Source organism: Nocardioides alkalitolerans DSM 16699, assembly GCF_000426525.1.
In the GTDB taxonomy this organism is placed as follows: Bacteria; Actinomycetota; Actinomycetes; order Propionibacteriales; family Nocardioidaceae; genus Nocardioides; species Nocardioides alkalitolerans.
Window position 1 is genome coordinate 1 of sequence record NZ_AUFN01000001.1, and the last position, 57671, is coordinate 57671.

At 72.5% G+C, this 57671-nt stretch carries 48 protein-coding genes, 3 tRNA genes and 1 pseudogene (1 of these 52 running past the window's edge); 6 read left to right on the plus strand and 46 right to left on the minus strand.

The window, feature by feature from the left end; genetic code table 11:
• The 4 genes from K329_RS23475 to K329_RS0100020 all read right to left on the minus strand — a co-directional run.
• Nucleotides 1-573: hypothetical protein (locus tag K329_RS23475; RefSeq protein ID WP_043641681.1), on the minus strand; the 573-nt coding region annotated here is incomplete at its 3' end.
• A 114-nt stretch (nucleotides 574-687) separates the two neighbouring features.
• Nucleotides 688-960, minus strand: a complete 273-nt coding sequence (locus K329_RS31165; protein ID WP_043641682.1) for a hypothetical protein — start codon at nucleotides 958-960, stop codon at nucleotides 688-690.
• Nucleotides 961-1015: 55 nt separating this feature from the next.
• On the minus strand, nucleotides 1016-1615 hold the full coding sequence (locus K329_RS0100015) for an ASCH domain-containing protein (protein WP_028471461.1): 600 nt from the start codon (nucleotides 1613-1615) through the stop codon (nucleotides 1016-1018).
• Between the two features lie 7 nt (nucleotides 1616-1622).
• Nucleotides 1623-2162, minus strand: a complete 540-nt coding sequence (locus K329_RS0100020) for a GNAT family N-acetyltransferase (protein WP_245596385.1) — start codon at nucleotides 2160-2162, stop codon at nucleotides 1623-1625.
• Nucleotides 2163-2212: 50 nt separating this feature from the next.
• Between K329_RS0100020 and serC the strand changes: the two genes are divergently transcribed.
• The gene (gene serC, locus K329_RS0100025) at nucleotides 2213-3346 is read left to right on the plus strand and encodes a phosphoserine transaminase (protein ID WP_028471463.1); all 1134 of its coding nucleotides are present in this window, start codon (nucleotides 2213-2215) and stop codon (nucleotides 3344-3346) included.
• A gap of 164 nt (nucleotides 3347-3510) precedes the next feature.
• Here the strand turns inward: serC and K329_RS0100030 are convergent, their stop codons facing one another.
• From K329_RS0100030 to K329_RS0100080, 10 genes are all read right to left on the minus strand, one after another.
• Complete coding sequence (locus K329_RS0100030; RefSeq protein WP_028471464.1) at nucleotides 3511-5535, minus strand: ABC transporter ATP-binding protein; 2025 nt, start codon at nucleotides 5533-5535, stop codon at nucleotides 3511-3513.
• Nucleotides 5532-7268 (minus strand): ABC transporter ATP-binding protein, encoded by a 1737-nt coding sequence (locus K329_RS0100035; protein WP_028471465.1) that lies wholly within the window; start codon nucleotides 7266-7268, stop codon nucleotides 5532-5534. The genes K329_RS0100030 and K329_RS0100035 overlap by 4 nt, the downstream gene beginning before the upstream one ends.
• Nucleotides 7268-7951: a TetR/AcrR family transcriptional regulator gene (locus K329_RS23485; RefSeq protein ID WP_169721552.1), complete on the minus strand. Its 684-nt coding sequence runs from the start codon at nucleotides 7949-7951 to the stop codon at nucleotides 7268-7270. Before K329_RS23485 ends, K329_RS0100035 begins: the two co-directional genes overlap by 1 nt.
• Nucleotides 7952-8118: 167 nt before the next feature.
• A complete protein-coding gene (locus K329_RS23490) occupies nucleotides 8119-8625 on the minus strand; it encodes an O-acetyl-ADP-ribose deacetylase (protein WP_043641686.1) in 507 nt (168 codons plus the stop codon).
• Nucleotides 8622-9626: a DNA topoisomerase IB gene (locus tag K329_RS0100050; protein WP_028471466.1), complete on the minus strand. Its 1005-nt coding sequence runs from the start codon at nucleotides 9624-9626 to the stop codon at nucleotides 8622-8624. Before K329_RS0100050 ends, K329_RS23490 begins: the two co-directional genes overlap by 4 nt.
• Nucleotides 9627-9662: 36 nt before the next feature.
• A complete protein-coding gene (locus tag K329_RS23495; protein ID WP_052336182.1) occupies nucleotides 9663-10709 on the minus strand; it encodes a hypothetical protein in 1047 nt (348 codons plus the stop codon).
• 5 nt (nucleotides 10710-10714) lie between these two features.
• The gene (locus tag K329_RS0100060; RefSeq protein ID WP_028471467.1) at nucleotides 10715-11950 is read right to left on the minus strand and encodes a class I SAM-dependent methyltransferase; all 1236 of its coding nucleotides are present in this window, start codon (nucleotides 11948-11950) and stop codon (nucleotides 10715-10717) included.
• 159 nt (nucleotides 11951-12109) lie between these two features.
• Complete coding sequence (locus K329_RS0100070) at nucleotides 12110-13276, minus strand: NADH:flavin oxidoreductase/NADH oxidase (RefSeq protein WP_281169780.1); 1167 nt, start codon at nucleotides 13274-13276, stop codon at nucleotides 12110-12112.
• A 389-nt stretch (nucleotides 13277-13665) separates the two neighbouring features.
• A complete protein-coding gene (locus K329_RS0100075; protein ID WP_028471469.1) occupies nucleotides 13666-14097 on the minus strand; it encodes a VOC family protein in 432 nt (143 codons plus the stop codon).
• Between the two features lie 167 nt (nucleotides 14098-14264).
• On the minus strand, nucleotides 14265-17162 hold the full coding sequence (locus tag K329_RS0100080) for an FAD-binding and (Fe-S)-binding domain-containing protein (protein WP_245596386.1): 2898 nt from the start codon (nucleotides 17160-17162) through the stop codon (nucleotides 14265-14267).
• Nucleotides 17163-17353: 191 nt separating this feature from the next.
• Between K329_RS0100080 and K329_RS23500 the strand changes: the two genes are divergently transcribed.
• Nucleotides 17354-18034: a hypothetical protein gene (locus K329_RS23500; RefSeq protein WP_052336184.1), complete on the plus strand. Its 681-nt coding sequence runs from the start codon at nucleotides 17354-17356 to the stop codon at nucleotides 18032-18034.
• 54 nt (nucleotides 18035-18088) lie between these two features.
• Here the strand turns inward: K329_RS23500 and K329_RS0100090 are convergent, their stop codons facing one another.
• Nucleotides 18089-19417 carry a hydroxyacid-oxoacid transhydrogenase gene (locus K329_RS0100090; RefSeq protein WP_028471471.1) on the minus strand — a complete coding sequence of 443 codons (1329 nt, stop codon included), beginning with the start codon at nucleotides 19415-19417 and terminating at the stop codon, nucleotides 18089-18091.
• A 22-nt stretch (nucleotides 19418-19439) separates the two neighbouring features.
• On the minus strand, nucleotides 19440-20342 hold the full coding sequence (locus K329_RS0100095) for an NUDIX domain-containing protein (protein ID WP_028471472.1): 903 nt from the start codon (nucleotides 20340-20342) through the stop codon (nucleotides 19440-19442).
• A gap of 76 nt (nucleotides 20343-20418) precedes the next feature.
• Here K329_RS0100095 and K329_RS0100100 point away from each other — a divergent pair, with 76 nt between their 5' ends.
• On the plus strand, nucleotides 20419-21507 hold the full coding sequence (locus tag K329_RS0100100; RefSeq protein ID WP_169721553.1) for an acyltransferase family protein: 1089 nt from the start codon (nucleotides 20419-20421) through the stop codon (nucleotides 21505-21507).
• Here K329_RS0100100 and K329_RS30070 read toward each other — a convergent pair.
• The 7 genes from K329_RS30070 to rplJ all read right to left on the minus strand — a co-directional run bounded on the left by K329_RS30070 (nucleotide 21395) and on the right by rplJ (nucleotide 33985).
• Nucleotides 21395-22249, minus strand: a complete 855-nt coding sequence (locus K329_RS30070) for a lysophospholipid acyltransferase family protein (protein WP_169721554.1) — start codon at nucleotides 22247-22249, stop codon at nucleotides 21395-21397. The two genes, K329_RS0100100 and K329_RS30070, sit on opposite strands and share 113 nt — an antisense overlap.
• A 136-nt stretch (nucleotides 22250-22385) precedes the next feature.
• Nucleotides 22386-23660: a geranylgeranyl reductase family protein gene (locus K329_RS0100110; RefSeq protein WP_028471475.1), complete on the minus strand. Its 1275-nt coding sequence runs from the start codon at nucleotides 23658-23660 to the stop codon at nucleotides 22386-22388.
• Nucleotides 23661-23864: 204 nt separating this feature from the next.
• Nucleotides 23865-27764, minus strand: coding sequence for a DNA-directed RNA polymerase subunit beta' (locus K329_RS0100115; protein WP_028471476.1), 3900 nt, complete (start codon nucleotides 27762-27764; stop codon nucleotides 23865-23867).
• A 91-nt stretch (nucleotides 27765-27855) separates the two neighbouring features.
• Nucleotides 27856-31368, minus strand: coding sequence for a DNA-directed RNA polymerase subunit beta (rpoB, locus tag K329_RS0100120; protein WP_028471477.1), 3513 nt, complete (start codon nucleotides 31366-31368; stop codon nucleotides 27856-27858).
• 297 nt (nucleotides 31369-31665) lie between these two features.
• Nucleotides 31666-32622, minus strand: coding sequence for an ABC transporter ATP-binding protein (locus K329_RS0100125; protein ID WP_028471478.1), 957 nt, complete (start codon nucleotides 32620-32622; stop codon nucleotides 31666-31668).
• A gap of 269 nt (nucleotides 32623-32891) precedes the next feature.
• The gene (rplL, locus tag K329_RS0100130) at nucleotides 32892-33278 is read right to left on the minus strand and encodes a 50S ribosomal protein L7/L12 (RefSeq protein WP_028471479.1); all 387 of its coding nucleotides are present in this window, start codon (nucleotides 33276-33278) and stop codon (nucleotides 32892-32894) included.
• An 80-nt stretch (nucleotides 33279-33358) separates the two neighbouring features.
• Nucleotides 33359-33985 carry a 50S ribosomal protein L10 gene (gene rplJ, locus K329_RS0100135; RefSeq protein WP_028471480.1) on the minus strand — a complete coding sequence of 209 codons (627 nt, stop codon included), beginning with the start codon at nucleotides 33983-33985 and terminating at the stop codon, nucleotides 33359-33361.
• A gap of 308 nt (nucleotides 33986-34293) precedes the next feature.
• On the opposite strand from rplJ, the gene K329_RS30560 reads away from it, so the two are divergent.
• Nucleotides 34294-35712 (plus strand): heparan-alpha-glucosaminide N-acetyltransferase domain-containing protein, encoded by a 1419-nt coding sequence (locus tag K329_RS30560; RefSeq protein ID WP_052336185.1) that lies wholly within the window; start codon nucleotides 34294-34296, stop codon nucleotides 35710-35712.
• Nucleotides 35713-35785: 73 nt separating this feature from the next.
• Here the strand turns inward: K329_RS30560 and rplA are convergent, their stop codons facing one another.
• From rplA to K329_RS0100165, 5 genes are all read right to left on the minus strand, one after another.
• Nucleotides 35786-36499 (minus strand): 50S ribosomal protein L1, encoded by a 714-nt coding sequence (rplA, locus tag K329_RS0100145; protein WP_028471481.1) that lies wholly within the window; start codon nucleotides 36497-36499, stop codon nucleotides 35786-35788.
• Between the two features lie 97 nt (nucleotides 36500-36596).
• Nucleotides 36597-37025 carry a 50S ribosomal protein L11 gene (rplK, locus tag K329_RS0100150; RefSeq protein WP_028471482.1) on the minus strand — a complete coding sequence of 143 codons (429 nt, stop codon included), beginning with the start codon at nucleotides 37023-37025 and terminating at the stop codon, nucleotides 36597-36599.
• A gap of 116 nt (nucleotides 37026-37141) precedes the next feature.
• Nucleotides 37142-38074 (minus strand): transcription termination/antitermination protein NusG, encoded by a 933-nt coding sequence (nusG, locus tag K329_RS0100155; RefSeq protein ID WP_028471483.1) that lies wholly within the window; start codon nucleotides 38072-38074, stop codon nucleotides 37142-37144.
• A gap of 73 nt (nucleotides 38075-38147) precedes the next feature.
• Nucleotides 38148-38411: a preprotein translocase subunit SecE gene (gene secE / locus K329_RS0100160; RefSeq protein ID WP_028471484.1), complete on the minus strand. Its 264-nt coding sequence runs from the start codon at nucleotides 38409-38411 to the stop codon at nucleotides 38148-38150.
• A gap of 67 nt (nucleotides 38412-38478) precedes the next feature.
• Nucleotides 38479-38551: transfer RNA gene (locus K329_RS0100165), tRNA-Trp, on the minus strand.
• A 180-nt stretch (nucleotides 38552-38731) separates the two neighbouring features.
• Between K329_RS0100165 and K329_RS0100170 the strand changes: the two genes are divergently transcribed.
• Complete coding sequence (locus K329_RS0100170) at nucleotides 38732-39757, plus strand: adenosine deaminase (protein WP_028471485.1); 1026 nt, start codon at nucleotides 38732-38734, stop codon at nucleotides 39755-39757.
• Between the two features lie 112 nt (nucleotides 39758-39869).
• Here K329_RS0100170 and K329_RS0100175 read toward each other — a convergent pair whose 3' ends face one another.
• The 16 genes from K329_RS0100175 to K329_RS0100250 form a co-directional block, all read right to left on the minus strand.
• Nucleotides 39870-40952: a UDP-N-acetylmuramate dehydrogenase gene (locus K329_RS0100175; RefSeq protein WP_052336186.1), complete on the minus strand. Its 1083-nt coding sequence runs from the start codon at nucleotides 40950-40952 to the stop codon at nucleotides 39870-39872.
• On the minus strand, nucleotides 40945-41358 hold the full coding sequence (locus tag K329_RS0100180; protein WP_028471487.1) for a MaoC/PaaZ C-terminal domain-containing protein: 414 nt from the start codon (nucleotides 41356-41358) through the stop codon (nucleotides 40945-40947). Before K329_RS0100180 ends, K329_RS0100175 begins: the two co-directional genes overlap by 8 nt.
• On the minus strand, nucleotides 41355-41762 hold the full coding sequence (locus K329_RS0100185) for an FAS1-like dehydratase domain-containing protein (protein WP_028471488.1): 408 nt from the start codon (nucleotides 41760-41762) through the stop codon (nucleotides 41355-41357). The genes K329_RS0100180 and K329_RS0100185 overlap by 4 nt, the downstream gene beginning before the upstream one ends.
• 157 nt (nucleotides 41763-41919) lie before the next feature.
• Nucleotides 41920-42090 (minus strand): 50S ribosomal protein L33, encoded by a 171-nt coding sequence (gene rpmG / locus K329_RS0100190; RefSeq protein WP_028471489.1) that lies wholly within the window; start codon nucleotides 42088-42090, stop codon nucleotides 41920-41922.
• Between the two features lie 42 nt (nucleotides 42091-42132).
• Nucleotides 42133-42206, minus strand: a tRNA-Met gene (locus K329_RS0100195).
• 58 nt (nucleotides 42207-42264) lie between these two features.
• Nucleotides 42265-42337 (minus strand) — tRNA-Thr (locus K329_RS0100200).
• 194 nt (nucleotides 42338-42531) lie between these two features.
• Entirely contained in the window at nucleotides 42532-44865 is a 2334-nt protein-coding gene (locus K329_RS0100205; RefSeq protein WP_028471490.1) for a PQQ-dependent sugar dehydrogenase, read from the minus strand.
• 122 nt (nucleotides 44866-44987) lie between these two features.
• A complete protein-coding gene (locus tag K329_RS0100210; RefSeq protein ID WP_028471491.1) occupies nucleotides 44988-45692 on the minus strand; it encodes a hypothetical protein in 705 nt (234 codons plus the stop codon).
• 60 nt (nucleotides 45693-45752) lie between these two features.
• On the minus strand, nucleotides 45753-46661 hold the full coding sequence (locus K329_RS0100215; RefSeq protein WP_028471492.1) for a sugar phosphate isomerase/epimerase family protein: 909 nt from the start codon (nucleotides 46659-46661) through the stop codon (nucleotides 45753-45755).
• The gene (locus K329_RS0100220; RefSeq protein WP_028471493.1) at nucleotides 46658-47830 is read right to left on the minus strand and encodes a dihydrodipicolinate synthase family protein; all 1173 of its coding nucleotides are present in this window, start codon (nucleotides 47828-47830) and stop codon (nucleotides 46658-46660) included. The genes K329_RS0100215 and K329_RS0100220 overlap by 4 nt, the downstream gene beginning before the upstream one ends.
• Nucleotides 47827-48975, minus strand: a complete 1149-nt coding sequence (locus K329_RS0100225) for a Gfo/Idh/MocA family protein (RefSeq protein ID WP_028471494.1) — start codon at nucleotides 48973-48975, stop codon at nucleotides 47827-47829. The genes K329_RS0100220 and K329_RS0100225 overlap by 4 nt, the downstream gene beginning before the upstream one ends.
• 33 nt (nucleotides 48976-49008) lie before the next feature.
• Nucleotides 49009-49785: an ABC transporter ATP-binding protein gene (locus tag K329_RS0100230; protein WP_028471495.1), complete on the minus strand. Its 777-nt coding sequence runs from the start codon at nucleotides 49783-49785 to the stop codon at nucleotides 49009-49011.
• The gene (locus tag K329_RS0100235) at nucleotides 49775-50548 is read right to left on the minus strand and encodes an ABC transporter ATP-binding protein (protein ID WP_043641693.1); all 774 of its coding nucleotides are present in this window, start codon (nucleotides 50546-50548) and stop codon (nucleotides 49775-49777) included. Before K329_RS0100235 ends, K329_RS0100230 begins: the two co-directional genes overlap by 11 nt.
• On the minus strand, nucleotides 50545-51720 hold the full coding sequence (locus K329_RS23510) for a branched-chain amino acid ABC transporter permease (protein WP_245596388.1): 1176 nt from the start codon (nucleotides 51718-51720) through the stop codon (nucleotides 50545-50547). The genes K329_RS0100235 and K329_RS23510 overlap by 4 nt, the downstream gene beginning before the upstream one ends.
• Nucleotides 51704-52588 carry a branched-chain amino acid ABC transporter permease gene (locus K329_RS0100245; RefSeq protein ID WP_028471497.1) on the minus strand — a complete coding sequence of 295 codons (885 nt, stop codon included), beginning with the start codon at nucleotides 52586-52588 and terminating at the stop codon, nucleotides 51704-51706. Before K329_RS0100245 ends, K329_RS23510 begins: the two co-directional genes overlap by 17 nt.
• 7 nt (nucleotides 52589-52595) lie before the next feature.
• Entirely contained in the window at nucleotides 52596-53831 is a 1236-nt protein-coding gene (locus tag K329_RS0100250) for an amino acid ABC transporter substrate-binding protein (protein WP_211225692.1), read from the minus strand.
• Nucleotides 53832-53946: 115 nt separating this feature from the next.
• On the opposite strand from K329_RS0100250, the gene K329_RS0100255 reads away from it, so the two are divergent.
• Nucleotides 53947-54993, plus strand: coding sequence for a LacI family DNA-binding transcriptional regulator (locus K329_RS0100255; RefSeq protein WP_028471499.1), 1047 nt, complete (start codon nucleotides 53947-53949; stop codon nucleotides 54991-54993).
• A 21-nt stretch (nucleotides 54994-55014) separates the two neighbouring features.
• On the opposite strand, the gene K329_RS0100260 is transcribed toward K329_RS0100255, so the two are convergent.
• Both K329_RS0100260 and K329_RS32045 read right to left on the minus strand, forming a co-directional pair.
• Complete coding sequence (locus K329_RS0100260) at nucleotides 55015-56421, minus strand: amidase (RefSeq protein WP_028471500.1); 1407 nt, start codon at nucleotides 56419-56421, stop codon at nucleotides 55015-55017.
• 46 nt (nucleotides 56422-56467) lie between these two features.
• A pseudogene (locus tag K329_RS32045) lies at nucleotides 56468-57671 on the minus strand (macrolide family glycosyltransferase) (it continues 56 nt past the right edge of the window).

Sequence of the window (57671 nt, forward strand, 5' to 3'; positions counted from 1 at the left end):
CTCGGCGACGACGTTCAACGCGACGAAGGGGAACTGGGCGCGACCGGCCCCTTCCATGTACGGCCACCGCGTGGGGGCGTTCAGCGCGAGTCGCGGCGCCTCGGGTGCGGTCAGGAGGGAGGTGTCGACCTCGGGCAGCGACAGCTCGACCTGGGACCCCTCCACCCCCGGACTCGCAGGCTGGACGACGTACACGGAGTAGTCGCGCTGGGGGTCGGTGTAGGCGCACGAGGGCACGTGGAACCCCGACCGCTCGTCGAACGCCGGCGTCGGGAGCCGGTGGGCGGGGGCGGCGAGCGCGTCGGCGAGGCCGACGGGGGCCACGAACGCCTGCACCGGAGCGCCACCCTGCTCGGTCGGCACCGCTCCGCTGACGTCGAGGTAGGTGCTCACGCCGTCGCGGAAGCCGACCTCGTCGATCCTGCCGAACGCCGCGGACAGCTGGGTCGCCGGGGCTGCGGGCGCGCTCGCTGCGGCGGGCGGGACACCGGGCAGCAGACTGGCGCTCGTGGCGATGGCGGCGCCTGCTGCGATGAGGGCACCCCTGCCCCGTCGATCGTCGTGTCGTGTCATCGCTGCCCCCTCGAAGTCGACGGCTACCGTTCCGCCGTGGAGGAAGGATAGAAGATCGGCCACCTCGAGGTCGGGCGTCCAGCACGAACCGCAGGCGCTGCACCCCGCGGTTCCTCAGAGCTGGTCGACGACCCGCTTCGCGTCGGCGAGGCCGAGGCCCGACTCCGCCCGCAGCAGCTTGATCGCCTCGATCTTGCGGTCCTTGGCCGCGAGGGCCCGGACCTCGGCCGAGACCTTCACCCCGTCGACCATCCCGGCCTCCGCCTGGACGACCGCCGGATCGACGCCGAGGCGCCGCGACAGCTCGTCGACGAGGCCCTCCAGCTCGCGCACCCGTCGCTGCAGCTGCTCGACCTGCCTGGCCTGGCCGTTCCCGAAGAGACCCATGCGGTCGACCCTAGCGATGCCCGGGGCATCGGTCAGGGCCTCGGTCGAGTGTCGGTCAGGGCGTCGTACGACGCGTCGCGGCCAGGTAGGCGCGGCCGCGCGGCGAGACGTCGTACCCCACGTCGAAGCTCTCGGTGAGGCCCAGGTTCTTCAGCTTGCGCACGTCGATCTTGAAGGGGTCGCGCTCGCGGCCCATCTCGGCCGCGAGGTCGGGCGCGCGCACGTGGGGGCGGCGGCCGATGAGGGCGAGGGTGGCCATGGTCCACGGTCCGTGGCTGCTGGCGCGGTCGAGCCGCTCGAGGCGTCGGTCGAGGTCGGCGACGTCGTCGGGCGTGAGGTCGGTGGCGTTGCGCAGGGCGATGCGGGGGTCCTCCCCCGCCCACGCGAGCGTCACGCGGTACGTCGCCTGCTCGGCCGCCGCGTCGGCCGGTCGCAGGCGCGACCGGAGCGCGTCGGCGTCGGGGAAGCCCGCCGCCCGGGCGTCGGCGAGGGGGATGGCGTGCTCGTCGACCGGCTCGACGGCGGTCACCCGCACGACGCCGGCGACGGTGCGGAACTCGGAGCCGACCCGGACGTCGGGGCGGGTCCACCGGCGGAACGCGAGGGTGATCGAGCCGTCGGCGACACCACGGGCGACCTTCGCGGGGAGCAGCACGCGTCGATCATCGCCCGGTCGGGGCGGCGGTTCCAGGGCCGGGCGCGGTGAACGGCTTGCCGAGGTAGACCGACTCCGGCTCGTCGCGGTAGAGCCCGTAGCCCGGCACGGGCACGTAGCCCTCGCGCTCGTAGAGACGGATCGCCGCCGGCTGCTTGAGGCCCGACTCGAGCACGAGCCCGTCGTACCCCGCCGCGGCCGCCTCGGCCTCCAGGTGCAGGAGCATCACGCGGCCCAGTCCCCGCCCGCGGTACGGCGTCGCGACGTACATCCGCTTGATCTCGGCCGCGCGCCGCAGCCCGAGGGCCCCGACGTCCGGTCGCGCCCGCCAGGCCCCGGTCGCGGCGGCGTGCCCGTCGGCGTACCCGACGTAGAAGCTGCCGGTCGGCGGGTCGAACATCGTCGGGTCGAGCGGGGTCTCGTCGGGGCTGCCGTAGAGCACCGTGTACTCCGCCTGCACCTCGCCGATCAGCCGTGCGGCGTCGGCGTGGCCGTAGCCGACGCGCTCGATCCGCAGCCCCTGCTCGCCGTGCCGTGCCGTGCTCACCAGGTGTCCTCCGCTCCGTGCCGCCCCGACGCCGGTGACACACTAGAGCGGTGACGAGCGACCTCCGGATTCCCGCCGACCTGCTGCCCGCCGACGGACGTTTCGGGTCCGGCCCCTCCAAGGTCTCCGACGCGGCGCTCGCCGCCCTGGCCGCGTCGGGCCGCTCGCTGATGGGTACGTCGCACCGCCAGGCCCCGGTCAAGAACCTGGTCGCCCGGGTGCAGGACCGGCTGGCCCGGCTCTTCTCGCTGCCCGACGGCTACCAGGTCGTGCTCGGGCTCGGCGGGTCGACGGCGTTCTGGGACGTCGCGACCTTCGGTCTCGTCCGGGAGCGCAGCCAGCACGTGTCGTTCGGCGAGTTCGGCGGCAAGTTCGCGCAGGCCGCCGTCGACGCCCCCTGGCTCGCCGACCCCGTCGTCGTGACGGGCGCGCCCGGCACCCTGGCGACGCCCTACGCGGTCGACGGCGTCGACACCTACGCCTGGCCCCACAACGAGACGTCCACCGGCGTGATGGCGCCCGTGCTGCGGCCCGCCGGGATCGCCGAGGACGCCCTCGTGGTGGTCGACGGCACCTCGGCCGCCGGCGGCGCGCTCGTCGACGTCGCCGAGACCGACGTCTACTACTTCGCGCCCCAGAAGGGCTTCGCCGCCGACGGCGGTCTGTGGTTCGCACTGATGTCGCCCGCCGCGCTGGAGCGGGCCGCGGAGGTCAAGGCGTCGGGACGGTTCATCCCCGCCTTCCTCGACCTGACGACCGCCATCGAGAACTCGGCGAAGAACCAGACCCTCAACACCCCCGCCATCGCCACACTGTTCCTCATGGCCGAGCAGCTCGACTGGATGCTCGCCGGCGGCGGCCTGCCCGGGATGGCGGCGCGCACCGCCGCGTCGTCCTCGACCGTCTACGACTGGGCCGAGGCGTCGCCGTTCGCGACGCCGTACGTCGTCGACCCCGCCGCCCGCTCCCAGGTCGTGGCGACGGTCGACTTCGCGACCGAGGGCGAGCACGCCGTCGATGCCGCGGTGGTCGCGCAGGTGCTGCGCGCCAACGGCGTCGTCGACACGGACCCCTACCGCAAGCTCGGCCGCAACCAGCTGCGCATCGCGACCTTCCCCGCCGTCGACCCCGCCGACGTCGCCGCCCTCGTGGCCTGCGTCGACTGGGTCGTCGAGCGGCTCTGAGGAGCGGACGCGTCGTACGACGCCCGTCAGACCCGGGCAGCCCCGTGGGCGGTGGGTAGTCCCTGACGAAGTGGTCGTCCCGGCAGTCGGCGAGCGACCACATCGTCAGGGACTATCTCGTGGCCGGGGCCGCCCGGGAGCCCGGACGAACCGGAGGCCCCGCCTCACCCCACCGCGGCGGCGAACTGCGACCGGTAGAGCGCGGCGTACGCCCCGTCGGCCTCGAGCAGCTCGGCGTGCGTGCCCTGCTCGACGATGCGGCCGGACTCCATCACGAGGATGACGTCCGCGTCGCGGATGGTGGAGAGGCGGTGGGCGATGACGAACGACGTCCGGTCGGCGCGCAGCGCGCCCATCGCCTTCTGCAGCAGCAGCTCGGTGCGGGTGTCGACCGAGCTGGTCGCCTCGTCGAGGATCAGCAGCGCCGGGTCGGCGAGGAACGCCCGCGCGATCGTCAGCAGCTGGCGCTCGCCGGCGCTGAGGTTCTCGCCGTTCTCGGTGACGAGGGTGTCGTAGCCGTCGGGCAGCGAGCCGACGAACCGGTCGACGTACGTCGCCCGCGCGGCCTCGCGGAGGTCCTCCTCGCTCGCGCCGGGCCGCCCGTAGGCGATGTTGTCGCGGATCGTGCCCTCGAAGAGCCAGGTGTCCTGCAGCACCATGCCCGTCTGGCCCCGCAGCTCGGCGCGAGACAGGTCGGTGACGTCGACGCCGTCGAGGGTGATGCGACCGCCGTCGAGCTCGTAGAAGCGCATCACGAGGTTGACCAGCGTCGTCTTGCCGGCGCCGGTCGGCCCGACGATGGCGACGGTCTGGCCGGGCCGGGCCACCAGCGAGAGGTCCTCGATGAGGGGCCGCTCCACGTCGTACGAGAACGACACGTGCTCGAAGGCCACCTCGCCGCGGCCGCGGGCGGCCTGCCCGGAGCCGACGGGCCGCATCTGGGCGGCGACCCCGGGGTCGACCTCCTCGTCGGCGTCGATCAGCTCGAAGACCCGCTCGGCCGAGGCCACGCCCGACTGCAGCAGGTTCGCCATCGACGCCACCGTGGTGAGCGGCTGGTTGAACTGGCGTGAGTACTGCGTGAACGCCTGCACGTCGCCGATCGTCAGCGACCCCGACGTCACCCGCAGCGCGCCGACGACGGCCACGACGACGTACGACATGTTGCCGATCAGCATCATCACCGGCATGAGCATCCCGGAGACGAACTGCGCGCGGAACGACGCGTCGTACAGCTCGCCGTTCTGCTCCTCGAACTCCTCCATGACCGCCTCGCGGCGCCCCATCACGGTGACGAGCGCGTGGCCCGAGATCGACTCCTCGACGTGCGAGTTGAGCGTGCCCGTGCGGCGCCACTGCGTGACGAACTGCGGCTGGCTGCGCTTCATGACGGCGCGGGTGAGCACGAGCGAGATCGGTACGGCGATCAGTGCCACCAGGGCGAGCAGCGGCGAGATCCACAGCATCATCGCGAGGATACCGACCACCGTCAGCAGCGAGGTGAGCAGCTGGCTCATCGTCTGCTGCAGCGTCTGGCTGACGTTGTCGATGTCGTTGGTGACGCGGCTGAGCAGCTCGCCGCGCGGCGCCTTGTCGAAGGTGGCCAGCGGCATCGCGTGGATCTTCTTCTCCACGTCGGCCCGCAGCTCGCGCACCGTCGACTGGACGACGTCGTTGAGCAGGAAGCCCTGCAGCCACGACAGCAGCGCGCCCGCGACGTAGACGCCCAGCACGATCAGCAGCGCCTGGCCCACGGCGCCGAAGTCGACGCCCTGGCCGGGCACGAGGTCGCGCAGCCCGGCGACGACGTCGGCCTGGGTGCCGTCGCCCTGCGCGCGCAGGGCCGCGACGGCCTCGTCCTGGGTCTGGCCCGGCGCCAGGCGCTCGGAGAGGAAGCCGGTGAAGACGAGGTCGGTGGCACGGCCGAGCAGCCACGGCCCGAGCGACATCAGCGTGACGCTGCCGATCGCCAGGAGCACGACCAGCGTCGCCTTGACGCGCTGCGGGCGCATGCGGCCGACGAGGCGCTTCGCCGACGGCACGAACGTCATCGCCTTCTCGCCCGTGCCGGCCATGCCGACCGGACCGGGCCCGCGCTGCGGCACCTGGATGCGCTCGGTGGCGGCGAGGTCCTGGCCCTTGGTGCCGGCCCTGGTGGTGTCGGCGCCCTTCGTGGTGTCGGTGCTCATGCCGCCTCCTCGTCGGCGCTCAGCTGGGAGGCCACGATCTCGGTGTACGTCGGGCACGACTCGACCAGCTCCTCGTGCGTGCCGGCGCCGACGACGGCACCGTCCTCGAGCACGAGGATGAGGTCGGCCGCCCGGATGGTGGAGATGCGCTGCGCCACGACGAGCACGCAGGAGTCGGTGGTGTACGGCGCCAGCGCCGCCCGGAGTCGGGCGTCCGTGGCGAGGTCGAGCGCCGAGAACGAGTCGTCGAAGAGGTAGATCTCCGGCTTGCGCACCAGCGCCCGCGCGATCGCGAGCCGCTGCCGCTGGCCCCCGGAGAAGTTGGTGCCGCCCTGCGCGACGGTGGCGTCGAGACCGTCGGGCAGACCCTCGACGAAGTCGCGTGCCTGGGCGACCTCGAGGGCCTCCCACAGCTGGGCGTCGTCGGCGTCGGGGGCGCCGTGGCGCAGGTTCTCCGCGATGGTGCCGCCGAAGAGGAACGCGCGCTGCGGCACGAGCCCGATCCGCGACCAGAGCAGCTCGGGGTCGAGGTCTCGCACGTCGACGCCGTCGACCCGCACGGTGCCCGCCGTGGCGTCCATGAGGCGCGGCACGAGGTCGACGAGCGTGGTCTTGCCCGAGCCCGTGGAGCCGATCACGGCCACCGTCTGGCCCGCGTGGGCCTCGAAGGTGACGTCGCGCAGCACGGGCCGCTCGGCGCCCGGGTGGGTGAACCCGACGCCCTCGAAGGCGAGGTGGGCCTGCTCGGTGAGGGCCTCGACGGGCACCTCGGGCGGGTGCACGCTCGACTCGGTGTCGAGCACCTCGGCGATGCGGTCGGCGCAGACGGCGGCGCGCGGGATCTGCATCAGCATGAACGTGCCCATCATCACCGAGAACATGATCTGCATGAGATAGCTGATGAAGGCCGTCAGCTGGCCGACGCCCAGCTCGCCGGCGTCGACCTGGTGGCCGCCGAACCAGATGACCGCGACGCTCGCGGTGTTGACGATGAGCAGCACGAGCGGGAACAGCGTGGCGAGCCACCGGCCGGCGCGGATCGACACCTCGGTGAGCTGGGCGTTCGCGTCGGCGAACCGCTCCGTCTCCTCGGGCTCGCGCACGAAGGCGCGCACGACCCGGATGCCGGTGACCTGCTCGCGCAGCACCCGGTTCACCGTGTCGATCCGGCCCTGCTGCTTGCGGAAGTTCGGCACCATGCCGCGCACGACGATGCCGACGGCGAGGAACATGACGGGCACGACGATCGCGAAGATCCACGACAGCCCGAGGTCGGTGACCATCGCCATCGCGATGCCGCCGAACATCATGATCGGCACCGAGACCGCGATGCTGCAGGTCATCAGCGTGAGCATCTGCACCTGCTGCACGTCGTTGGTCACGCGGGTGATCAGCGACGGCGCCCCGAACTGCCCGACCTCGCGGCCGGAGAAGTGGGTGATGCGGCCGAAGAGCGCGCCCCGAAGGTCGCGGCCGACCGACATCGCCGTGCGCGCCGAGAACCAGACGGCGGTCACCTGGCAGGCCACCTGCCCGAGGCAGACGACGAGCATGACGAGGCCGACGCGGGCGACGTAGCCGGTGTCGCCCTGGACGACGCCCGTGTCGAGGATGTCGGCGTTGAGCGCCGGCAGGTAGAGCATCGCGCCGGTCGAGGCCAGCTGGAGCAGGCCGATCGCGACGAGCCAGCGGCGGTAGGGCCGCAGGTGGGTCCGCAGGAGGCGGAAGAGCATCAGGACTCCTCGGGGAGGTCGAGGCCGTGTCCGCCGGGGGTGGGGCGGAGCGTGCCGTGGAGGATCACGTCGACGATCTGCTCGGGTGAGAGCGGGGAGTCGGCGCTGAGGTGGGGGTGGCTGCCGGAGAACGTCAGCAGCCGCAGCAGGCGTACGACGTCGGCGACCGGCACGCGGAGCGCGTCGGCATCCGGCTCGACGAGGGCCGCGAACGCCGCCGCGCTGCGCCTGCGGGCGACGTCGCCGTCGCCGTCCTTCTGCAGGCGCTGCGGCGGGCCGACGAGGCCGAGGGCGGTCATCACGGTGAATATCGAGCGGAACCGGTGCTGCACGACCCGGGTTGCGGCGAGGAGCCGCTCGCGCAGCGGCAGGCCGAGGTCGACGCCCTCGAGCTCGCGGATGAGCGCGGAGGGGTCGAACGCCTGGTCCAGCGCCGCCGAGAACAGCTCGTCCTTCGTGGCGAAGACCCGGAAGATCGTGCCCTCGGCGATGCCGGCGGCCTCGGCGATCTGCTTCGTCGTCGTGCCGCGCCCGTGCACCGCGATGAGGGGCAGCGCGGCGTCGAGGATCGCGCGCCGCCGCTCGTCGGGCGGCAGCGGCGAGGCCCGCCGGGGCGCGGGGTCGGACGCCGCCCGGTCGGTTGTCACGGAGGGCGCGGTCTCCGGGGCGGGGGCACTGGTCACGATCGTCGAGCATAGGTGAGTGAGCACTCACTCACCAGCGACTTTTCGTCGGTGGAACGGGCGGGCAGTTTCGCCGCTCGAGCGGTTAAACCTCCTCTTCGCGCCTTGAATTTCGGTCGCCAAGAGGCAGTTTCGCCGCTCGAGCGGTGAAACTGCCGCCCAGCCCCTCAGCCCAGGGCGGCGACGACCCCGTCGTACGCCCGGCGCCCGAGGGCGACGATGCGCGCCTCGCGGACCTCGGTCGGGGTCTCGCGCAGCGTCGTCACGGCCGCCGCGACCGCGTCGTCGAACGGCCAGCCGTAGACCCCGGCGCTCACCAGGGGGAACGCCACCGACCCGGCCCCCAGCTCGTCGGCCACGGCCAGCGCCCGGGCGTAGCAGGAGACCAGCAGCGACCGGTCGCGCTCCCCGCGCGTCCAGTTCGGCCCCACCACGTGGATCACCCAGCGCGCCGGCATCCGGCCCGCGGTGGTCCAGCCCGCGTCACCGGTGGCGAGGCCGTCGGGGAAGCGCCGGCGGCAGTCCTCCAGCACCTCCGGGCCGCCTGCAGCGTGGATCGCCCCGTCGACGCCGCCCCCGCCCCGCATGCCCCGGTTGGCGGCGTTGACGACCGCGTCGACCGCCTGGGTCGTGATGTCCCCGGCCACGACGGTGACCTCGGCGTGCCCGCTCACGCGTCCGCCAGCAGCCGCAGGGTGGCCTTCTCGTACGCCGCCTGCCGGGCGTCGACGGTGTCGAAGGTGCGCCGGGTGGTGGCCTGGATGGTCCGCCCGGCCTCGTAGGCCTCGACGACGCGCGGGTCGACGTACGCGCTCCGCGCCAGCGTCGGGGTGTTGCCGAGGAACGACGAGACCTCCTTCATCGCCCCGCTCACCGCCCGCTTCTGCGACGCCTTCGTCTCCCCCGGCTCCTCGGTCTCCGCGAGCGCGGCGGCCGCGAGCACGGTGGCGTGCCAGGTGCGGAAGTCCTTGGCCGTGCCGTCGAGCCCGGTCGTCTCGCGCACGTACTCGTTCACCAGCGCCGGCAGCATCGAGCGCCAGCGGCTGCGGTCCTTCCAGGCCAGCAGTCGCAGGTCCTCGCCGCGCCGGCGGCGCATCACCTCGAGCGCCTCGATCACGGTCACGTCGTCGATCTCGATGCGGTGGTCGACCCCGGACTTGCCCCGGAACGAGAAGACCAGCAGGTCGCCGCGCCGCCGTACGTGGCGCCGCTCCAGGGTGGTCAGCCCGAAGCTGCCGTTGGTGTCGGCGTAGACGTCGTTGCCGATGCGGAAGTAGCCGAGGTCGAGCAGCCGCACGGCGGCCGCGGTCGCCCGCTCGAGCGGCATGCCGTCGCGGCCGAGGTCGACGAGCACCGTCTCGCGCGCCTTCGCCAGGGCCGTGCCGAACGCGACCATCCGGTCGAACTTCTGCTCGTCCCGCTGCTCGCGCCAGGCCGGGTGGTAGAGGTACTGCCGCCGACCGGCATCGTCGGTGCCCACCGCCTGCAGGTGGCCGTTCTCGTGGGGCGTGATCCACACGTCGGCCCACGCCGGGGGGATCACGAGGGCCTTGACGCGCGCCACCTCGTCCTCGCCGAGGCGGGCGCCGTCACGGTCGAGGTAGCTGAAGCCCCGCCCGACCTTGCGACGCGTCCAGCCGGGCTGGTCGGGAGAGGTCCTGCGCAGCCGCACCATCCGAGCGACGCTAGCCAGGCGGGGGTACGGCGCGGCTCACCCGGGAGGGCGTCTGCGGCGCCCGCGCACGAGGGCGGCGCCGAGCGCACCGAAGATCACGAGGCCCACGACCCCGACCGCCACGAGCGGCCACCACGGGACGGTGCCGTCGATCGTCGGGTCGGCGTCGGTGCCGTCGCCGACCGCGGGGTCGTCGACGAGCGGGGCGTCGCCCGCGCCGTCCGAGGGCGTCGTCGTCACCGGCGCCGTCTGCGCCACGAGGTCGTCGGGCAGGGGCACGTCCAGCACGGGCTGGTCGGCGCCCTCGCTGCTGATGAGCAGCGAGGTGGCGTCACCGGCGGCGTCGACCGCGACCGCCTCGCCCTGCTGCTGCTGGGGCAGGTCGAAGCTGCCGACCTCGACGAGGTCGGGATAGCTGTAGACGACCGCGGCGCCGTAGGTGCGCACCACGAGGTGGCGGCCGTCGGGGAAGAAGGCGGCGTCGGTGGCGATGCCGACCGCGGGCCCGGCCTGGCGCAGGACGTTGGGCGCCGTGCGGGAGAGCTCCTCGGGCGCGAGGTAGAACGCGCCGCCCAGCACGCCCTTGCTGACGACGAGGATCTGGCCCGTCTGCGGGTGCACCAGCAGCGACTCGGCGTCGCGGGCGCCGTCCTCGAAGACCATGCGGTAGCGGGCGGGCTGCACCTCCTGGTCGCCGCGTCCGACGGGCACCCGCAGCAGCGTCACCGAGTCGCGGGCCGCCAGGTTGTCGCCGATGTCGCCGACCCAGACCTCGCCGGTGGGGGCTCCGCGCTCGTACGCCGGCGCCACCGCCTCGACGTCGGTGGGGTCGGGGCTCCAGCTCGTGACCCCGACGGTCTCGCCCGACGCCGGGTCGACGGTGAACACCCGCCCGGCGTCGCCGGAGTCGTTCACGGTCACGAGCAGCCCGTCGACGACGGCGAGCCCGCTCGACTCCACGATGTCGGGATCGGCGAACCGGGTCACCTCGGTCGCCCCCGTCTCCTCGGCGGCCGGCGTCAGCGACGCGCCGATCGCGAACGGCAGCAGCAGCGCGGCCACGGCCGCCCCTCCCACGAGCACCCGCCTCACCTCACGTCGAGCAGCTCGGCCAGCCGGGGGCGGATGCCCCAGGCGGCGACGAGGTCGTCGTACTCGGTGCGCACCGCGCCGCCCTTGACGGGCTTGCCCGCGCGCACCGCCCGCAGCAGCGTGTTGCGGGGCGTGTGCTGGCTCTCGACGAACTGCACGACCTCCACGCGGTAGCCGGCCAGGCGCATCAGCGAGGCCCGCAGGCCGTCGGTGAGGGTGTCGGCGAAGCGCTCGCGCAGGATCCCGTGGCGGGTGAGCATCGCGTACGGCGCAGGCGTGGGCGTCCTGCGCAGCTGGGCGGCGACGTCGTGGTGGCAGCACGGGGCGGCCAGCACGAGCGTGGAGCCCCACTCGACGGCGCGGGCGAGCGCCTCGTCGGTGGCGGTGTCGCAGGCGTGGAGGGCGAGCACCACCTCGGGCGGGCCGGCGAGGCCCGGCAGGTCGCTGAGGTCGGCCCCGGCGATGCTGCCGACCGTGAACGTCAGCTCGTCGGCGACGCCGAGGCGCTCGGCCACCGCGGTGTTGTGCTCGCGGGACTGCTCCTTCACGTCGACCCCCACCAGGTGCACCGGCAGGCCGCGCACGTGGCTGAGGTAGCGGTGGGCCGCGAAGGTCAGGTAGGCGTTGCCGCAGCCGAGGTCGACGACCCGCAGGGGCTCCTCGACGGTCGGGCGGCGCAGGTGGCCGCGCTGGACGGCCTCGGTGACGGCGGCCTCGAGCAGGCGGGCGAACTCCTCGACCTGGCGGTACTTCGCCTGCCGCGTCGGCTTGATCCGGCCCTGGGCGTCGGAGATGCCGAGCGCGACCAGCACCGGGTCGTCCTCGGGCAGGAGCCGCTCCTTGTCGCGGTCGTGGCCGCGGTCGGCGACGACCTCCTCGGCGCGGTCGGTCGTGTGGCAGACGGCCTCGAGCCGCTTGGTGACCCGCACCTGGTGGGTCTGCGTGGTGGTGTCGACGTGCCAGTTGCCGAACGGCTCGTCGAGCAGCGCGTCGACGGCCTCCCGGGCCTCGACCGAGCCCGCGGGGTGGTTGGCGGTGTGGGCCTGCGTGGCGTCGTACGACGTCACCTGCAGGTGGCGGCCCGCCTTGAGGTCGACGTAGCGCAGCTCGGCGCGGCGCCAGCGCGGCTCCGTGCTCTTCTGCCGGCCCGACGCGACGGCCTTGACGAGGGCCTCGGGGTCGAGCAGGTGGGAGCGCATGCGCGTCAGCACGCGGAGGAGGGGTTCGGTCACGGCACCACCAGGGGGTTCAGCGGGAGGAGGGGCGGGCCGGTCACCAGATCGCGGCCACCACGACGATGAGGATGAGTGCCCCGAGCGCCACGGGGATGATGAGGCGGCGGTGGCGGGGGTTCACGGTCCCGAGTGTAGGTCGCCCCTCCCGCCCGTCCGTCAGGACCAGGCCCCCCGGGTGTACTGGTCCGGGTACGGGCCGTCGTGCCGGTCGACGCCGAGCTCGTGGGCGGCCCGCTGCGGCCAGGCCGGCTCGCGCAGCCCGGCGCGGGCCAGCAGCACGGCGTCGGCGTGCCCGTCGACGAGGATCTTCTCCGCCTGGGCGGGGTCGGTGATCTCCCCCACCGCGGCGACCGGCAGGCCCGCGGCCGACACGGCGTCGGCGAACGGCACCTGGTAGCCGGGGCCGGTGGTGATCTCCTGGCGCGGGTCGGCCCCGCCCGAGGAGACGTCCACGAGGTCGACGCCGTGACCCGCGAGCACGCCGGTCAGGCGCGTGGACTCCTCGACGCTCCAGCCGCCCTCGACCCAGTCGGTCGCGCTGATGCGCACGAACAACGGCTTGTGCTCGGGCCACACCGCCCGCACCGCGGCGGCCGTCTCGACCACGAGGCGGGTGCGGCCGGCGAAGTCCCCGCCGTACGCGTCGGTGCGCGCGTTCGCCAGCGGGCTCAGGAACTGGTGGAGCAGGTAGCCGTGGGCGGCGTGGATCTCGACGACGTCGAACCCGGCCTCGTCGGCACGGCGCGCGGCGGCGGCGAACGCGTCGACGACCCCGGCCACCTCCTGGAGGGTGAGCGCCGCCGGCGCGGTGAAGCCGTCGAAGGCCAGCGCGCTCGGGCCCACCGTCGGCCAGCCGCCGTCGGCCTCCGCGACGGAGCCGCGACCGGTGCCCGAGCCGTCACCGGCGCCGCGCCACGGGGCGTACGTCGACGCCTTGCGCCCGGCGTGCGCGAGCTGCACGCCGATCGGGGTCGAGCCGTACGGCGACTGCGTGTGCGCGAACTCCACGACCCGGCGCCAGGCCTCGGTCTGCGCGTCGTTCCAGAGGCCGGTGTCCTCGGGGCTGATCCGCCCCTCCGGCACCACGGCCGCCGCCTCGGTGAGGACGAGGCCGAAGCCGCCCGTCACCCGCGCGCCGAGGTGCACGAGGTGCCAGTCGGTGGGCACGCCGTCCTGCGCCGTCACGGAGTACTGGCACATCGGCGCCAGCCACACCCGGTTCGGGAACGTCACCCCGCGCAGCGTCAGCGGCGAGAACAGGACGGGCCCGTCCGTCGACGCGGCGTCGTCGGGCACGGTCAGGGCAGCGGTTCCGGTGGTCACGTACGGCCCCAACGACCACCGGGCGCGGGGCATTCCTGGCTACCCGTCCCCGGCGCCCCGTGCAACGCGGTGTCCGGGCCACTGCACACGCGGCAGGACACCCACCCGGACACCACAGCACCGCAGAAGTCGCCGTCGGGCCACGGGCTCACTCCCCCGCGGGCCTGCATCACTCGGCGGCGACCTGCGGCACGAGGGCCGGATCTGCCCGCACAGGGTTCGCCGCGCCTGCGATCCGGCCTCGTCCGGTCGAGCGGGTCGAGCGGGTCGAGCGGGTCGAGCGGGTCGAGCGGGTCGAGCGCACGAAAATCGCAAAACGAGTCCCGGAGAGGCCCGGGTGGTCCGATTCGGGACGCGTTCTGCGACGTCCGTGCGGCGCGCCCGGCCGGTCACCCCGCCAGGTAGAGGCAGAACGGGTGCCCGGCGGGGTCGAGCAGCACCCGCACGGTCTCCTGCGGCTGGTACGACGCCAGCCGCGCCCCGACGGCGAGCGCGTCGGCGACGGCGAGCTCGAGGTCCGAGACCTCCACGTCGAGGTGCGCCTGCATCGTCGGCCCGCCCGCCACCGACGGCCAGACGGGCGCGACGTACTGCTCGTCGAGGGCGCAGGCGAGGTAGGTCCGGGCGCCGTCGCGGGCGTCCGCCAGCGTCACCCAGGTCTCGTCGTGCACGGTCGCGCGCCACCCGAGCAGCCGCTCGTAGAAGCGCGCCAGGCCCGCGGGGTCGGCACTGTCGAGCGCGACGCCCCACCACCCGGTGCGTCCGCGGATGCCGCTCGGCGCCGTCTGGTCCCCGGAAGCGCCTGCCTCGGTCTCCCCCATGCCCGCCACCGTAGGACGGACGCGACCCGTCCGGGAGACCTCCGGCGCCACTTCTGCGGTGCTGTGGCGTCCGGGTGCGCGTTCTTACGCGTGTGCAGCAGCCCGGACACCGCGTTAAACGGGGCGCAACCGCTAGACGGGACGCAACCGTCACACGGGGCGCGCCCTCAGACGCGCGAGGCCAGCAGCTCGGCGAGGTGGAGCGCGGGCACGTCGGCGAGGTCGTCGAGCTGGATCTTGCAGCTCATGCCGTCGGCCAGCACGACCGTCTCGGGGTCGCGGGCGTACGCCGCGCGGACCGCCGGCAGCAGCTGGCTCTCCGCGACCGCCACCGACACCTCGTAGTGGCCCTGCTCGACACCGAAGTTGCCCGCGAGGCCGCAGCAGCCGCCCACCCGGGTGACCTTCGCGCCCATCGACTTCAGCAGGTGCTCGTCGGTCTCCCAGCCCATGATCGAGGCCTGGTGGCAGTGCGGCTGCGCCACGACCTCGACGCCGGTGAGGTCGGGCAGCGCGATCCGCCCGTCGGCCACCAGCCGCGCGAGCAGCTCGCCGAACGTGAGCACGCCGCGCGCCACCTCGGCGGCCCGCGGGTCGTCGCTCAGCTCCTCCAGGTCGCTGCGCAGCGCGGCCGTGCAGGAGGGCTCGATGCCCACGACGGGCACACCCGAGGCGACGTACGACGCCAGGGTCGCCGCCGTGCGGCCGGCGATCTTGCGGGCGGTGTCGAGCTGGCCGGTGGTGATCCAGGTGAGGCCGCAGCACGCGCGCTCGTCGATCACGCGCACCGTGAGGCCGGCGGACTCGAGGAACCGCACGGCCGCCAGCCCGCTGCCGGGCTGGAAGTGGTTGGTGAACGAGTCGGCCCAGATCCAGACGTCGGGAGCCGCCGTGCTCGACGACAGCTCGGCGGCGACGCCCTGCTTGCGCGCCGTACGACGCAGCGAGCGCGTCGCGAACTGCGGCAGGCTGCGGCGCTGGTCGACCCCGGCGGTGGCCCGGGCGACCCGGGCGATCGGACCGGCCTTGAGGGAGGCGTTCGCCAGCCCGGCCACCGGCGCGGTGAGGCGGGCCCACATCGGCAGGCGACCGAGGATGTAGTGGCTGCGCGGGCGACGCTTGCCGGCGTACGTCTGGTGCAGCACCTCCGACTTGTAGGTCGCCATGTCGATGCCGGTCGGGCAGTCGTTGGCACAGCCCTTGCAGGCCAGGCAGAGGTCGAGCGCGTCGTGCACCGCGGGGTCGGTGACGCCGCCGACGAGCTCGCCGTCCAGGGCCTCCTGCAGCACGCGGGCGCGGCCGCGGGTGGAGTCCTTCTCGTCACGCGTCGCCGTGTACGACGGGCACATCACGCCCGTGCCGGTGCCGGCCCCGCCACCGACGAGGCACTTGCCGACGCCCGTGCAGCGGTGCACCGCGTCGCCCATCGAGCCGCCGTCGTGGGTGAACCGCAGCAGGGGCAGGGGCTCGCGGTGGCGCGGCCGGGAGGCGCGCAGGTCGGCGTCGAACGGCGCCGGGTCGACGATGTTGCCGGGGTTCATCACGCCGAGGGGGTCGCAGATGGCCTTGGCCTCGGCGAACAGCTCGAGCGAGCGGGCGTCGTACATGGTCGAGAGCAGCTCGGAGCGCGCCCGGCCGTCGCCGTGCTCGCCCGAGAGCGAGCCGCCGTACTTCTGCAGCGCACCCGCCGCCGCCTCGATGAAGGAGCGGAAGGCCGCCTGGCCGTCGGCGGCCGTCGTGGTGGCGCCCGCGCCGGGGACGAGCGGGAAGTCGATGCGCACGTGCACGCAGCCGTCGCCGAAGTGGCCGTAGGGCACGCCGTCGAGGTCGTGGGCGCGCAGGAGGTCGTCGAAGTCGCGCAGCCAGGCACCGAGGTGCTCGGGCGGCACGGCGGCGTCCTCCCAGCCCGAGTAGGCCGGCCGGGTCAGCGAGCGGGCGGCGAGGCCGGCGCCGTCCTCGCGGATGCGCCAGAGCGCGGCGGCCTCCTTCGGGTCGGTGACGATGCGGCTCTCGAGCGCGCCGGCGACGGCGACGAGCGAGCGGGCGACCGCCTCGGTCTCGGGGACGGTCTCGCCGGTGATCTCGGCGAACATCCAGCCCGCGCCGCGCGGCAGGTCGGGCACGGACTTGCCGGAGCGTCGCACGATGTCGACGATCCGCGCGTCGAGGCCCTCGCAGGCGACGATCGGGAAGGCCAGCAGGGCCGGTACGGCGTCCGCGGCCTCCGCCATCGACGGGTAGCCCAGCGCCACCAGCGTGCGCACCGGGGCGTCGCGCACGAGCCGCACGGTCGCCTTCGCGACGACGCCCAGGGTGCCCTCGGAGCCGACGAGGAAGCGGTCGACGCGGCGGCCGTTCTCGGGCAGCAGGTGCTCGAGGGAGTAGCCGGAGACCTGGCGGCCGAAGCGGCCGAACTGGGTGCGGATCTGGGCGAGGTCGCCGGCGGCGAGGCGGTCGAGCGCGTCGACGGAGCCGCCGCCCGTGCGCGGTGCGTCGCCTCCGAGCTCGAGCTGCTCGCCGGTGCCGAGCACGACGGAGAGCGCCTCGACGTTGTCGACCATGCGGCCGTAGCCCAGCGCCCGCGAGCCGCAGGCGTTGTTGCCGATCATGCCGCCGATGGTGCAGCGGGTGTGGGTCGACGGGTCGGGCCCGAAGCGCCAGCCGTGCGGCGCCGCGGCCTTCTGCAGCACGGCGTGCACCGTGCCCGGGTCGACGACGGCCGTGCCAGCCTCGGCGTCCACGGAGTGCACCCGGTTGAGGTGCTTGAGGGTGTCGACGACGAGGCCGGCGCCGACGGCGTTGCCGGCGATCGACGTGCCGGCCCCGCGCATCGTCAGGGGCACCCGCAGCTCACGGGCGACGTCGACGACCGCGGCCAGCTCGTCGGGGTGGCGCGGGCGGACGACGGCCTGCGGTACCACGCGGTAGAGCGAGGAGTCGGTCGAGTACGCCGCCCGCGTGACGACGCTGTCGTCGACGTCGGTGACCCCACGACGCGTGAGCGCCGCCACGAGGTCGGGGGTGGCCGGAGCCGCCTGCTCGTCCGCCTGCACATCCACCGTCACGCCACCATTGTGCGCGCCCGTCGCAGCCGGGCCGCACACGGTCCAGGGTGCGTGCCCCGTCCCGGCCACGGCCCCGCTCCGCGTCGGCCCCCGGGGTCGGCGCACGCCCACCGGGTACCGACGGTCACCCGCGGCCCCGGGCCCACCGCCCGAGGCGTCGCACCTCTCCCCCGACCCGCCCTGGAGGCCCCGTGCTCACCCTCGTCACCCGCACCGCGCGTACGGCGGCCTCCGTCGCCGGCGGCGCCCTCGCCGGGGCCACCCGGGCCACCGCCGCGCTCCGGCCCACCGCCAAGCCGCTGCACCCCGACGGCGCCGTGCTCGAGGGACGGCTGCGGCGGCACGGCTCCGATCGGAGCACCGGCGTCGACCTGCTCGACCGCGCCGGCGAGGGCCTCGCCCTGGTCCGCGTCTCGCGGGCGGTCGGCCTCTCCGACCCGTGGCCGGACATCGCCGGGCTCGCGGTCCGCCTCACGCACGAGGGCCGGACCGGCGACCTGCTCTTCGCCACGACCGGCTGGCACGGTCCCACCCGAGCGCTGCTGCTCCCGCGCCGCCACATCGCCACGCGCCCGCTCACGACGCTGCTGCCCTACCGCACCCCGACCGGCCCCGTGGTGCTCGGCGCGCGCCCCGACGGGCCCGCCGCCTGGGACCTCTCCTGGGCCCGTGGCATCGGCCCGTGGCACGCCTTCGGCCGCCTCGAGCTCGACGGGAACCCCGGCGACCCGGCCCGCGCGGACGGGGGCCCGGACGACGCCGACGTCGTCTTCGACCCGGTCCTGAACCAGCTGCCGGGGCTGGCGCAGTACCCCGTCGTCACCCGCCTGCGCCGCCCGTCGTACCGGGCGGCGCAGGACAGCCGCGACTGAGCCCGCACCGGCCGCCCGGCACCGGTCGCCCGCACCGGCCGTCGGGCGTTCAGCTCACCAGTGCTCCATGGACGCCGTCACGACGGCCGCGAGGTCGTCGGTGGTGACGTCGATCGGGGCGGTCGCGAGGAGCCGCTGCTGGGCCCAGGCGCCCTCGACCAGTCCGTCGACGTCGCCCGCGCCGTACCCGACCTCGGAGAGCCCGTTGGGGATGCCGATGTCGCGCATGAGCTGCGCGACGACGGCGGAGAGCCGGCCGGGGCCGTCGGGCTCGGCGACCGCACCGTGCGGGTCGAGCAGGCGGGCCGCGGCGAGGTGGCGCGTGGGCGACGCCTCGAACGTGAGCCGGAACGCCTCCGGCGCCGTGAGGGAGACCGCCATGCCGTGGGGCACCATCGCGGCGTCCTCGGGGTAGCCCTCGGGCCGGTAGTCGCGCACGCGGCCGGCGACCGGGTAGGCGCAGGCGTGCGGGATGTGCACGCCGGCGTTGCCGAAGCCGAGACCGGCGAACGTGGCCGCCATCGCCATCTGCTCGCGCACCCCGCGGGCCTCGTCGAGCGGGGTGCCCGCCCGCGCCGCCTCGACGGAGGCCCGGAACGAGCCCGCGAGCAGCGACATCGCCTTCTCGCTCCACACGTCGGAGATCGGGTTGGAGCCGCAGTAGGGCACGCGCTGCTCGGCGGCCTTGGCCGGGTAGTCGGCGTACCAGCGCGCGGTGTAGCTCTCGAGGGCGTGGCAGAGGATGTCCATGCCCGCGCTCGCCGTCACCATGGCCGGCTGGGTGAAGGTGAGGTCGGGGTCGACGACCGCCAGCGTCGGCCGCAGCCGGGCGTGGCTGATGCCCGTCTTCACGTGGAGGTCCAGCACGTCGAGCACGCAGATGGTGGTCGACTCCGCGCCGGTGCCCGTGGTGGTGGGCACGGCCACGAGGGGCAGCAGCGCGTGCTGGGGCGCCTGGGCGCGGCCCACGGGCGCGTTCACGTAGTCCATGAGGTCGCCCGGGTTGGTGACGAGCAGGTTCACGGCCTTCGCGGTGTCGATCGACGAGCCGCCGCCGACGGCCACGATCGCGTCGAACGGACCCTCGGCCCGGCCGAACTCCACCGCCTCGATCATCGACGCGTCGGTGGGCTCGACCCGGGCGCGGTCGAACACCACGACCTCGGCCCCGGTCGCCCCGGTGATCTGCTCGGCGATGCGGGCGGGGTGGCCGGTGGCCGCGACCCCGGGGTCGGTCACCAGCAGCACGCGCTTCACGCCGTACGGCGCGAGGTCGTGCCCGATCTCGGCCGAGGCTCCCGGCCCGAGCTTGAGGCCGGGGGCCGCGTAGGTGAAGACCGTCTCCCGGTGCTCCGGGGCCTGCTGCGATGTGGGCTGCGTCATACCGCTCAACGTAGCCCCCACCTCAGAGCCCGAGCGCGTACCGCACCGTCTCCCGGACGTCGACCTGCCCGTCGAGCACGTCGACGACGGGCACCCAGGCCGCGGCGTCGGTGGTGCCGCCGACCTCGAGCACGCGGGGCTCGTCGGTGGTGAGGGGCCGCCCGGCGAACAGCAGGTGCACGCCGTGGAAGTCCTCCTCGCGCCCCGACGGCGCCGTGCCGACGAAGTGGGCGTCGTGCACGCCGAGCACGTTGCCGACCTCGATCTCGATGCCGGTCTCCTCCCGCACCTCGCGCGCGACCGCGGTCGCCGGCGCCTCGCCGTGCTCGAGCCCGCCCCCGGGGAGCGCCCACTGCCCGGGGTGGGGACCGCGCGCGGAGTTGCGGGTCAGCAGCACCTCGTCCGTGTCGGGACCCTCGGGGTCGTCGGGCCCGCCGCGGCGCACGACGGCGTACGCCGCCATCCGCTGCCGGCGCGGGGGCAGGCGGTCGGCCAGGGCCTCGAGTACCATCGGCACGACGGGCACGCGGCCGTCCAGCACCTCGGCCAGCGGCAGCCAGGCCGCCGCCATCGTGGAGCCGTCGACCTCGACGACGTGCGGCTCCGGGGAGTCGATCGGCACCCAGCCGTCGTAGACGATGCGGAGCGCGTGCGCGTCGACGCGACGGCCCTCCCGCCAGGCGCCAGGCAGGTGGGCGGAGTAGACCCGGGCCGAGTCGCCGACCTCGGCGTGCAGGCCGGTCTCCTCGTGCACCTCGCGCACCACGGCGTCGCGCGGGTCCTCGCCGTGGTCGAGCCCGCCGCCCGGCAGGGTCCACAGCTCGTCCTTCGTCACCCGGCCCGCGAGGCGGCTCAGCAGCACCTCGTGGCCCCGCACGATCACCGCGTAGGCGGCGACGCGCTGGCGTCGGGGCAGAGCACTCATGAGGCCCAACCTAACGTCTGGGACTCCTGGGACCGCCGCTTGGACACTCCTGGGAGCCCTTCGTTACGTTGGCGAGATGTCTAGACCACGGGACCCCTGGCTCGACAACGCCAAGATGCTGCTCATCACGTCCGTCGTGGTGGGCCACATGATCGCGGCCCTGACGGCCCCCGAGCCCCTGCGCCAGCACCTCTACGACGCGCTCTACGTCGTGCACATGCCGGCGTTCGTGCTCGTGTCGGGCTACCTCTCGCGGTCGTTCTCCTGGACCCGTCGCCACCTCGTGGCGCTCGCCACCACGGTCCTGCTGCCCTACGCGGTCTTCACGATGCTGCTGCGCTGGCAGTACGAGGCGCACGTCGGCGAGGCGCCGCCGCACCAGGTGTTCGTCGAGCCGTTCTGGGCGATGTGGTTCCTGCTCGCGCTGGCGGTGTGGCGGCTCGCGACGCCCGTGCTGCGCGCGCACCCCGTGGCGGTGCCGCTCTCCGTGCTGGTGGCGCTCGTCGCGCCGATGACCACGTTCACCTACCTCGACTTCGACCGGGTCCTGCAGTTCCTCCCGTTCTTCGTCGTCGGCCTCCACGCCCGCCGCGAGTGGCTGGAGACGCTGCGCCACCCGCTGGTGCGGGTCGCGGCCGTCGGCGTGCTCGTCGTGCTCTGGCGCGCCACGGCCGACCTTGAGTCGTGGGCGGGCACCTCGTGGCTCTTCAACGCCGACGGCTACGAGCTGCTCGGCGCGACCGGGTTCGGCGACGGCGTGCAGACCAAGCTGGCGCTGCTCGCGCTCTCGTTCGTGGGCGCCCTGGCCGTCCTGTCCCTGGTGCCCGCCACGGGCGGCTGGTTCACGACCCTCGGCGCGCAGACGATGACCGTCTACCTGGCGCACACCGTCGTGGTCCAGGCCCTCCAGTACGACGACGCGTTCGCCTCCGTCACGGACCCCCACGCCCAGGTGCTGCTCGCGGTCGTCCTCGGGGTCGCGCTCTCGCTCGTGCTGGCCAGCGCCCCGGTGGTCCGCGCACTGCGGTGGGTCACCGACCCCGTGGCCGCGGTCAAGGACCTGCGGGCCCCTGCTCCTGCTCCGGCTCCGGCTCCTGGGGACCCCACGTCGGACGCACCGCGCTCCGCGGCACCACGTCGAGCTCGCGAGACTGCCGACGCGTGAGGGCGTGCCCGCCCAGGTGGGCGGGGTGCCAGGGCGCGACCTCGCCCGGCCGGGGCTGGTGGTGCGGCTCGCGCTGCAGCGTCTCGAGGGCGACGGTCATCCGCTCCCCCAGGTCCCGGGTCGTCGTCACGAGGTCGGCGTCGGGCGGCACGTGGAACGCCGCCTCCAGGCGTACGTCGACCCGCCGCCCGTGCCAGCGCAGCTCGGGTGCCGGCTCCGTGCCCCAGGGGGTGCGGCCCACCGTCCAGAGGCGCTGGGCGCCCCACATCGCCCCCGGCACGATCGGCGCGCCGGTCTCGCGCGCCAGGGCCGCGGCACCGCGCATGAGCGAGCGCACCGTGTAGGAGTACGAGATTCCCGCCTCGGGGAACAGGCCGATCACCTCGCCGTCCTCGAGCAGCCGCCGGGTGCGCAGGTACGCCGCCGCCGGGGCGTCCCGGTCGACGGGCACGTGGCCCATCGCGTCGAGCACGCGTGCCGCGGGTGTGTGCCAGATCGGCTCGCGACACAGGAAGCGGGGGTAGCGACCGCGCTCGACCGCCGGCACGCCGAGGAAGAGGAAGTCCAGGTACGACGCGTGGTTCGCCACCAGGATCGCCGGGCCGCTCGTCGGCACGTGCTCGGCGCCGGTGGTGCGGACGTCGAGCCGCAGCGCCCGGAAGGCCGCGCGGGAGGAGCGGACCACCGCGCGGTACGTCCGGTCGCGGGAACCGGGTCGGGGGCTGCGGGGACTGCGGGGCACGGAGGTCCTTCGGCGGCGTCGGCCCCGCGGATCGGTGCGGGGTGGGTCGTCGAGGCGGGCCACGGGCAGGCACGCGCGCAGGGAGCGTAACCGCCGCGGACGGCACCGGGCCCGGGCGGATCCGCGTGGGCGTGCGTCAGGCGAAGGGGGGACGGGCGTCCCGGGCCGCGGACACGCGCCCCGCGCGGCGCCACACCCGGGCGGCGACGTCGCGGTCGGCGTCGTCGACGAGGTTGCCCATCCACCGCAGCGCCAGCGTCATCGCGAAGCGCGAGCGCATCCCGACCGGGCCGAGCGCGGGGAGGAGTCCGGGAACCGTGACCAGGCCGGCGAGGCGGCGGGCCACGGAGAAGGCCTCGCCGTAGTGGTCGACGAGCACCCGGCGCCAGGAGTCGGTGAGGTCGGACCGGCTGCCGGCGGCGAGGAGGTCGGCCACCATGCGCCCGGTCTCGAGCCCGTAGTCGATGCCCTCGCCGTTGAGCGGGTTCACGCAGGCCGCGGCGTCGCCGATGAGCGCCCAGTTCGGACCGGCCACGTTGCTCACCGCCCCACCCATCGGCAGGAGCGCGGAGGTCGACGCGCGCAGGTCGCCGTCGAGGGCGAACTCCGCACGCCGCTCGTCGGTGTAGAGCGACATCAGCGGACGGATCGAGACGTTCGCGGGCCGCTTCGCCGTCGCCAGGGTGCCGACGCCGATGTTCACCTGGCCGCCGCCGAGCGGGAAGATCCAGCCGTAGCCCGAGAGGACCTCGTCCTCGGGCCCGCGCAGCTCGAGGTGCGAGCTGATCCACGGGTCGTCGGAGCGGGTCGAGTCGATGTAGGCCCGGCCGGCCACGCCGTACACGGTGTCGCGGTGCCACTCGCGCCCCAGCACCTTGCCGAGCGGGGAGCGGACGCCGTCGGCCACCACGAGGCGCCGGCAGCGGATCTCGACGCGCTCCTTCTCGCCGGACTCCCCCGTGCGCTCGAGCACCACGGCGGTGACGGGGCCCTGCTGGCCGCCACGACGTCGTACGTCGACCGCCCGCAGTCCGTCGACCGCCGTCGCACCGGCCTTGATCGCGGTGGTGCGGAGGTGGTCGTCGAGCTCGGTGCGTGCGACCGCGGAGCCCCAGTTCGGGAGGCTGCCGCCCGGCCAGGGCAGCAGCAGCGTCTGGCCGAAGCCGTGGGCCCGCAGGCCGAGGTTGACGGTGTGCTCGCGCAGCCAGTCCTCGAGACCCAGGCGGGACAGCTCGTGGACGGCACGCGGCGTCAGGCCGTCGCCGCAGGTCTTGTCACGGGGGAAGGTGGCGGCGTCGACGAGCACCACGTCGAGCCCGTGCCGGGCGGCCCACGCCGCCGCCGACGAACCGGCGGGGCCGGCACCGACCACGAGGACGTCGGTCTCCTCCGGAACGCCTGCCACAGCCACCCGGTCATCCTCCCACGCGAGCCCAGCCGCCGGTTTCACCGGCTAGCCGGTGACAGTGGCACCTGGCGCACGAAGGTTCGCGCGCCAGGTGCCGGGTTCGTGACCTAGCCGGTGAAACCGGCACCCCCACGCCGACCCACCCCCGACAACGACACCGGCCCGCCCCCGCAGAGCGGGGACGGGCCGGTGGGGTCGGACGGTGACTCAGGCCTGGTAGGACCCGAAGTCGAAGTCGTCCAGAGCGACGGCCTGGCCGCCACCCGTGTTGCCGAACTCGTAGTCGTAGGAGTCGTAGCCCTGGACGGAGTACGCCGCGGCCCGAGCCTCCTCGGTCGGCTCCACCCGGATGTTGCGGTACCGCTCGAGGCCGGTGCCCGCCGGGATCAGCTTTCCGATGATCACGTTCTCCTTCAGGCCACGGAGGCTGTCGGAACGACCGTTGATGGCCGCGTCGGTGAGCACGCGGGTGGTCTCCTGGAAGGAGGCCGCCGAGAGCCACGACTCGGTCGCCAGCGACGCCTTCGTGATGCCCATGAGCACCGGACGACCCGAGGCGGGCTTGCCGCTCTCGGAGACGACCCGACGGTTCTCCGTCTCGAACCGCACGCGGTCGACGAGGTCGGAGGGCAGCAGGTTGGTGTCACCGGACTCGATGACCGTCACGCGACGCAGCATCTGCCGCACGATGATCTCGATGTGCTTGTCGTGGATCGCCACGCCCTGGCTGCGGTACACGTTCTGCACCTCGTCCACCAGGTGCTTCTGCGCGGCACGCACACCGAGGATCCGCAGGACGTCCTGCGGGTCCGGCGTACCGACCGTCAGCATCTGGCCGACCTCGACGTGGTCGCCGTCGTTGACGAGCAGGCGCAGGCGCTTGGAGATCGGGTACTCCTGCACCTCCGAGCCGTCGTCCGGCGTCACGAGCAGCGTGCGCGCCTTGTCGGTGTCCTCGATCTCGACGCGGCCGGCGGCCTCCGAGATCGGCGAACGACCCTTGGGCGAGCGGGCCTCGAAGAGCTCGACGACGCGGGGCAGACCCTGCGTGATGTCGTCGGCCGACGCCACACCACCGGTGTGGAAGGTACGCATCGTGAGCTGCGTGCCCGGCTCACCGATGGACTGGGCGGCGATGATGCCGACCGCCTCACCGATGTCGACGAGCTTGCCGGTCGCGAGCGAACGGCCGTAGCACTTCGCGCACGTGCCGGTCTTGGCCTCGCAGGTCAGGACCGAACGGACCTTGACCTCCTCGATGCCGGCCGCCACGAGCTCCGCGATCTTGACGTCGCCGAGGTCGCCGCCCGCCTCGACCAGCGTGTCGCCGGTCTCGGGGTGGGTGATCTCGGAGGCGGCGGAACGGGCGTACGCCGCGGTCTCGACGTTGTCGGCCTTGCGGACGACACCGTCCTCGCCGCGCTCGCCGATCTGCTTGGGCAGACCGCGCTCGGTGCCGCAGTCGTCCTCGCGGATGATGACGTCCTGGCTGACGTCGACGAGTCGACGCGTCAGGTAGCCCGAGTCCGCCGTACGCAGCGCCGTGTCCGCGAGACCCTTGCGGGCACCGTGGGTGGCGATGAAGTACTCGAGGACGGTGAGGCCCTCACGGAAGTTGGACTTGATCGGGCGCGGGATGATCTCGCCCTTCGGGTTCGCCACGAGACCACGCATGGCGGCCACCTGGCGGATCTGGTTCATGTTTCCGGACGCGCCCGAGTCGACCATCATGTAGATCGGGTTCTTGCGGTCGAAGTTCGCCTCCATGGCGTCTCCGACCTTCGCGGCCGCCTGGGTCCAGATCTCGATGAGCTCCTGGCGACGCTCGTCGTCGGTGACCAGACCACGCTCGTACTGCTTCTGGATCTTCTCGGCGCGCGCCTCGGAGGCCACGAGGATCTCGGCCTTCTCGGCGTCCGGCGTCGTGACGTCGTCGATGGAGACGGTCACGCCCGAGCGGGTCGCCCAGTGGAAGCCCGTGTCCTTGAGCGCGTCCAGCGACGCCGCGACCTCGACCTTGGTGTAGCGCTCGGCCAGGTCGTTGACGATGGCACCGAGCTGCTTCTTGCCCACCTCGTAGTTCACGAAGGGGTAGTTGGCCGGCAGGGTGTCGTTGAAGATCGAGCGACCCAGGGTCGTCTCGAGCAGGATCGCCTGACCCGGCGTCCAGGACTCCGACAGTTCGTGGCCGAGCGGCGGCTGGGCGTCGTTGAGGCGCAGCTTGATCTTGCTCTGCAGCGTGATCTCGCGACGGTCGAAGGCCATGATCGCCTCGGCCGGCGACGTGAACGCGCGGCCCTCGCCGGGCTCGCCCTCACGGTCGGTGGTGAGCCAGAAGAGGCCGATGATCATGTCCTGCGACGGCATCGTCACGGGACGACCGTCGGACGGCTTCAGGATGTTGTTCGTCGACAGCATCAGGATGCGGGCCTCGGCCTGCGCCTCCGCGGAGAGCGGGAGGTGCACGGCCATCTGGTCACCGTCGAAGTCGGCGTTGAACGCGCCGCAGACGAGCGGGTGGATCTGGATGGCCTTGCCCTCGATGAGCTGCGGCTCGAACGCCTGGATGCCGAGACGGTGCAGCGTGGGCGCGCGGTTGAGCAGCACGGGGTGCTCGGTGATGACCTCTTCGAGGACGTCCCACACCACGGCGTAGCGCGCACCGGAGGTGGCGCGCTCGACCATGCGCTTGGCCGACTTGATGTTCTGCGCGTGGGAGAGGTCCACGAGGCGCTTCATCACGAACGGCTTGAAGAGCTCCAGCGCCATCTGCTTGGGCAGACCGCACTGGTGCAGCTTCAGCTGCGGGCCGGAGACGATGACCGAACGACCCGAGTAGTCGACGCGCTTGCCGAGCAGGTTCTGGCGGAATCGACCCTGCTTGCCCTTGAGCATGTCGGAGATCGACTTCAGCGGCCGGTTGCCCGGGCCGGTGACGGGACGACCGCGGCGGCCGTTGTCGAACAGCGAGTCGACGGCCTCCTGGAGCATCCGCTTCTCGTTGTTGACGATGATCTCCGGCGCACCGAGGTCGAGCAGCCGCTTGAGGCGGTTGTTGCGGTTGATCACGCGGCGGTAGAGGTCGTTCAGGTCGGACGTCGCGAAGCGACCACCGTCGAGCTGCACCATCGGGCGCAGCTCCGGCGGGATCACCGGGACGGCGTCGAGGACCATGCCGACCGGCTGGTTGCCGGTCTTGCGGAACGCGTCGACGACCTTGAGGCGCTTGAGGGCGCGGACCTTCTTCTGGCCCTTGCCGTTGGCGATGGTGTCGCGCAGCGACTCCACCTCGGCCTCGATGTCGAAGTCGTGCAGGCGGCGCTGGATCGCCGTGGCGCCCATGAAGCCCTCGAAGTACTTGCCGAACCACGACTTCATCTCGCGGTAGAGCATCTCGTCGCCCATGAGGTCCTGGACCTTGAGGCTCTTGAAGGTGCTCCACACCTCGTCGAGGCGGTCGATCTCGCGCTGAGCGCGGTCGCGGAGCTGCTTCATCTCGCGCTCGGCACCGTCGCGGACCTTGCGCTTCGCGTCGGCCTTGGCACCCTCGGCCTCGAGGGCACCGAGGTCCTCCTCGAGCTTCTTGGTGCGGTCGGACAGCGAGCCGTCGCGACGCTTCTCGAGGCGCTCACGCTCGAGGCTGATCTTGCCCTCGAGGTCGGAGAGGTCGCGGTGGCGCGCGTCCTCGTCGACGGACGTGATCATGTACGCCGCGAAGTAGATGACCTTCTCGAGGTCCTTCGGGGCGAGGTCGAGCAGGTAGCCGAGGCGGCTCGGGACACCCTTGAAGTACCAGATGTGGGTGACCGGCGCGGCGAGCTCGATGTGGCCCATCCGCTCGCGGCGGACCTTGGAACGGGTCACCTCGACGCCGCAGCGCTCGCAGATGATGCCCTTGAAGCGCACGCGCTTGTACTTGCCGCAGTAGCACTCCCAGTCCCGGGTGGGACCGAAGATCTTCTCGCAGAAGAGGCCGTCACGCTCCGGCTTGAGCGTGCGGTAGTTGATGGTCTCCGGCTTCTTGACCTCGCCGTGGCTCCACGTCCGGATGTCGTCCGGGGTCGCGAGACCGATCTTGAGCTGGTCGAAGAAGTTCACGTCGAGCACGATGGCTGATTCCTTCGTTAGTTCTGTGCAATCAAGACTTGACCGAGGGCGGGCAGCCCGCCGCCGCTGGGGCGGCGGGCTGCCCGGTCACTCAGACTTCTTCGACCGAGCTGGGCTCGCGACGGGAGAGGTCGATGCCGAGCTCCTCGGCGGCGCGGAAGACGTCCTCCTCCGCGTCACGGAGCTCGATCTGCGAACCGTCCTGGCTGAGCACCTCGACGTTCAGGCAGAGCGACTGCATCTCCTTGACGAGCACCTTGAACGACTCCGGGATGCCCGAGTCGGGGATGTTCTCGCCCTTCACGATGGCCTCGTAGACCTTCACGCGGCCCGGCACGTCGTCGGACTTGATCGTCAGCAGCTCCTGCAGGGCGTAGGCGGCGCCGTACGCCTCCATCGCCCAGACCTCCATCTCGCCGAACCGCTGGCCGCCGAACTGGGCCTTACCGCCCAGGGGCTGCTGCGTGATCATCGAGTAGGGGCCGGTGCTGCGTGCGTGGATCTTGTCGTCGACCAGGTGGTGGAGCTTCAGGATGTACATGTAGCCCACCGAGACCGGCTCCGGGAACGGCTCGCCGGAGCGGCCGTCCAGGAGGTTGGCCTTGCCCGTCGAGTCGATCATCCGGTTGCCGTCGCGGTTCGGGATCGTCGCGCCGAGCAGGCCCGTGATCTCGTCCTCGCGCGCCCCGTCGAAGACCGGCGTCGCGACCTTCGAGTTCGGGTCGGCCTGGCCGGCGCCGATCGAGATCAGGCGCTGCTTCCAGTCCGCGCTCTCGGGGTCGCCCGAGAGGTTGAGGTCCCAGCCCTGCTTCGCGAGCCACCCGAGGTGGAGCTCGAGGATCTGGCCGATGTTCATCCGTCGCGGCACACCCAGGGGGTTGAGCACGACGTCGACCGCCGTGCCGTCCTCCATGAACGGCATGTCCTCGATCGGCAGGATCTTCGCGATGACGCCCTTGTTGCCGTGACGGCCGGCGAGCTTGTCACCCACGGAGATCTTGCGCTTCTGCGCGACGTAGACCCGCACGAGCTGGTTGACGCCGGGCGGCAGCTCGTCGCCCTCCTCGCGGTCGAAGACGCGGACGCCGATGACCGTGCCGGACTCACCGTGCGGCACCTTCATCGAGGTGTCGCGCACCTCGCGCGCCTTCTCGCCGAAGATCGCGCGGAGCAGGCGCTCCTCGGGCGTCAGCTCGGTCTCGCCCTTGGGCGTGACCTTGCCGACGAGGATGTCACCGGTGGTGACCTCGGCGCCGATGCGGATGATGCCGCGCTCGTCGAGGTCGGCCAGCATCTCCTCGGACACGTTCGGGATGTCCCGCGTGATGTCCTCGGGACCGAGCTTCGTGTCGCGGGCGTCGACCTCGTGCTCCTCGATGTGGATCGAGGTGAGCATGTCCTCCTGCACGAGACGCTGGCTGAGGATGATCGCGTCCTCGTAGTTGTGACCCTGCCACGGCATGAACGCCACGAGCAGGTTCGCACCCAGCGCCATCTCGGCGTCGTCCGTGCACGGACCGTCGGCGATCGGCGTGCCGACCTCGACGCGGTCACCCTCGCTCACCAGCGGGCGCTGGTTGATGCAGGTGCCCTGGTTCGAGCGCTTGAACTTCGCGAGGCGGTACGACGAGTAGCTGCCGTCGTCGTTCATGGTCTCGACCAGGTCGGCCGAGACGTCCTTGACGACACCGGCGGCCTCGGCCACGACCACGTCACCGGCGTCGACGGCGGCACGGAGCTCCATGCCGGTGCCGACGAACGGCGAGTCGCTGCGGATGAGCGGCACGGCCTGACGCTGCATGTTGGCGCCCATGAGCGCGCGGTTCGCGTCGTCGTGCTCGAGGAACGGGATCAGCGCGGTCGCGACCGACACCATCTGGCGCGGCGAGACGTCCATGTAGTCGACCTCGTCCGCGAGGATCGCGTCGACCTCACCGTTCTTCTGGCGGACCAGGACGCGCTCCTCCGTGAAGCGGAGGTCGTCGTCGAGCAGGGCGTTGGCCTGCGCGATGACGTAGCGGTCCTCGTCGTCAGCCGTCAGGTAGTCGATCTGGTCGGTGACCTGACCGTCGACGACCTTGCGGTACGGCGTCTCCACGAACCCGAACGGGTTGATGCGACCGAACGACGCGAGCGAGCCGATGAGGCCGATGTTCGGGCCCTCCGGCGTCTCGATCGGGCACATGCGGCCGTAGTGGCTGTGGTGGACGTCGCGGACCTCCATGCCGGCGCGGTCGCGGGAGAGACCACCCGGGCCGAGCGCGGAGAGGCGACGCTTGTGCGTCAGGCCCGCGATGGGGTTCGTCTGGTCCATGAACTGGCTCAGCTGGGAGGTTCCGAAGAACTCCTTGAGAGCCGCCACGACGGGACGGATGTTGATGAGCGACTGGGGCGTGATCGCCTCGACGTCCTGCGTCGTCATGCGCTCGCGCACGACGCGCTCCATGCGGGCCAGACCGGTGCGGAGCTGGTTCTGGATCAGCTCGCCCACGGCGCGCATGCGACGGTTGCCGAAGTGGTCGATGTCGTCGGCCGAGACCTTGACGGGCTTGTCGTCGGGCCCGTGGACGACCTCGCCGGCGGCGTCGGTGAAGTCCGGCGCCTCCATCGGGTTGCCCGCGGCGTGCAGCTCGACGATGTAGCGGACGGTCGCGACGATGTCGTCGATCGTCAGCGTCTGCTGGTCGAAGGCCTGCGCCACGCCCAGCTTCTTGTTGATCTTGTAGCGACCCACCTTGGCGAGGTCGTACCGCTTCGGGTTGAAGTAGTAGTTGTTCAGCAGCGTCTGCGCAGCCTCACGCGTCGGCGGCTCGCCGGGGCGCAGCTTGCGGTAGATGTCGAGCAGCGCCTCGTCCTGGTTGGCGGTGTTGTCCTTCTCCAGGGTGAGCATCATCGACTCGTACTGCCCGAACTCCTCGCGGATCTGCTCGTTCGTCCAGCCGAGCGCCTTGAGGAGGACCGTCACGTTCTGCTTGCGCTTGCGGTCGAGGCGGACGCCGACCAGGTCGCGCTTGTCGATCTCGAACTCGAGCCAGGCGCCCCGCGAGGGGATGACCTTCGACGTGTAGATGTCCTTGTCGGACGTCTTGTCGGCCGAGCGCTCGAAGTAGACACCGGGCGAGCGGACCAGCTGCGAGACGACGACACGCTCGGTGCCGTTGATGATGAAGGTGCCCTTGCGGGTCATCATGGGGAAGTCGCCCATGAAGACGGTCTGGCCCTTGATCTCACCGGTCTCGTTGTTGGTGAACTCGGCCGAGACGTAGAGGGGGCGGGAGTAGGTGAAGTCCTTCTCCTTGCACTCCTCCTCCGTGTACTTCGGGTCCACGAAGACGGGGTTCTCGAAGGAGAGCGACATCGTCTCCGAGAAGTCCTCGATCGGGGAGATCTCCTCGAAGATCTCCTGCAGACCCGACTTCGACGACACGTCCTCGCCCGCGTCGACGCGGGCCTGGACCTGGGCTTCCCAGCCCTCGTCACCGATGAGCCACTCGAAGCTCTTGGTCTGCAGGTCGAGCAGCTGGGGTACTTCCAGCGGCTCGGAGATCTTTGCAAAAGAGATACGGCGGGGATTACCAGCGTTGTTGCTCGCGGCCAAGACCATTCCTTCGGAGAAGTTCGCTGAAGGGGTGGCGCCGGCTGACCACTCGATCAACCACCGGGCAGGCGATGAGCATTTGAGAGCAGGCGCAAAGCGCTAACATACAGTCTTGGTCAACCGCGCGCAAGGCAGGACCGTGTGACCGGAGGAGACCTCTCGTTGCCGAGGATCATGGCCCCGGGTGCGGCCGGTCGTCAAGCGCGGGGCCCGCACCATGGGGACGAGCACGCAGGGCGCCGGCGTCGCCGTACCGGGCGGTCCGACGGTCTCCCGCGGGCCCGACCCCGGTGCGGTCCAGGCTCAGGGCGACGAGGCCACCGAGGCGAACTGGCCCTCGAACGACCCTGGAGGCGGGGTCACCCCGTGCTCGCGGCACCAGCCGCCGGGCTCGCGCTGGCTGCGGCGCGGGATGCCGTTCGACGGGTCGAGCTGGAGCGGGATCGGCGGCAGGGGCGGCAGCTCCTGGCCCTCCTCGGCGGCGAGGTCGCCCGCGTCCTTCTCCTCGCTCATGCCGATCGGCCCGATGCGCTGCGCGTTGAGGAACTGCCGCACGACCGGCTCCTCCGAGCTGAGCAGCATCTCGCGGGGGCCGAACATCGCCAGGTGCTTGTGGTAGAGCAGGCCGATGTTGTCGGGCACGGTGCGGGCCGTGTTGATGTCGTGGGTGACGATGAGGAACGTCGCGTCGATCTGGGCGTTGAGGTCGACGATCAGCTGGTTGAGGAACGCGGTGCGCACGGGGTCGAGACCCGAGTCGGGCTCGTCGAAGAGCACGATCTCGGGGTCGAGCACGAGGGCGCGGGCGAGGCCGGCGCGCTTGCGCATGCCGCCGGAGATCTCGCCGGGCAGCTTGTCCTCGGCGCCGACGAGGCCCACGAGGTCCATCTTCTCCATGACGATGTTGCGGATGTCGGACTCCGACTTGCGCGTGTGCTCGCGCAGCGGGAACGCCACGTTGTCGTAGAGGTTCATCGAGCCGAACATGGCGCCGTCCTGGAACAGCACGCCGAAGAGCTTGCGGATCTCGTAGAGGTCCTTCTCGGAGCACGTCGCGATGTCGGTGCCCTCGATGACGATGGAGCCCTTGTCGGGCTTCAGGAGCCCGATGAGCGCCTTGAGGAAGACCGACTTGCCCGTGCCGGAGGGACCGAGCATCACGCAGATCTCGCCGGCGGGCACGGTCAGCGACACGTCGCGCCAGATGACCTGCTTGCCGAACGACTTCGTCAGGTCGTCGACCTGGATCTCCACTCCCATGCGCGCCTCTTCCTCACGTGCTGCATCCGGCCACGGAGCCCACGCGACAGTGCGGGGCGGCCCACCTGGGTGGACAACTGTTGACTGGCCGCGATGTTACGCGGATCACCTCGCACGGTCGAGGCGGCGCCCACGCGTCGGTCCCCCGCCGATCGAGGTGCACGGCCCGGAGACGCCAGCAGGGGCGGCCACCCGGAGGTGGCCGCCCCTGCGGCGTACGACGGCAGGCGCGAGGCCTGGACGTCGTGGTGTCTCTCAGAGACCAGAGGTCACTTGAGCGTGACGGTGGCGCCGGCGCCCTCGAGGGCCTCCTTGGCCTTCTCGGCGGCCTCCTTGGTGGCGCCCTCGAGAACAGCCTTGGGGGCCGCCTCGACGAGCTCCTTGGCCTCCTTCAGGCCGAGGGAGGTCAGGGCGCGCACCTCCTTGATGACGTTGATCTTCTTCTCGCCGGCGGCCTCGAGGACGACGTCGAACTCGTCCTTCTCGGCCTCGGCCTCGGCGGCGGGCGCGCCGCCACCAGCGGCGGCCGCGACGGCGACCGGGGCGGCGGCGGTGACGCCGAAGGTCTCCTCGAACTGCTTCACGAACTCGGAGAGCTCGATGAGGGTGAGCTCCTTGAAAGCCTCGAGCAGCTCGTCGGTGCTGAGCTTCGCCATGGTGGCGTTCCTTCCTAGTCAGGTCGCGCGGCGATGCGCCGTACGACCGGGGTTTTCTTCAGGTGGTGGTTGCTTCGGCCTCAGGCCTCGGCGGGTGCGTCCTCGGTGGCCTCCGCGTCAGCGGGGGCCTCCGTGACCTCCTCGGCAGAGGCTGCGGCCGGCTCACCGGCACCACCTGCGAGGACAGAGGGGTCGTTCTCGGCCTTCTCCTGCAGGGCTGCCGCGAGGCGAGCGGTCTGCGAGGGGAGGGCGTTGAGCACGTACAGCGCCTGGGACAGCGTCGCGGTCATTGCGCCGGCAACCTTCGCCAGCAGCACCTCACGGGACTCGAGGTCCGCCAGCTTGGCGATCTCGGCAGCGTCGAGCTGCTTGCCGTCCAGGATGCCGCCCTTGATGACAAGGGCGGGGTTCGCCTTGGCAAAGTCACGCAGACCCTTCGCCGCCGCAACCACGTCGCCCTGGATGAAGGCGATGGCGGTCGGGCCGGTGAGCAGGTCGTCGAAGCCGGAGATGCCCACCTCGTTGGCGGCGATCTTGGCCAGCGTGTTCTTGACCACGGCGTAGTTGGCGTTCTCGCCGAGGGAGCGCCGCAGGTTCTGCAGCTCCTTCACGGTGAGACCGCGGTACTCGGTCAGCACAGCAGCAGCGGAACCGTTGAACGACTCAACGATCTCCGCGACAGCAGCTGTTCTCTCTGGCCGCGCCATGGGTCTCCTTCCGAACTACGGTCGTCGAGACCACAGCGAAGGACCCGCGGGAAACACGAACGCCCCGAGCACAGGCTCGGGGCGCGGAGTTCGACGCGGGGCGTCGTACTGCTTGCCTCACCTGCGCAGGATGTCCGCGAGTGCGGAACCTTCGGTCATCCCTCACCCTCGCGGGCACGGCATGACAACCGGCGGTCTCTGGTTGCAAGCAGGAACTGTACGGCGCGGGGGGGCGCCGTACCAAATCGGTCGGGCGACCCACCCCCGTTCGGCCCGCGGAGGACGGCGCGCGGCTCTAGTCTGCGGCGGTGACAGCACCTCCGGCCCCCGGGCCCGCCGCGGAGCCGCCCCGGCGACGCTCCCCGCTCGCCCGCCTCGCCGGCTTCGGTCGCGGCTTCGGCCGGCCGCCCCGGCTGCTCGGCCTCGACGTGGCCCGCGGGATCGCGGTGCTCGGCATGGCCGGAGCCCACATGGGCGTCGTGCCCGAGCTCGAGTGGTCCGACCCGGGCACGTGGGGCGGTCTGGTGCACGGCCGTTCCTCGATCCTCTTCGCCGTGCTGGCCGGGATCTCGATCGCGCTCGTCACGGGCCGCACCCGGCGACCCCCGGTCGAGGACCTTCCCGGCCTGCGGCTGCGGCTGGTGGGGCGCGGGGCGGCCATCTTCGCCATCGGGATCCTGCTCGAGCTGCTCGGCACGGCGGTCGCGGTCATCCTCACCGTCTACGGCGTCCTCTACGTCGCGGCACTCCCCTTCCTCCGCTGGCGGGCGTCGCGGCTGCTGCTCACCGCGGCCGTGCTCGCGCTCGCGGGCCCGGCGCTGCTGGCCGGCGTACGGGTGCTGTCGCTCGACGCGTACGGCGCGGGGCTCGACTTCGTCGTGTTCGGCATCTACCCCCTCACCGTCTGGATGACCTTCCTGCTGGCCGGCATGGCCCTCGGCCGCCTGCGGCTCGACCGGGCCCGCGTCGCCGCGCTGCTGCTCGTCGTGGGCGCCGTGGTCTCCGCGACCGGGTACGGCGTGGCCGCGCTGGCCGGCCCCTCCGTCGACCGTCTGGTCGAGGAGGCGTGGGACGAGGACCTCCAGGAGTCCGCGAGCTTCCCCGAGGACGTCGACGACGTCGAGGAGTTCAGCATCGAGAAGGTGCCGACGGACGAGGTCGACCTGACGGGCCTGGTCTGCGAGGTCGACAGCGACGGCTGGGTCATGTGCTACCCGGAGGAGGACTACGCCGACTTCTCGCTGGGCGGCTCGTCGTACGACGGCAGCGGCTCGGTCGTCGAGCTCGACGGCTCCGAGGAGCACGTCGACGACGACTCGCCGTCGTACTGGGAGCAGGTCACCGACGGCCGCCCCGGGACCATGATGCTGGGCGCGCTCGTCGCCGACGAGCCGCACTCCGGCGGGACGCTCGAGATCCTCGGGTCGGGCGGGCTCGCCGTGGCGCTCGTCGGGCTCTGCCTGCTCCTGGCGCGTCCGCTGCGCTGGGCGTTCCTGCCCCTCGGTGCCCTGGGCTCGATGCCGCTGACGGCGTACGCCGCGCATGTCCTCGTGCTGGTCGCCGTGGCCGGGCCGGGCGGCTACGTCTCCAGCAACGCGACCTGGGGCTGGACCTGCCTGGGCCTGGTGCTCGGCACGACGGCCTGGGCGGCCCTGCTGGGCCGGGGGCCGCTCGAGCGGCTCGTCGGCCGGGTGGCCGAGGCCACCGCCCGGGGCACCGCACGCTGACGCGCCCGGAGACGCCAGCAGGCCCGCCCCGGACGGATCCGGGACGGGCCTGCTGAGGTGGTGCGGGTGAGGCTCAGACCTCGTCGTCGGTCGCGACCGACTTGATGCGGTTCGGGTCGACCTGGACGCCGGGGCCCATCGTGGTCGAGACCGTGACCTTCTTCAGGTAGCGACCCTTGGAGGACGACGGCTTGAGCCGCAGCACCTCCTCGAGGGCGGCGGCGTAGTTCTCCGCCAGCTGGGACTCGGAGAACGAGGCCTTGCCGATGATGAAGTGGAGGTTCGCGTGACGGTCGACGCGGAACTCGATCTTTCCGCCCTTGATGTCCGTGACGGCCTTGGCGACGTCCGGGGTCACGGTGCCCGTCTTCGGGTTCGGCATGAGGCCACGGGGGCCGAGCACGCGACCGAGACGACCGACCTTGCCCATCATGTCGGGCGTGGCGACGACGGCGTCGAAGTCGAGCCAGCCGCCGTTCACCTTCTCGATGAGCTCGTCGCCACCGACGTGGTCGGCGCCGGCCTCACGGGCGGCGTCGGCCTTCTCGGCGTTCGCGAACACGAGGACGCGGGCCGTCTTGCCGGTGCCGTGCGGGAGGTTGACGGTGCCGCGCACCATCTGGTCCGCCTTGCGGGGGTCGACGCCGAGACGCATGACGACGTCCACGGTCTCGTCGAACTTCTTCTTGCTCGCGGTCTTCGCGAGCGTGATCGCCTTCAGCGGGCTGTAGAGCTCGTCCTGGACGAACGTCTCGGCCGCTGCGCGGTAGGTCTTGCTGCGCTGCATGTCTGGTTCTCTTTCCTGCCAGGGTGTGGTCGCTCGAGCCAGCGCGGCTCTGCCACAGGTGCGGGTGGTGCTGGTGCCGCGAACGGCGCCGGCATGATCAGTCGGTGGTGACGCCCATCGAGCGGGCGGTGCCCTCGACGATCTTCATCGCGGCGTCGATGTCGTTCGCGTTGAGGTCGGGGAGCTTCGTCGTGGCGATCTCGCGGATCTGGTCCTTGCTCAGGTGAGCGACCTTCTCCTTGTGCGGGACGCCGGAGCCCTTCTTGACGCCGGCGGCCTTCTTGATGAGCTCCGCGGCCGGCGGGGTCTTCGTGACGAACGTGAACGAGCGGTCCTCGTAGATCGTGATCTCGACGGGGATCACGTTGCCGCGCATGGACTCCGTCTGGGCGTTGTACGCCTTGCAGAACTCCATGATGTTCACGCCGTGGGGGCCGAGGGCCGTACCGACGGGCGGGGCCGGGGTGGCGGCGCCAGCCTGCAGCTGCACCTTGACCAGTGCGGCGATCTTCTTCTTGGGAGGCATGTTCCTCTGTCTCTTTCTCTTCTCGTGGTCATGACGAGCTCGGCGCGGGCGCCGGACTCTGCCACCGGGTGCTGCGAGCGACGACCGATCCGGTCGCCTGACGGCTCAGGAGAGCGTCAGACCTTCTGGATCTGGTTGAAGCTCAGCTCGACCGGGGTCTCCCGGCCGAAGATCTCGACGAGGGCCTTGACCCTCTGGGACTCACCGTTGATCTCGGTGATCGTGGCGTGGAGCGTGGCGAACGGACCGTCGACGACCATGACGGAGTCGGAGACGTCGAAGTCCGCGACCTCGACCGCACGCTTCTGCGTGGTCGAGCCCACCGGGGCGGGCTTGCCCTCGGACTGCGCGTCGGCGACGGCCTGGGCCTCGACGGCCGGGGCCAGCATCGACTCGACCTCGGAGAGGCTGAGCGGCACGGGCTGGTTGCTGTGGCCGACGAACCCGGTGACGGACGGCGTGTGGCGCACGGCGGCCCACGACTCGTCGGTCAGGTCCATGCGGACGAGCACGTAGCCCGGCAGGACGGTGCGGCGGACCAGCTTGCGCTGGCCGTTCTTGATCTCCGCGACCTCCTCGGTGGGGACCACGATCTCGTGGATGTAGTCCTCCATGTTCAGGGAGATGATGCGGTTCTCGAGGTTCGCGCGCACCCGGTTCTCCATGCCGGAGTAGGTGTGCACGACGTACCAGTCGCCCGGCTTCGCCCACAGCTCGCGACGGAACGCCTCGAGGACGTCCTCCTCCTCGTCGTCGCCCTCGGCGGACTCGTCCTCGGCCGCAGGGGCCTCGGCGTCGTCGTCGATGGCGGTGACGACCTCGACGGTCTCGCCCGTCTCGGGGTCGGTGACGACGTCGGCCTCGTCGGCGGACGGCTCGGTGAGGGCGTCCTCGAACGCATCCGCCGTCGTGTCGGCGACCACCGCCTCGGTGTCCTCGACCTCGTCGGCCGGGGTCGCGTCGACGTCGGAGTCGGCGGTCTGCTCGACCGCCTCGATCTCCTCGTCGGTGGGGGCGTCGTACTGGTCCGACACGTTCTGCTCCGTCATCTGTCCTCTACTGATCAGTTGTCGTGGGCCGCGGTGCGGCGTACGACGCGGCCGGGCGGGAGCCCGGGAGTGGTCACTCGCCGGTGGTCGTGAAGATCTCGTAGACCAGCTGGCCGAAGCCGAGGTCCAGGAGCGACACCAGCACCATCATGACCAGCACGAACACCATCACCACGATGAAGTAGGTGACGAGCTGCGGCTGCGTCGGCCAGACCACCTTGCGCAGCTCGGCGACGACCTGCTTGTAGAAGGTGATCGGTCCCGTGCGCGGCTTCTTGCTCTCGTCGCCGCGAGCGTCGTCGTCCTTCGAGCTGCGCACTGCGCTGCCGTCCGACACGCTGTCCACCCTTCATCGCCTGACTGGTTCCGTCCGTCCCGATCTGCCGGACGGACGGTCTTCCTCGCAGGGCACGAGGGACTTGAACCCCCAACCTTCGGTTTTGGAGACCGATGCTCTGCCAGTTGAGCTAGTGCCCTTCGGCGGTGCGGGAGGTCGTTCCCGGGTGATCCCGGGCGCGACGGATCCTTGGTCGAACCGCCAGCCGCCGAGTGTACGGGTACCGACGATGCCCCGTCCAAATGCATCGACGTCCCGACCCGCGACGGCACGACCGAACCTACCCGGTGGCCCCGCGCCCCTCCCCCTAGAGTGCGGACATGGACGCCCCTCGCGCCCGGCCGCTCGAAGCACTGCCGAAGGCCCACCTGCACCTGCACTTCACCGGCTCGATGCGCCACGCGACGCTGCTCGAGCTCGCGGCGCGGGACGGCATCCGCCTCCCCGACGCCCTCGTCCACGAGTGGCCGCCACGCCTGGCGGCCGCCGACGAGAAGGGCTGGTTCCGGTTCCAGCGGCTCTACGACGTGGCCCGCTCCGTGCTGCGCACGCCCGACGACGTACGACGCCTCGTGCGCGAGGCCGCGGAGGACGACGTCCGGGACGGCGGACGCTGGCTGGAGATCCAGGTCGACCCCAGCGGGTACGGCGCGCGGTTCGGCGGCATCACGGCGTTCACCGACCTCGTGCTGGACGCCGTGCGCGAGGCCTCCGAGTCGACCGGGCTCGGCATGGCGCTGGTCATCGCGGCCAACCGCACCCGGCACCCCATGGACGCCCGCACGCTCGCGCGGCTCGCCGGGCAGTACGCCGGCCGCGGCGTCGTGGGCTTCGGGCTCTCGAACGACGAGCGCCGGGGCTCGACCCCCGACTTCGGGCCCGCCTTCGCGATCGCGCGTCGCGCCGGCCTCGCGCTCGTGCCCCACGGCGGGGAGCTGCTCGGACCCGAGTCGGTGGTCACCGTGCTGGAGCACCTGGGCGCCGACCGCCTCGGCCACGGGGTGCGCTCGGCCGACGACCCGCGGGTGCTCGACCGGGTGGTCGCCGCCGGCGTCGCGCTCGAGGTCTGCCCCACGTCGAACGTGTCGCTGGGGGTGTTCGGCGACCTCACCTCGGTGCCGCTGCCGACGCTGCTCGAGGCCGGCGCCACCGTCGCGCTCGGCGCCGACGACCCGCTGCTCTTCGGCTCCCGCCTGGCGGGCCAGTACGCGACCATGCGCGCCGCGCACGACCTCACCGACGCCGACCTCGCCGAGCTCGCCCGGATGTCGTTCCGCGCCTCCCGAATGCCCGAGTGGCGCCGTACGGAGTGCCTCGCCGAGGTCGACGCCTGGCTGGCGGGGTGAGGGGCTCTGCGCCGGTTTCACCGGCTAGCCGGTGACACCAGCACCTGGCGGGCGAAGGTTCGTGCGCCAGGTGCCGGGTTCGTCACCTAGCCGGTGAAACCGGCACACCGGGCTACAGCGCGCAGCCCACCGTCAGGGGCTCGTTGACGAGGCGTACGCCGTACCGCTCGGCGACGCCGTCGCGGACGGTCCGGGCGAGGGTGAGGAGCTCCGCGGTGGTGGCGCCGCCCCGGTTCGTGAGGGCCAGCGGGTGCTTCGTCGAGAGGCTGGTGCGCGCGTCGGGGCTGACCGCGTAGCCCTTGCCGAAGCCCGCGTGGTCGATCAGCCAGGCGGCGCTCGTCTTCACGCGCCCGTCGGGCTGGGTCCAGCGGGGCGCCTCGGGCGGGAGGGCGTCCGCCTCCTCGGCCGTGAGGACCGGGTTGGTGAAGAACGAGCCGGCGCTCCAGGTGTCGTGGTCGTCGGCGTCCAGCACCATGCCCTTGCCGGCGCGCAGGCCGAGCACCGCCGCGCGGACGTCGGCCAGGGGTGCCCGCTCCCCCGGCTCGACCCCGAGCGTGCGGGCGAGCTCGGCGTACGCGACCGGGGCCCCGAGCGCGCCGACCCGCAGCTGGAAGGTGACGTCGAGGACGACGTACCGCTCGGGCTCGGCCTTGAAGCGGCTGTGGCGGTAGCCGAAGCCGCAGTCGGCGGCGGCGAAGGTGCGCTGACGGTCGTCGACGCGGTCCCAGGTGCGCACCGAGGCGATCGTCTGGGCGACCTCCTGGCCGTAGGCGCCGACGTTCTGGATCGGGGTCGACCCGACGGCCCCGGGGATGCCGGAGAGGGCCTCGAGGCCCACCCAGCCCTCCGCGACCGCACGGGCGACGAACGGGTCCCACGGCTCCCCCGCCGCGACGGTGACGAGCACGCCCCCGCAGGTCGGGTCGCTGCCGCCGTCGGCGTCGTGGTCGGCGCGCACGCCCCGGGTCGCGACCGCGACGACCGTGCCGGGGAAGCCGGCGTCGTCCACCACGAGGTTGCTGCCGCCGGCGACGAGCAGCAGGGGCTCACCCACCGCGTCGGCGGTGCGGACGGCCTCGAGCAGCGCGGCCTCGGTCGTCGCCCGCAGGAAGCGGCGGGCCGGACCGCCCAGTCGCAGCGTGGTGTGGTCGGCGAGCAGCTCGCCGGCGCCGTCAGCAGCGGGTGCCTCAGGCACGCACGACCGCCCGCGGGTTGCCGAGCACCTTGGTGCCGCCGCTCGTGACGGTCAGGGCCAGCGTGACGAGGCCGTCCTCGACGGAGCGGACCGTGGCCGCGACGACGACCTCGACCCCGGTGTCGTCGTCCGGCACGACGACGGGGTTCGTGAACTTGGCGGTGAGCTCGACGACCTCGGCCCCGCCGGTCCACTCGGCCACCGCACGGGCGGTGAGGGCCTGCGTGAACATGCCGTGGGCGATGACGCCCGGCAGGCCGACCGTCGTCGCGATGCGATCCGACCAGTGGATCGGGTTGAAGTCGCCGCTCGCGCCGGCGTACCGCACCAGGTGGGCGCGCGTGACGGGGTAGGTGCGGGGCTCGAGCTCCTGCCCCGCCTCCCACGTGCTGAGGTCGGCGCTCATGCCCCGGCCTCCCCGCGGTGGACGAGCACGGCGCTCGTCGAGCAGACGAGCGTGCCGTCGGCGTCGGTGACGTCGCTGCGGGTGCCGAGGATGTCGTTGCCGCCGATCTGGCGCAGCGAGGCCACGGTCAGCGCGGTGGTGAGCACGTCGCCCGCGACCAGGGGGCGCTCGTAGGCGAACTTCTGCTCGCCGTGCACGATGCGGGAGAGGTCGACGCCGACGGTGTCGAGGAAGTCGTTCATCGCGGCGAAGGCCAGCACGATCGGGAAGGTGGCCGGCACCTGGCCGCCCGGCTCGTACGGCGTGCCGCTCGCGGCCGCGAACTCGGCGACCTTCTCCTCGCTGACGCGGTAGGGCTGCGTGGCGGGGAACGTGCGCCCCACCAGCGTGCTGTCCAGGCTCATGCCCGCCACGCTAGCGGTTACCGCCCGGTGGGTGCAGACGCGACAGCTCGGCACGCGCACGCGGTGCAGACGCGACGGCTCGGCTCGTTCGGGCACAGCAGAACGGCCGCCCCGGTGATCCGGGGCGGCCGTTGCGAAGCCGAGAGGGAAGAACCCGTCAGCGGGTCTCGCGGTGACCCGTGTGCGTCCGGCAGCGGGGGCAGAACTTCTGCAGCTCCATGCGGTCGGGGTCGTTGCGGCGGTTCTTCTTGGTGATGTAGTTGCGCTCCTTGCAGTCCACGCAGGCAAGCGTGATCTTGGGGCGAACGTCGGAGCTCTTGCTGGCCACGGGATGTCCTCGTCTCGGTGTTGCGTCGATGCGTCAGGTCTGTAGCGGGAGCGGGACTTGAACCCGCGACACCACGATTATGAGTCGTGTGCTCTAACCACCTGAGCTACCCCGCCATTCCGGGCGGAGGTTCTCCGTCGTCCGCTCTGCGCGAACGACGGAGACCCAACCCAGAGCCCCTTTACGGAATCGAACCGTAGACCTTCTCCTTACCATGGAGACGCTCTGCCGACTGAGCTAAAGGGGCAAGCGACGAGGAAGCATACACACGCCTTCTCGCCCAGGAGAAATCGTGCCGCCGTGCGCCTCTGACAGCGCTCGACGACGGCCTCGCCGGGGACTTTTCTACCATCCGGAGGGCCGGTCCGCGCAGTCGGGCCGAGGCACGACCACGCGGACCGGCGCTGGTCAGGGGCAGGTCAGCACCCCGTCACCGCCACGTCAGCGGGAGATCCGGTAGCGCAGGTACTGCGCGAGCACCTCCCCCGGTCGCACGGCCCGGTCGAGGAACACGAGCTCGTCCATGCGGCAGTTGCACGGGTTCTGCTCCCGCGTGTTCTGCGGGTAGGAGCCGCCGATCTTGATGCCCCGCGGGAGGGTGTCGCTGGTTCCCGTGCCGTCGACCTGCCACGGGTCGCCCGTGGTCGTGTACGACGCCCGCAGCGGCAGGCCGTTGCGGTAGAGGCGCATCTGGCCGGTCGTGTAGTCGAACGTCGCCGCGAGGTGCACCCAGGTGTCGGCCGGGAGCAGCGTGCGCCAGTCCTGGGTGGCCGCCAGGGTCTGGGAGGCCCCGTCGTCGAGACGGCGGCCCAGCGCGACGAGACGCAGCTGCCCGTCGACGTTGATGAGCTCGAGGAGCGCACGCACCCCGTGGCCGTCGGAGTTGCCCGCGAGCACCCCGGCGAGGCCGACCGCGTTGTAGGTGTCGTCCGGGGCCGCCGTGTTCGAGTTGGGCAGCGGGTAGGAGTCGCCGCTCATCTTGAACCAGCCCATGACGGTAATCTGCTCGGCGCCGGAGAACCTCTCCAGGCTGGCGACGCCGTTCGGGTCGTAGACGCCCGCCCGCCAGTCGTCGTTGCCCGCCTGGCCGGGGTTCACCTGCTGCGTCTGCAGCGACGAGATGCTGCCGCCGAACGCGCCGTCGAGCACGCGCTGCTCGCGGCCGCCGTTGACGAGGGAGAGCAGCGTGCCGGACGCGCCGGCGTCCTCCTCGCGCGTGCCGTCGACCGCGAGCGGGTGCTCGAAGTCGTAGCGCGCGACGACGTCGTCGGCCAGGGAACGGGCGACCGGGTCGATGCGCGGCGCGACGCGCGTGCCGACGACCTTCCAGATCTTCCCGTTCGCCTTCGACAGCAGGTAGAGCTCGCCGGCGGCATCCGTGCCGAAGCGCAGGTCGACGCGGGTATCGCCCGCGAAGTCGGTCATCCGCAGGCGGGTGCCCGAGGTGTCGAAGAGCTGCAGCTCGTTGAGCGCGGCCTCGCGGCCGGTCTCCTGGCGCATCTGCGACGCCTCGGCGTAGTAGACGCGGCCGTCGACGATGTCGCCGAAGACGTACTTGCCGCGCAGCAGCGGCAGGCGACCGCGGTAGACGTAGCCGCCGCCCAGGGCGTGGCCGCTGTCGGCCGCGCACGGCCAGCCGGCCGGCGGGTCGTGGTCGTAGGCCACGACCGGGTAGACGTAGCCGTTCTCCTCGTCGTCCGCGGGGAGCGGGTAGAGGGCGCACTCGTCCTCGGGGTCGAAGCGGAACCGGCCCTCGCGCTCGCTCCAGCCGAAGTTGTCACCGGCGCGCACCTCGTAGACGGACTCGATCGCGCGCTGGCCGATGTGGCCGACGTACATGCGGTGCGGCGCCCGCGAGTCCCACGAGAAGCGGTGCGGGTCGCGCAGGCCGAGGGCGTAGGTCTCGCCGATCCAGCCGGCCTCGCCGACGAACGGGTTGTCGGCGGGCACGCCGTACTCGCCGTTGGGGCCGTTCGTGCCCGTCGGGTCGATCCGCAGGATCTTCCCGTACGGCGTGGCCGGGTCCTGCGGCACGTCGGTGCCGAGGCCCTCGCCGCCGTCGCCGACGGCCAGGTAGAGCAGGCCGTAGTCCGGGGTGCCCGGGCGCGCGGTGGGGTTGAAGTCGATCTGCTGGATCGCGTGGATCTGGGAGAAGAAGCCGAGCCGCAGGACCTCGCGGCTCGTGCCGGCGAAGACGTCCGCGGCCGGGTCGTCGGCGGTCCACTCGGTGACGACGGAGTGGGAGAACTCGCGGCTCTGGCCCGGGTAGGTGAGCTCCTTCGTGCCGATCGCGCCGAACGCCTCGGTGTGCACCGTGTAGAAGACGCCGTTGGTCTCGAACTCGGGGTGGAACGTGACGAAGCCGAACCCGCTGCCCATGCCGCGCCCGGAGAAGAAGTCCGGGTGCTCGGCGCGCACGTCGAGGTAGACCGTCTCCTCACCGTCCTCCACGAAGTAGAGCGGGCCGTTGAGGTCCGGCACGAACTGGCGGCCCGAGGCGTCGGGGAGGTCGCCGATGTGGTTGATGCGGGCGTGGCGCTGGAGGCGGTAGTCGGTGGCCGGCGGCACCGTCTGCGTCGCCGGGAACTGGTGGTGCTCCTCGAGCACCAGGCCCAGGGGCGACTGCGCGGGGTCCTGGGGCACGGGGTCGGCGATGCGTTCGTCCGGGTCGAGCGAGGTGACGGTGCCGGTGGTGCCGACCGCCGCAGCGGGCCCGAGCAGCCCCACGACCAGTGCGGTCGCGGCGACGGCTGCCCACCTTCGGGTACTTCTCATGACGGGTACTCCTCGTCTCCCCCCGGGCTACCGTGGGGCTGGGTTGATGAAACCGCTGCCGGTGGCCGCCGGCAGCCGCGCCGCCCTCGCCCTCACGGGCGGGGGCGGCGTGCTCGTGGGGGTCAGCGCAGGCGGGAGCCGAGCGCGACGAGGCCGCGGACGCGGCCGTAGTTGTCGAACGAGCCGAAGCCCACCCGACCGCCGGCGAACGTCGTGTCCGTCGCGGTCATCAGCGGGCGGCGTGCGCGGTCGACGTGCACGGCGATGCGGCCCGACCGGGCATCGAACGAGAGCCGCACGTCGTGCCAGTCGGTGTCGTCGATCGCGGGCGGGGCGCCGACGGCGCCGTCCCACTGGTCGTCGATGCGCACGCGGTCGGCGTCGTCGACGCGGAAGATCCCGTTGTGGGGATAGATCGTGTTGTCCTGCGAGAGGTGCGCGTAGTGGAACCGCGTGGGCGACGTGTGGTTCCACACGAGGACCACGTCGCGGTCGTTGCGCTCGACCGGCTCGTCGACGCGCACCTGGGCGCACAGCTCGACCGAGGCGAGCTCGGGGCCGCGGGTGACGACGGCGTACTCGAACGGGCGGCGGGGGCCGACGGGCGCCGTGCCGCGCTCGGTCATCACGACCTCGCGGCCGGTGAAGGCCCACTTCGAGGGGGTCAGCGGGGCCCAGTCCGACGCGCGGGCGCGCGGCACGACGAGGGCGGTACGCCGGGCGGTGGCCGCGGCGGGCGGGGCGAGCGCGCCGCCGGCCGTCGCGATCGCGAGGGCGGCGGGGGCGAGCAGGGCGGTGCGGCGGCGTACGACGGTGGACGCGTCCATGGGGGTGTTCCTTCCCGAGAAGGGACCCCGGGCCCGCGGTGGGCCCGGGGCGTGGTGCGGTCAGACCAGGTGGGGCTCCACGAGCTCGGTGTAGCGGCGGGCGAGCGTGGCGACGACCTCGTCCCCGGGCGCGGCCCAGAGGTCGGCGTTGAAGATCTCGACCTCGACGTCGCCGGCGTACCCGGTCGCGGCGACCGCGGCGGTGAAGGCGGCGAAGTCGATGTGGCCGTCGCCGACCATGCCGCGCGAGAGCAGCGCGTCGGGCGGCAGCGGGGTGATCCAGTCGGCGAGCTGGTACGACGCCACCCGCGCGCCCGCGCGGGCGACCTGGGCGAGCACGTCGGGCTCCCACCACAGGTGGAACGTGTCGACGACGACCCCCACCGCGTCGACCGGGTGCTGCTCGGCGAGGTCGAGCGCCTGGGCCAGCGTCGAGACCACGCCGCGGTCGGCGGCGTAGATCGGGTGCATCGGCTCGATGCCCAGACGAACCCCGCGCGCCTGGGCCTCGGGCACCAGCGCGGCGACCGCCTCGGCCGCCCGGCTGCGGGCACCCGCGAGGTCGCGGTCGCCCTCGGGCAGGCCGCCGGGCACCAGCACGAGCACCGGCGCCCCGAGCGCCGCGGACTCGTCGAGCGCCCGGAGGTTCTCGTCGTGCGCCGCGGCCGCGGTGTCGGCGGGGCCGGTGAAGAAGCCTCCGCGGCACACCGACGAGACCCGGAGGCCGGCGTCGCCGACCATCCGCACCGCCTTGTCGAGGCCCACCTCGGCGACCGGCTCGCGCCACACGCCCAGCGAGGGCAGGCCGGCGCGCACGCAGCCCTCGATCGCCTCGGCCAGCGACCACTCGGCGGTCGTGCGCTGGTTGAGCGAGAGCCGCGCGAGCCGGGGGTCGCCCGGCTCCGGCGTCGGCACCCGGGCAGGAGCGCCGTTCGGCTGGTCGAGGGGCCGGTCGAGGGGCGCGCTCACGCCGTCACCCCCACGACCTGCAGGTACGACGCCCACCGCGCCGCGGCGAGGTCGGGGTCGCGGAGCAGACCGGCGGCGTCGGCCAGCTCGACCACGCGGCCGAGGTGCACCGCGTCGCGGCCCGCCTGCAGGCCGCCGAGCATCGTGAAGCCCCGCTGGTGGCCGTTGAGCCACGCCAGGAACGCGATGCCCGTCTTGTAGTGGAAGGTCGGCGTCTCGAAGAGGTGCCGCGAGAGCGGCAGCGTGGGCGCCATCGCGGCGTCGTACGACGCCAGGTCGCCCGCGTCGAGGGCCGTCAGGGCCGCGGAGGCCGCCGGGGCGACGGCGGCGAACGCACCCAGCAGGGCGTCGGAGTGGTGCGTGCCGTCGCCGCGGATCAGCTCGGGGTAGTTGAAGTCGTCGCCCGTGTAGAGGCGCACGCCCGCGGGCAGCGCGGCGCGCAGGCCGGTCTCGTGGGCGGCGGAGAGCAGCGAGACCTTGACGCCGTCGATCTTCGCGGCGTGCTCGTGCACGACCGCGAGGAACGTGGCGGTGGCCGCGTCGACGTCGGTGCTGCCCCAGTAGCCGCGCAGCTGAGGGTCGAACGCCTCCCCCAACCAGTGCAGGACGACGGGCTCGGCGACCTGCTCCAGCAGGCGGCCGTAGACCTTGGCGTAGTCCTCCGCGTCGCGGGCGACCGCGGCCAGGTGGCGCGACGCCATGACGATGACCTGCGACCCGCAGCCCTCGACGAAGGCGACCTGCTCGACGTACGCCTCGAGGACCTCGTCGACGCCCGTGAGCCCGACCCGGTGGTCGGTGCCCGCGCCGGACGCGATGCGGGCACCGACGGCGAGGGCCTGGGCCGACGAGCGGCGCACCAGCTCCTGCGTGCCCGCCCAGTCGAGACCCATGTTGCGCTGGGCCGTGTCCATGGCCTCGGCCACGCCGAAGCCGTAGCGGAAGAGCTCGTGGCGGAAGGCCAGCGTCGCGTCCCAGTCGATGGCCGCAGGCGCGCCGGGCACGTTGTCGCCGAACGGGTCGGCGGCGACGTGGGCGGCGGCGAAGACCTCGCGGGAGGCGTAGCCGCCCGGGTGGTCGACCCAGTCGCCCGGGGCACCCAGGTCGAGCGACCTCAGGGTGCCGTCGCGCTGCGGCAGGGCGACCCGGGGGCCGTCGGGTGCGCTCACGACGTCCTCGTCTCGAGCACCACGCGGCGCCCCTCGTTCGACGAGGTGAGGCCCGCGTCCACCAGCTCGAGGCCGCGGACCGCCGACATGAACTCGTAGGGGTGCGGGCGGCCGGCGTCGACGTCCTTCAGGTAGGCCTCCCACTGCGACCGGAAGCCGTTCGTGAACTCCTGGTTGTCGGGCACCTCGTCCCACTGCGAGCGGAAGTCGATCTCGGTGGGCAGGTCGGGGTTCCACACCGGCTTGGGCGTGCGCTCGCGCGGCTGGATGCGGCAGCCGAACAGACCGGCGACCGCCGATCCGTGCGTGCCGTCGACGTGGAACTCGACGAGCTCCTTGCGCTCGACCCGGGTGGCCCACGACGAGTTCATCGACACGATCGTGTCGCCGATCTCGAAGATGCCGTACGCCGCGTCGTCGGCCGTCGCGTCGTACCGCTCGCCGTGCTCGTCCCAGCGCTCGGTCACGTGCGTGACCGCCTTCGCCATGACCGCGTCGACGCGGCCGAAGAGGTGCTCGAAGACGTAGTTCCAGTGGCAGAACATGTCGAGGACCATGCCGCCGCCGTCCTGGGCGCGGTAGTTCCAGCTCGGGCGCTGGGCGGGCTGCCAGTCGCCCTCGAAGACCCAGTAGCCGAACTCGCCGCGCACCGAGAGGATGCGGCCGAAGAAGCCGGAGTCGATGAGGCGCTTCAGCTTCACCAGGCCCGGCAGGAAGATCTTGTCGTGCACGACGCCGTTGATGGTGCCGGCGGCGATGCCGGCCTCGGCGATCTCGAGGCCCTCGTCGACCGTCTCGGCCAGGGGCTTCTCGGTGTAGACGTGCTTGCCGGCGGCGAGCGCCTTGAGGATCGCCTTCTTGCGCTCGGAGGTGACCTGGGCGTCGAAGTAGACCGTCGCGGTCTCGTCGGCGAGGGCCTCGTCGAGGTCGGTCGTCCAGTCGGCCACGCCGTGCTGGGCCGCGAGGGCGGCGAGCTTCTCGGCGTTGCGGCCGACGAGCACCGGCTCGACCTGGATGCGGTCACCGTCGGGCAGCAGGATGCCGCCCTCGTCGCGGATCGCGAGCACGGAGCGCAGCAGGTGCTGGCGGTAGCCCATACGGCCGGTGACGCCGTTCATGATGATGCGCTGGGTACGGACGGTCATGGGTTCGTCTCTTTCGGCAGATGCGGGAGGGGGTCAGGCGCCGGCGGCGGCGTTCGTGGGCACGGCGGGCCGCCCCCCGAGGTAGAGCTCGGCCAGGCGCGGGTCGGCGAGCAGCTCGGGCGCGGGACCCGTGATGTGCACGCGGCCGAGGTCGAGCACGCAGCCGATATCGGCGGTCTCGAGGGCCCGGCGCGCGTTCTGCTCGACGAGGAGCACCGCGATGCCCGCGTCGCGCATGCGCACGATCTGCTCGAACATCGCCGTGGTGCGCTTCGGGTCGAGGCCCATGCTGGGCTCGTCGAGGAGCACCACCTTGGGGCTCACCATCAGCGACCGGGCGAACTCGACCTGCTTCTGCTGGCCGCCCGACAGCGAGCCGGCCAGGTCGCCCCAGCGCTCGGCCACGATCGGGAAGAGCGTCTTGACGAAGTCGGTGCGCTCGGCGACCAGCGCCTTGTCGCGCACGGTGTAGGCGCCGAGCCCGACGTTCTCCGCGACCGTCATCTCCTTGAACACGGAGTGGCCCTGGAGCACGTGCGAGAGACCGGACTTGATCATGTCCTGCGCACCGTTGCGGGTGACGTCGACGCCGTCGACCAGGATCGTGCCGGAGCGCGGGGTGAGCATGCCGCTCGCGACCTTGAGCACGGTGGACTTGCCGGCGCCGTTGGGGCCGACCAGGCACACGATGGTGGCCGCGGGGACGCGGACGGTGAGGCCGCGGAGCACGAGGGCGGCGCGACCGTAGCCGGCCTCGACGTCGACGAGCTCGAGCAGCGGGCGCGGGGGGTGGGGGGCGTCAGACGCCAAGGTAGGCCTCCAGGACTCGTGGGTCGTTCTGGACGAGGGAGGGCGGGCCCTCCGCGATGGGACGGCCGCGGTCGAACACGACGACGTGGTCGGAGAGGCTCATGACCATGTCCATGTTGTGCTCGACGATCACGAACGTGCGGCCCTCGGCGTTGAGCTCGCGCACGAGCGTGCCGATGCGGCCGATGAGCGCCGGGTTCACGCCGCCGGCGGGCTCGTCGAGCATGATCGTCTCGGGGTCGACCATCAGCACGCCGGCCAGCTCGAGCAGCTTCTGCTGGCCGTAGGAGATGTCGCGGGCCTCGGACTGCTCCAGGTGGTCGATGCCCACCCGGCGCAGCAGCTCGCGCGCCTTGGCGATGTCGCCCGCGTTGCGGGAGCTGCCCAGGCGGTGGAGCACCGAGGTGGAGCGGACCCCGACGAGCATGTTCTCCAGCACCGTCATCCGCGGGAAGATCCGGCACAGCTGGAAGCTGCGGCCGATGCCCGCGGCGGCGATGCGGTGCGGCGGCTTCGACGTGATGTCGCGACCGTCGAGGGTGACCCGGCCGCTGTCGGGCTTGATCATCCCGGTCACGCAGTTGAAGAACGTCGTCTTGCCCGAGCCGTTCGGCCCGATCAGGGCGTTGATCTTGCCCTTGTGGAAGGTCACGTCGGCACCGTCGACGGCACGCACGCCACCGAAGCTCTTCGTGAGGCCCTTCGTCGCGAGCGACACGGTCGGCGCCGTGGCGCCGCCCTGCTCGGGGATCGTGGCGGTCATCGGAGGTCCTTCCCGGAGCGCGGCGGCACGGTGGCCAGGTCGCGCTCGTCGTCGGTCGCCGTCGCGGTGCCGGCGCTCTTGTCGTCGATCGAGGCGTTGTGGGCGAGCAGCTCCTCCGCCGTCATCTCCCGGATCGAGCTGCGCTGCGGCCGGAACCGGTCGACGAGCGCCCCGATCGCCGGGATCACGCCGTCCGGCATGAACATCACGACGAGCGCGAGCAGCAGGCCGAGGGCGACGAGGTGGAACTGGGAGTCGCCGTAGTGGACCTTGAAGAACTCGAGCGAGTAGCCGACGACGACCGCGCCGAGCACCGGGCCGAAGAGGCTCCGGATGCCGCCCAGCAGGCTCATCAGGACCATGTAGGAGCCGATGAGGATCGAGAACTGGAAGATCGGGTCGAGGTAGCCGAACCACAGGGCGTACATGCCGCCGGCCAGCGCGGTGAAGAAGGCCGAGATGACGAAGACGGCGAGCTTGTAGGCGCCGGTGGGCACACCGAGGGCCTGGGCCTTGTCCTCGTCCTCGCGGATGGCCTTCAGCCCCGTGCCGAAGCGCGAGCGGTCGATGAACCACCACACCGCGAGGGCCACCGCCACGAGCGCGACGTTGAGGTAGAAGAACCGCTCGTGCTGCTCGGGCCGCAGCACGTCGGGGCCGAACGGGCGCGGCACCCGCAGCCCCTGGGCGCCGCCCGTGAGCGAGGCCCACGACTGCGCGACGAGCAGGAGGATCAGCACCAGCGCGATCGAGACGATCACGAAGGAGGCGCCGCGCACCCGGAGCGACGCGATCCCGATCGGGACGGCGAGCAGCGCGACGAGCACGGCGGCGGCGACCAGCGCCACCCAGGGGTTGAGGTCGAGCTCGAGGACGAGCAGCGCGGTGCCGTAGCCACCGAGGCCCGTGTAGGCCGCGTGGCCGAGCGAGATGTAGCCGGTGAAGCCGCCGACGAAGTTCCAGCCGACCGCGAACGCGGCGTAGCTGGCGATGACGACGCCGACCGACAGGATGAAGGCGTCGGTGGCCATCATCGGGAAGGCGAGGACGAGGGCGCCGAGCACGACGGCCAGCACCACCTTGCCCCCGACGATCGTCAGGTCGAAGCGGCTGCGGCCGGGGGCCTCGCCGTCGACGTGGGCGGGCGCGGCGCGGTCAGAAACGCTGGGCAAGACGACCTCCGAAGAATCCCTGGGGGCGGACGAGGAGCGTGGCGAAGAGCGCGACGTAGAAGACCGTCTGGGCCCAGGTGGTGCCGAGGGGCAGCTGCAGCAGGCTCTGGGTCACGCCGAGCAGCAGGGCCGCGGCCGCCGCTCCCGGGATGCTGCCCAGGCCGCCGACGACGATGATCGCCATCAGCGGTCCGATCCAGTGCCAGTGCAGCGAGGGGTAGATCGTCGAGTCGAGGGCGAGCGCCGTACCCCCGATCGCGGCCGTCGCGAGGCCGAGGCCGAAGCCGAAGCCCGCGATGCGGTCGGTGTTGACGCCCAGGAGGCGAGCCGCCTCCGGGTGCTGGATCGTCGCCCGCAGGGCCTGGCCGAAGCGGGTCATCTTCAGCAGCAGGAACAGCGCCACCAGGGCGGCGGCCGCCAGGCCGAAGGCGATGAGCTTCACGACCGCGATGCGGGCCCCGAAGAACTCGATGCTCGAGCCCGAGTAGCCCAGCTGGATGCGGCGCTGCGTGCCCGTGAAGAGGAAGCCGAGCATGCCCTCGATCGCCAGCGCGATCGCGAAGGTGAGCAGCACCGACATCATCGTCAGCGTCGCCGGGCGCAGCCGGGAGATGAGACCCCGCTGCATCAGGTAGCCGACCACGAAGAACAGCGGCACCGTGACCGCCAGCGAGAGCAGCGGGTCGAGCCCGGTCTGCTGGTGGAAGAACCAGGCGAGGTAGGCCGCGAGGATGAGGAAGGCCGAGTGGGCGATCATCACGACCCGCATCACGCCGAAGTAGAGGGTGAGGCCGGCGGCGAGCAGGGCGTAGAGGCCGCCCAGCAGGACGCCGAGGATCAGCGTCTGGAGGAGGAGCGATCCGGACACGGGGCGATCACCACGCCGGCTTGGGGTAGATGAGCTCGGCCTCGGCGGCGTCGGACGGCATCACGATGCGGATCTCGCCGTCGACGTACTGCTGGATGAGGTGGGCGCTCTGCGGGCGACCCTCCGGGTCCCAGCTCAGCGGGCCCACGACCGTGTCGACGGTGGCGTCGCGCAGGAAGTCGATGAGCTCCTGCTGGCACTCCGGGGACGGGTCGGCGCACTCGGCGGCCTCGACCGCGGCGGCCACGACCTCGCCGGTCGTCCAGGCGTTCGCCTCGTCCTCGCTCGGCGCGTGGCCGTGCATCTCGGTGAAGTGCTCGACGAACGCGACGTTCTCCTCGAAGGTCGCGTCGGGCGTGTAGCCGGTCGGCGAGATGATGCCCTCGGTCTGGGAGCCGATGGCCTCCGGGAACTCCGGGTTGGTCGGCGCGGTGGAGAAGGCCGCGAGGTCGGGCTGGTAGCCGAGCTGGCGCAGCGACACGATCAGGTTGACCGCGTCCTGGTACTGCGTGCCGCCCACGACGATGTCGGCGTCGGAGTCGGCGATCTGGGCCGCGATGCTCGAGAAGTCGGTGGTGTTCGGCGGGTAGACCTCGTCGACGACCGTCTCGATGCCGGCGGCGGCCAGCTTGTCGCGCAGCCCGTACGCCGTGCCCTGCGCGAACGGGTCGTCCATGGTCGCGTACGCCGCGGTCTGCGGGCGCTGGTCCTCCGGCATCGCGAGGATGTGCTCCGCGAGGAGGTTGTAGTGGTCGTCGGCCACCGCGGGGGCGGCGTAGAAGAGGTTGTCGAAGCCCTGCTCGAAGACCTCGTCGGCCGCGCCGGCCGGCTCTACGAAGAGGAAGCCGTAGTCCTGCGCCACCTGGGCGGCGGGCACCACGAGCCGGGTGGAGAACGGACCGAAGATGAGGTCGACGTTCTCCTGGTTGATGAGCCGCTCGTAGTCGGAGGCGACGCGGTCGGCGTTCGACTGGTCGTCGAGGATGACGAGCCGGACGTCCTTGCCGAGCAGCCCGCCGTTGGCGTTCACGTAGTCGGCCCAGGCCTCGTAGCCGCGCTGCACGCCCTTGCCCGGCTCGCTGAAGTCGCCGGTCAGCGGCAGCGAGATGCCGATGACGATCTCGTCGTCGTCGCCGCTGGCGGCGTCGCCGCTCCCCAACCCGCACCCTGCGGCCAGCGCCGTCAGCGCGAGGCACGCGAGCGTGGCGACGCCGGTGCGTCGCATCGTGGTTCGATCCCTCATGGTGGTGATGCCCTCCGTCGGTGTAAGCGCTTACGTAAGCGCTTGCAGTAACGTAGGACACAGTGGTGTCATGTGGCAAGGGTCACATGGCAGATCGCGGCAGAAGGGGTCGGAGATGGCGACGAAGGAGACGGGTCCGCGACTCATCGACGTGGCCCGGGCAGCGGGCGTGTCGATCGCGACCGCCTCGCGGGCCATGGCCGGCACGCCCGGCGTGCGCCCCGCGGTCGCCGAGCTCGTGCGCAAGCACGCCGACGAGCTCGGCTACGTCGCCAACGTGCACGCCCGCACGCTCGCCGGCGGGCACAGCCGCACCGTCGGGCTGGTCGTCCACGAGATCGGCGACCCCTACTTCTCCGAGATCGCGAGCGGCCTGCTCCGGCTCGCCGACTCCGAGGGCCTCTCGCTGCAGATCTGCCACACCGGGCGCGACCCGGAGTCCGAGCTGCGCCACATCCGCACGCTGGCCGCCCACCGGGTGGCCGCGATCGTCGTCGCGGGCTCCGGCTTCGTCGACCCCGCGGTCGAGGCGCCGGCGCGCCGCGAGCTCGAGCGGTACGCCGCGAGCGGGGGCCGCGTCGCGGTCATCGGCCGCCACCACCTCGGCACCGACGCGGTGCTGCCGCCCAACGAGGACGGCGCCCGCGCCGTGGCCGAGCACGTGCTCTCCCTGGGCCACCGGCGCCTCGTCGTCGTCTCCGGCGCCCCCGTGCTGACCACCGTCGCCGACCGGCTCGCCGGGGTGCGCGCGGCGCTCGCCGACGCCGGCATCCCCGAGGGCGACGTGCCCGTGCTCGAGGGCCCGTTCACCCGCGACGGCGGCCGGGAGGCCGCCCGCCGCGTGCTGGACGAGCACCCGGAGACCACCGCCGTCCTCGCGCTGAACGACGACATGGCGATCGGCTGCCTCTCGGTGTTCCGCGAGCTCGGTGTCGCGGTGCCGGGGCAGATCTCGGTCACCGGCTTCGACGACGTGGCCGTCGCGGTCGACCTCAACCCGGGGCTCACGACGTACCACCTGCCGATGGCGCAGATGGGCGAGGAGGCCCTGACGCTCGCGCTCAAGGAGCCGAGCGTCCGGCCACGGCGCCAGCTCACGCGCGGCGAGCTGGTCGTGCGGGGGTCGACGGCCGCGGTGCGCGCGGACGCGCTGCTGCTCTGACGCCCGCGCGCCCGCGGGCCGTCAGGCCTGGTGCACCAGGCGCCAGGGGTGCGCCTCCTCCAGCTCGTAGGCCAGCTCGAGGAGCATCGCCTCGCGCCCGGCCGCGGCGCTGAACAGCATGCCCTGAGGCATGCCGTCGGCCGTGGTCGCGAGCGGCAGGGAGAGCGAGGGCTCCCCCGTCGCGTTCTGCAGGGGCGTGAACGCCACCCAGTCCATGAGGCGGTCGATGACGGTCTCGTAGGGCTGAGTCGGGTCGAGGTGCCCGACGTACGGCGTGGGCGCGGCGACCGTGGGGCTGAGCACCACGTCGTACGAGCGGAAGAAGCGCGCGCTGACCTTCGACGAGGCCGTCAGCCGGGCGATCGCGAGCGGCAGGCGGTGGAGGCGGCGGCGCGCGTGGCGGTCGAGCCCCCGGGTGAGGTTGTCGAGCCTCGACGCGTCCCACGTGCCGCGGTGGGTGAGGCGGCCGGCGTTGACGAGGTAAGTGGAGAGGAAGGCCCAGTAGAGAAGGAAGTCGTCGGCGAAGTAGTCCGGCACGGGCGGCTTCTCGAGCTCGGTGACGTGGTGGCCCAGGGCCTCGAGCCGGCGCCCGGTCTCGAGGGTGAGCTCGCGGACCTCCGGGGTGGCCGCCCGCCCGACCGAGTCGGTGACGACGGCGACGCGCAGCCGCGGCGTGCCCGGCCGGGTGATGTCGCCGACCGGCGGCAGCTTGAGGTTGCGGTAGACCTTCTCGGCCTCGCGGAAGAACGCCGCCGTGTCGCGCACGCTGCGGGTCACGACGCCGTCGGAGACGATGCGCACCGGCATGTCGCGGAACGTCTTGTCCTGCGCGAGCCGGTTGCGGGTCGGCTTGAGACCGACGAGCCCGCAGGCCCCGGCCGGGATGCGGATCGAGCCGCCCCCGTCGTTCGCGTGCGCGATCGGGACGACGCCGGCCGCCACGAACGCCGACGACCCGGCCGACGAGGCGCCCGCGGTGCGGTCGGGGTCCCACGGGTTGCGGACCGCACCGAGACGGGGGTGCTCGGCCGAGGCGGAGAAGCCGAACTCGGACAGCTGGGTCTTGCCGATCGGCAGGAGCCCGGTCCCGCCGAACATGCGGAAGAAGTCGCCGTCGACCTTCGCGGGCGCGCTGACGAAGGCGTCGCAGCCGTCCTGCGTCGGCATGCCGGCGACGTCGACGTTGTCCTTCACGAACGTCGGCACCCCGGCGAAGAAGCCGCCCCGCGGGTCGCGGGCGGCCTTCCGGGCGCGGGTGTAGGCGTCGTACGCCAGCCCGTTCAGCGCCGGGTCCACCGCCTCGCAGCGCGCGATCGCGGCGTCGACGACCTCCGGCACCGAGACCTCGCCGGCGGCCAGGCGCTCGACCAGGCCCACCGCGTCGAGGTCACCGAGGGCGTCGTCTCCGAAGGCGTGCACGCGATCCATGCCCGCACGCTACTGGGGGGTAGGTGGGGGTGGAAGGGGGCACGGGCTAGCCCGGCAGGAACGACTCGACGACCTCGACGGCACGGTCGGCTCCCCCGCCGCGGGCGATGTCGGCGGCGACCTCCTGGCTCCGCGCGACGACCTCGGGCGCGGTGACCGCCTCCAGCGCCGTCCGCAGCTCGTCGGGGGTCGCGGTCGCGGCGTCGAGCCGTACGGCGACCCCGGCCGCCACCAGGGCGTCGGCGTTGTCGAACTGGTCGAAGTCCTGGGGCACCGCGATCATCGGCGTGCCGGTGACCATGCCCTCGGCCGAGCCGCCCATCCCGGCGTGCGTGACGAACGCGTCGGCGTGCTCGAGGATCTCGCGCTGCGGCACCCAGGGGTGCACCTCGACGTTGCCGGGCAGCGGGGCGTCGCGGGTCAGCTCGTCGCGGGTGACGTGCTGCCCGACCTGCAGCACGACGTGCCAGTCGGGGCGGTCGCCGTACGCGACCAGGCAGCGCCGGTAGAAGTCGGGCACCCGGGTGAAGGCCGTGCCCAGCGAGACGAGCAGCACGCGACGGTCGACGGGCGGGCGCCAGGCGACCTCGGGGTCGGGCCGACGGACGGCGGGCCCGACGAAGGTGTAGACGTCGCGGTCGACGCGCTCGGCGTGCGGCTGCAGCACCTCCGGCACGAGCACGACGCAGCGCGGCGGGCGACCCAGGTAGGCGAGCGGGTCGGCGGTCACGCCGTTCGCCCGCAGGAACGCCGCCTCGCGCTCGCGCAGGGCGACGCCGCGGGGGTCGTCGAGGATGCCGGCGAGGAAGTCCGCCATGTCGGCCTCGTAGCCCTCCCAGGCGACCTACGTCGGCGAGAGCTGCACGATCGGCACGCCCCACTCGTCGGCGAGGATCCGCGCCGGCACGGCGGCGATGTCGTAGAGGAAGAGGTCGGGCCGGTCGTGCTCGTAGAGGTCGCGCAGCTGCGGGAGCATCGCCTCGTAGTCGGCCTGGAACACCGTGAGGTGGTCGATGGTGTCGCCGTCGAAGGCCGGCCCGGCCGCGTCCCCCTCCGCCGCGCCGGCGTGGTTCGGGCGGGGCAGGGTCGAGTCGTACGGCGCGAGCTCGGCGCCGGTGGCCTCGACGACCGCGCGGAACGAGGGGTCGCAGGCGTAGGTGACGCGGTGGCCGCGCTCGACGAGCCGGCGGACGACCTCGAGGCTCGGGTTGACGTGGCCCGGCGCCGGGATGCTGACCATCGCGACGTGG

Bases quoted from the DNA above. Each gene is read 5' to 3' on its own strand.
- K329_RS0100125 (WP_028471478.1), bottom strand. From the start codon at position 32,622: ATGGGAGTGGAGATCCAGGTCGACGACCTGACGAAGTCGTTCGGCAAG.
- K329_RS0100185 (WP_028471488.1), bottom strand. From the start codon at position 41,762: ATGAGCCTGGACAGCACGCTGGTGGGGCGCACGTTCCCCGCCACGCAG.
- K329_RS0100205 (WP_028471490.1), bottom strand. From the start codon at position 44,865: ATGAGAAGTACCCGAAGGTGGGCAGCCGTCGCCGCGACCGCACTGGTC.
- K329_RS0100035 (WP_028471465.1), bottom strand. From the start codon at position 7,268: ATGCTCTTCCGCCTCCTGCGGACCCACCTGCGGCCCTACCGCCGCTGG.
- K329_RS0100225 (WP_028471494.1), bottom strand. From the start codon at position 48,975: ATGACCGTCCGTACCCAGCGCATCATCATGAACGGCGTCACCGGCCGT.
- K329_RS0100100 (WP_169721553.1), top strand. From the start codon at position 20,419: ATGTCTAGACCACGGGACCCCTGGCTCGACAACGCCAAGATGCTGCTC.
- K329_RS0100235 (WP_043641693.1), bottom strand. From the start codon at position 50,548: ATGACCGCCACGATCCCCGAGCAGGGCGGCGCCACGGCGCCGACCGTG.
- rplL (WP_028471479.1), bottom strand. From the start codon at position 33,278: ATGGCGAAGCTCAGCACCGACGAGCTGCTCGAGGCTTTCAAGGAGCTC.
- rpoB (WP_028471477.1), bottom strand. From the start codon at position 31,368: ATGGTCTTGGCCGCGAGCAACAACGCTGGTAATCCCCGCCGTATCTCT.
- K329_RS31165 (WP_043641682.1), bottom strand. From the start codon at position 960: ATGGGTCTCTTCGGGAACGGCCAGGCCAGGCAGGTCGAGCAGCTGCAG.
- K329_RS0100260 (WP_028471500.1), bottom strand. From the start codon at position 56,421: ATGGATCGCGTGCACGCCTTCGGAGACGACGCCCTCGGTGACCTCGAC.
- K329_RS0100095 (WP_028471472.1), bottom strand. From the start codon at position 20,342: ATGAGTGCTCTGCCCCGACGCCAGCGCGTCGCCGCCTACGCGGTGATC.
- K329_RS0100255 (WP_028471499.1), top strand. From the start codon at position 53,947: ATGGCGACGAAGGAGACGGGTCCGCGACTCATCGACGTGGCCCGGGCA.
- K329_RS0100050 (WP_028471466.1), bottom strand. From the start codon at position 9,626: ATGGTGCGGCTGCGCAGGACCTCTCCCGACCAGCCCGGCTGGACGCGT.
- K329_RS0100180 (WP_028471487.1), bottom strand. From the start codon at position 41,358: ATGAGCGCCGACCTCAGCACGTGGGAGGCGGGGCAGGAGCTCGAGCCC.
- rplJ (WP_028471480.1), bottom strand. From the start codon at position 33,985: ATGGCGCGGCCAGAGAGAACAGCTGCTGTCGCGGAGATCGTTGAGTCG.
- K329_RS0100250 (WP_211225692.1), bottom strand. From the start codon at position 53,831: ATGAGGGATCGAACCACGATGCGACGCACCGGCGTCGCCACGCTCGCG.
- K329_RS0100075 (WP_028471469.1), bottom strand. From the start codon at position 14,097: ATGGGGGAGACCGAGGCAGGCGCTTCCGGGGACCAGACGGCGCCGAGC.
- K329_RS0100090 (WP_028471471.1), bottom strand. From the start codon at position 19,417: ATGACGCAGCCCACATCGCAGCAGGCCCCGGAGCACCGGGAGACGGTC.
- K329_RS0100170 (WP_028471485.1), top strand. From the start codon at position 38,732: ATGGACGCCCCTCGCGCCCGGCCGCTCGAAGCACTGCCGAAGGCCCAC.
- K329_RS0100030 (WP_028471464.1), bottom strand. From the start codon at position 5,535: ATGAGCACCGACACCACGAAGGGCGCCGACACCACCAGGGCCGGCACC.
- K329_RS0100210 (WP_028471491.1), bottom strand. From the start codon at position 45,692: ATGGACGCGTCCACCGTCGTACGCCGCCGCACCGCCCTGCTCGCCCCC.
- rplK (WP_028471482.1), bottom strand. From the start codon at position 37,025: ATGCCTCCCAAGAAGAAGATCGCCGCACTGGTCAAGGTGCAGCTGCAG.
- nusG (WP_028471483.1), bottom strand. From the start codon at position 38,074: ATGACGGAGCAGAACGTGTCGGACCAGTACGACGCCCCCACCGACGAG.
- rplA (WP_028471481.1), bottom strand. From the start codon at position 36,499: ATGCAGCGCAGCAAGACCTACCGCGCAGCGGCCGAGACGTTCGTCCAG.